The 55,758-nt window shown below is 73.4% G+C and carries 54 protein-coding genes and 2 pseudogenes (2 of these 56 cut by a window edge); 18 read left to right on the forward strand and 38 right to left on the reverse strand.

From position 1 onward, the window contains the following. Positions 1-274, forward strand: the final stretch of a protein-coding gene (locus V6U81_RS02805) for an ABC transporter ATP-binding protein (RefSeq protein WP_334483911.1). It extends 818 nt beyond the left edge of the window; the window shows 274 of its 1,092 coding nt (coding positions 819-1,092); its start codon lies beyond the left edge, outside the window; the stop codon is at positions 272-274. 61 nt (positions 275-335) lie between these two features. Here the strand turns inward: V6U81_RS02805 and rlmB are convergent, their stop codons facing one another. Continuing rightward, positions 336-1,466 carry a 23S rRNA (guanosine(2251)-2'-O)-methyltransferase RlmB gene (gene rlmB / locus V6U81_RS02810; RefSeq protein WP_334483913.1) on the reverse strand — a complete coding sequence of 377 codons (1,131 nt, stop codon included), beginning with the start codon at positions 1,464-1,466 and terminating at the stop codon, positions 336-338. Next, on the reverse strand, positions 1,466-2,881 hold the full coding sequence (cysS, locus tag V6U81_RS02815; RefSeq protein ID WP_334483916.1) for a cysteine--tRNA ligase: 1,416 nt from the start codon (positions 2,879-2,881) through the stop codon (positions 1,466-1,468). The genes rlmB and cysS overlap by 1 nt, the downstream gene beginning before the upstream one ends. A gap of 63 nt (positions 2,882-2,944) precedes the next feature. Between cysS and V6U81_RS02820 the strand changes: the two genes are divergently transcribed. Continuing rightward, positions 2,945-3,613: an IclR family transcriptional regulator gene (locus V6U81_RS02820; RefSeq protein WP_334483918.1), complete on the forward strand. Its 669-nt coding sequence runs from the start codon at positions 2,945-2,947 to the stop codon at positions 3,611-3,613. A gap of 159 nt (positions 3,614-3,772) precedes the next feature. After that, positions 3,773-4,705 (forward strand): AfsR/SARP family transcriptional regulator, encoded by a 933-nt coding sequence (locus V6U81_RS02825; RefSeq protein WP_334483919.1) that lies wholly within the window; start codon positions 3,773-3,775, stop codon positions 4,703-4,705. Here V6U81_RS02825 and V6U81_RS02830 read toward each other — a convergent pair. From V6U81_RS02830 to V6U81_RS02840, 3 genes are all read right to left on the reverse strand, one after another. Then, entirely contained in the window at positions 4,667-6,352 is a 1,686-nt protein-coding gene (locus tag V6U81_RS02830; protein ID WP_334483920.1) for a vanadium-dependent haloperoxidase, read from the reverse strand. The genes V6U81_RS02825 and V6U81_RS02830 overlap by 39 nt on opposite strands. 82 nt (positions 6,353-6,434) lie before the next feature. Beyond that, on the reverse strand, positions 6,435-7,133 hold the full coding sequence (locus tag V6U81_RS02835) for an HAD family hydrolase (RefSeq protein ID WP_334483922.1): 699 nt from the start codon (positions 7,131-7,133) through the stop codon (positions 6,435-6,437). A 13-nt stretch (positions 7,134-7,146) separates the two neighbouring features. Further along, positions 7,147-8,109: an EamA family transporter gene (locus V6U81_RS02840; protein WP_334483924.1), complete on the reverse strand. Its 963-nt coding sequence runs from the start codon at positions 8,107-8,109 to the stop codon at positions 7,147-7,149. Positions 8,110-8,183: 74 nt separating this feature from the next. Between V6U81_RS02840 and V6U81_RS02845 the strand changes: the two genes are divergently transcribed. Beyond that, complete coding sequence (locus tag V6U81_RS02845) at positions 8,184-8,729, forward strand: CGNR zinc finger domain-containing protein (RefSeq protein WP_334483927.1); 546 nt, start codon at positions 8,184-8,186, stop codon at positions 8,727-8,729. On the opposite strand, the gene V6U81_RS02850 is transcribed toward V6U81_RS02845, so the two are convergent. The 3 genes and pseudogenes from V6U81_RS02850 to V6U81_RS02860 form a co-directional block, all read right to left on the reverse strand. Beyond that, positions 8,689-9,261, reverse strand: a complete 573-nt coding sequence (locus tag V6U81_RS02850) for a GNAT family N-acetyltransferase (RefSeq protein WP_334483930.1) — start codon at positions 9,259-9,261, stop codon at positions 8,689-8,691. The two genes, V6U81_RS02845 and V6U81_RS02850, sit on opposite strands and share 41 nt — an antisense overlap. 186 nt (positions 9,262-9,447) lie before the next feature. Then, complete coding sequence (locus V6U81_RS02855; RefSeq protein WP_334483933.1) at positions 9,448-9,630, reverse strand: DUF397 domain-containing protein; 183 nt, start codon at positions 9,628-9,630, stop codon at positions 9,448-9,450. Continuing rightward, positions 9,621-10,432 (reverse strand): annotated as a pseudogene (locus V6U81_RS02860) (helix-turn-helix domain-containing protein). Before V6U81_RS02860 ends, V6U81_RS02855 begins: the two are co-directional and overlap by 10 nt. 289 nt (positions 10,433-10,721) lie before the next feature. Here V6U81_RS02860 and V6U81_RS02865 point away from each other — a divergent pair. Next, positions 10,722-10,985, forward strand: a complete 264-nt coding sequence (locus V6U81_RS02865; RefSeq protein ID WP_334483935.1) for a hypothetical protein — start codon at positions 10,722-10,724, stop codon at positions 10,983-10,985. A gap of 7 nt (positions 10,986-10,992) precedes the next feature. Here V6U81_RS02865 and V6U81_RS02870 read toward each other — a convergent pair whose 3' ends face one another. The 5 genes from V6U81_RS02870 to V6U81_RS02890 form a co-directional block, all read right to left on the reverse strand. Beyond that, on the reverse strand, positions 10,993-12,402 hold the full coding sequence (locus V6U81_RS02870; RefSeq protein WP_334483937.1) for a class II fumarate hydratase: 1,410 nt from the start codon (positions 12,400-12,402) through the stop codon (positions 10,993-10,995). 35 nt (positions 12,403-12,437) lie between these two features. Further along, positions 12,438-15,425: an AfsR/SARP family transcriptional regulator gene (locus V6U81_RS02875; RefSeq protein WP_334483939.1), complete on the reverse strand. Its 2,988-nt coding sequence runs from the start codon at positions 15,423-15,425 to the stop codon at positions 12,438-12,440. Positions 15,426-15,685: 260 nt separating this feature from the next. Beyond that, positions 15,686-17,353, reverse strand: a complete 1,668-nt coding sequence (locus V6U81_RS02880; protein ID WP_334483942.1) for a fumarate hydratase — start codon at positions 17,351-17,353, stop codon at positions 15,686-15,688. A 67-nt stretch (positions 17,354-17,420) separates the two neighbouring features. Then, positions 17,421-18,866 (reverse strand): outer membrane protein assembly factor BamB family protein, encoded by a 1,446-nt coding sequence (locus tag V6U81_RS02885; RefSeq protein WP_334483945.1) that lies wholly within the window; start codon positions 18,864-18,866, stop codon positions 17,421-17,423. A gap of 70 nt (positions 18,867-18,936) precedes the next feature. Then, positions 18,937-19,428, reverse strand: coding sequence for an Lrp/AsnC family transcriptional regulator (locus V6U81_RS02890; RefSeq protein WP_334483947.1), 492 nt, complete (start codon positions 19,426-19,428; stop codon positions 18,937-18,939). 146 nt (positions 19,429-19,574) lie between these two features. On the opposite strand from V6U81_RS02890, the gene hppD reads away from it, so the two are divergent. Genes hppD through hisC form a run of 4 tightly spaced genes read left to right on the forward strand, consistent with a single transcriptional unit; the run spans position 19,575 to position 23,600 of the window. Continuing rightward, positions 19,575-20,780 (forward strand): 4-hydroxyphenylpyruvate dioxygenase, encoded by a 1,206-nt coding sequence (hppD, locus tag V6U81_RS02895; protein WP_334483950.1) that lies wholly within the window; start codon positions 19,575-19,577, stop codon positions 20,778-20,780. A gap of 11 nt (positions 20,781-20,791) precedes the next feature. After that, complete coding sequence (locus tag V6U81_RS02900) at positions 20,792-21,526, forward strand: RDD family protein (protein ID WP_334483952.1); 735 nt, start codon at positions 20,792-20,794, stop codon at positions 21,524-21,526. Then, entirely contained in the window at positions 21,523-22,500 is a 978-nt protein-coding gene (locus tag V6U81_RS02905) for an RDD family protein (protein WP_334483954.1), read from the forward strand. The genes V6U81_RS02900 and V6U81_RS02905 overlap by 4 nt, the downstream gene beginning before the upstream one ends. Then, positions 22,497-23,600: a histidinol-phosphate transaminase gene (hisC, locus tag V6U81_RS02910; RefSeq protein ID WP_334483957.1), complete on the forward strand. Its 1,104-nt coding sequence runs from the start codon at positions 22,497-22,499 to the stop codon at positions 23,598-23,600. The genes V6U81_RS02905 and hisC overlap by 4 nt, the downstream gene beginning before the upstream one ends. Positions 23,601-23,630: 30 nt before the next feature. On the opposite strand, the gene V6U81_RS02915 is transcribed toward hisC, so the two are convergent. The 5 genes from V6U81_RS02915 to V6U81_RS02935 all read right to left on the reverse strand — a co-directional run bounded on the left by V6U81_RS02915 (position 23,631) and on the right by V6U81_RS02935 (position 28,128). After that, positions 23,631-24,884: an outer membrane protein assembly factor BamB family protein gene (locus V6U81_RS02915; RefSeq protein WP_334483960.1), complete on the reverse strand. Its 1,254-nt coding sequence runs from the start codon at positions 24,882-24,884 to the stop codon at positions 23,631-23,633. 77 nt (positions 24,885-24,961) lie between these two features. Continuing rightward, the gene (locus tag V6U81_RS02920) at positions 24,962-25,441 is read right to left on the reverse strand and encodes an SRPBCC family protein (protein WP_334483963.1); all 480 of its coding nucleotides are present in this window, start codon (positions 25,439-25,441) and stop codon (positions 24,962-24,964) included. A 116-nt stretch (positions 25,442-25,557) separates the two neighbouring features. After that, complete coding sequence (locus V6U81_RS02925) at positions 25,558-25,767, reverse strand: DUF397 domain-containing protein (RefSeq protein WP_334483966.1); 210 nt, start codon at positions 25,765-25,767, stop codon at positions 25,558-25,560. Positions 25,768-25,922: 155 nt separating this feature from the next. Further along, positions 25,923-27,122, reverse strand: coding sequence for a fumarylacetoacetase (gene fahA / locus V6U81_RS02930; RefSeq protein WP_334483969.1), 1,200 nt, complete (start codon positions 27,120-27,122; stop codon positions 25,923-25,925). 76 nt (positions 27,123-27,198) lie between these two features. Beyond that, complete coding sequence (locus V6U81_RS02935; protein ID WP_334483972.1) at positions 27,199-28,128, reverse strand: hypothetical protein; 930 nt, start codon at positions 28,126-28,128, stop codon at positions 27,199-27,201. A gap of 94 nt (positions 28,129-28,222) precedes the next feature. Between V6U81_RS02935 and V6U81_RS02940 the strand changes: the two genes are divergently transcribed. Continuing rightward, positions 28,223-29,389 carry a homogentisate 1,2-dioxygenase gene (locus V6U81_RS02940; protein WP_334483974.1) on the forward strand — a complete coding sequence of 389 codons (1,167 nt, stop codon included), beginning with the start codon at positions 28,223-28,225 and terminating at the stop codon, positions 29,387-29,389. A 24-nt stretch (positions 29,390-29,413) separates the two neighbouring features. On the opposite strand, the gene V6U81_RS02945 is transcribed toward V6U81_RS02940, so the two are convergent. The 6 genes from V6U81_RS02945 to V6U81_RS02970 form a co-directional block, all read right to left on the reverse strand. Next, positions 29,414-29,953: a hypothetical protein gene (locus V6U81_RS02945; RefSeq protein WP_334483976.1), complete on the reverse strand. Its 540-nt coding sequence runs from the start codon at positions 29,951-29,953 to the stop codon at positions 29,414-29,416. A gap of 98 nt (positions 29,954-30,051) precedes the next feature. After that, positions 30,052-31,074 carry a tetratricopeptide repeat protein gene (locus V6U81_RS02950; RefSeq protein ID WP_334483979.1) on the reverse strand — a complete coding sequence of 341 codons (1,023 nt, stop codon included), beginning with the start codon at positions 31,072-31,074 and terminating at the stop codon, positions 30,052-30,054. A gap of 4 nt (positions 31,075-31,078) precedes the next feature. Then, on the reverse strand, positions 31,079-31,561 hold the full coding sequence (gene ispF, locus V6U81_RS02955) for a 2-C-methyl-D-erythritol 2,4-cyclodiphosphate synthase (RefSeq protein ID WP_334483982.1): 483 nt from the start codon (positions 31,559-31,561) through the stop codon (positions 31,079-31,081). Next, entirely contained in the window at positions 31,558-32,106 is a 549-nt protein-coding gene (locus V6U81_RS02960; protein WP_334483985.1) for a GNAT family N-acetyltransferase, read from the reverse strand. Before V6U81_RS02960 ends, ispF begins: the two co-directional genes overlap by 4 nt. Positions 32,107-32,143: 37 nt before the next feature. Further along, positions 32,144-32,839, reverse strand: coding sequence for a 2-C-methyl-D-erythritol 4-phosphate cytidylyltransferase (gene ispD, locus V6U81_RS02965; RefSeq protein WP_334483987.1), 696 nt, complete (start codon positions 32,837-32,839; stop codon positions 32,144-32,146). A gap of 54 nt (positions 32,840-32,893) precedes the next feature. Further along, entirely contained in the window at positions 32,894-33,379 is a 486-nt protein-coding gene (locus tag V6U81_RS02970) for a CarD family transcriptional regulator (RefSeq protein WP_334483991.1), read from the reverse strand. Positions 33,380-33,708: 329 nt separating this feature from the next. Here V6U81_RS02970 and V6U81_RS02975 point away from each other — a divergent pair, with 329 nt between their 5' ends. After that, positions 33,709-34,446 carry a hypothetical protein gene (locus tag V6U81_RS02975; RefSeq protein ID WP_334483994.1) on the forward strand — a complete coding sequence of 246 codons (738 nt, stop codon included), beginning with the start codon at positions 33,709-33,711 and terminating at the stop codon, positions 34,444-34,446. Positions 34,447-34,480: 34 nt separating this feature from the next. Here the strand turns inward: V6U81_RS02975 and V6U81_RS02980 are convergent, their stop codons facing one another. The 4 genes and pseudogenes from V6U81_RS02980 to V6U81_RS02995 form a co-directional block, all read right to left on the reverse strand. Continuing rightward, entirely contained in the window at positions 34,481-35,044 is a 564-nt protein-coding gene (locus V6U81_RS02980) for a hypothetical protein (protein ID WP_334483997.1), read from the reverse strand. Between the two features lie 9 nt (positions 35,045-35,053). Next, entirely contained in the window at positions 35,054-36,109 is a 1,056-nt protein-coding gene (locus tag V6U81_RS02985; protein WP_334484000.1) for a type III polyketide synthase, read from the reverse strand. Positions 36,110-36,230: 121 nt separating this feature from the next. Continuing rightward, positions 36,231-36,425: pseudogene (locus V6U81_RS02990) on the reverse strand (acyl-CoA dehydrogenase family protein); the annotation flags it as partial. Positions 36,426-36,468: 43 nt separating this feature from the next. Then, positions 36,469-37,224, reverse strand: coding sequence for a methyltransferase domain-containing protein (locus V6U81_RS02995; protein WP_334484003.1), 756 nt, complete (start codon positions 37,222-37,224; stop codon positions 36,469-36,471). 45 nt (positions 37,225-37,269) lie between these two features. Between V6U81_RS02995 and V6U81_RS03000 the strand changes: the two genes are divergently transcribed. The 4 genes from V6U81_RS03000 to disA all read left to right on the forward strand — a co-directional run bounded on the left by V6U81_RS03000 (position 37,270) and on the right by disA (position 41,850). Further along, positions 37,270-38,109 (forward strand): UbiA family prenyltransferase, encoded by an 840-nt coding sequence (locus V6U81_RS03000; protein WP_334484006.1) that lies wholly within the window; start codon positions 37,270-37,272, stop codon positions 38,107-38,109. 141 nt (positions 38,110-38,250) lie between these two features. Next, positions 38,251-38,976, forward strand: coding sequence for a hypothetical protein (locus tag V6U81_RS03005; RefSeq protein WP_334484009.1), 726 nt, complete (start codon positions 38,251-38,253; stop codon positions 38,974-38,976). A gap of 90 nt (positions 38,977-39,066) precedes the next feature. Next, positions 39,067-40,527 (forward strand): DNA repair protein RadA, encoded by a 1,461-nt coding sequence (gene radA / locus V6U81_RS03010; protein ID WP_334484011.1) that lies wholly within the window; start codon positions 39,067-39,069, stop codon positions 40,525-40,527. A gap of 141 nt (positions 40,528-40,668) precedes the next feature. Next, complete coding sequence (gene disA / locus V6U81_RS03015; RefSeq protein WP_334484013.1) at positions 40,669-41,850, forward strand: DNA integrity scanning diadenylate cyclase DisA; 1,182 nt, start codon at positions 40,669-40,671, stop codon at positions 41,848-41,850. Positions 41,851-41,862: 12 nt separating this feature from the next. Here the strand turns inward: disA and V6U81_RS03020 are convergent, their stop codons facing one another. The 3 genes from V6U81_RS03020 to V6U81_RS03030 all read right to left on the reverse strand — a co-directional run bounded on the left by V6U81_RS03020 (position 41,863) and on the right by V6U81_RS03030 (position 43,775). Beyond that, entirely contained in the window at positions 41,863-42,600 is a 738-nt protein-coding gene (locus V6U81_RS03020) for a hypothetical protein (protein WP_334484016.1), read from the reverse strand. 105 nt (positions 42,601-42,705) lie between these two features. Beyond that, the gene (locus V6U81_RS03025; RefSeq protein WP_334484019.1) at positions 42,706-43,266 is read right to left on the reverse strand and encodes a peptide deformylase; all 561 of its coding nucleotides are present in this window, start codon (positions 43,264-43,266) and stop codon (positions 42,706-42,708) included. Beyond that, positions 43,263-43,775: a glycine cleavage system transcriptional repressor gene (locus V6U81_RS03030; protein WP_334484022.1), complete on the reverse strand. Its 513-nt coding sequence runs from the start codon at positions 43,773-43,775 to the stop codon at positions 43,263-43,265. The genes V6U81_RS03025 and V6U81_RS03030 overlap by 4 nt, the downstream gene beginning before the upstream one ends. A gap of 96 nt (positions 43,776-43,871) precedes the next feature. On the opposite strand from V6U81_RS03030, the gene V6U81_RS03035 reads away from it, so the two are divergent. Beyond that, on the forward strand, positions 43,872-44,777 hold the full coding sequence (locus V6U81_RS03035; protein ID WP_334484024.1) for an HhH-GPD family protein: 906 nt from the start codon (positions 43,872-43,874) through the stop codon (positions 44,775-44,777). A gap of 81 nt (positions 44,778-44,858) precedes the next feature. Here the strand turns inward: V6U81_RS03035 and V6U81_RS03040 are convergent, their stop codons facing one another. The 3 genes from V6U81_RS03040 to lysS form a co-directional block, all read right to left on the reverse strand. Then, positions 44,859-47,390, reverse strand: a complete 2,532-nt coding sequence (locus tag V6U81_RS03040; protein ID WP_334484027.1) for an ATP-dependent Clp protease ATP-binding subunit — start codon at positions 47,388-47,390, stop codon at positions 44,859-44,861. A gap of 437 nt (positions 47,391-47,827) precedes the next feature. Beyond that, the gene (locus tag V6U81_RS03045; RefSeq protein ID WP_334484029.1) at positions 47,828-48,178 is read right to left on the reverse strand and encodes a histone-like nucleoid-structuring protein Lsr2; all 351 of its coding nucleotides are present in this window, start codon (positions 48,176-48,178) and stop codon (positions 47,828-47,830) included. 110 nt (positions 48,179-48,288) lie between these two features. Further along, the gene (lysS, locus tag V6U81_RS03050) at positions 48,289-49,797 is read right to left on the reverse strand and encodes a lysine--tRNA ligase (protein ID WP_334484031.1); all 1,509 of its coding nucleotides are present in this window, start codon (positions 49,795-49,797) and stop codon (positions 48,289-48,291) included. A gap of 92 nt (positions 49,798-49,889) precedes the next feature. Between lysS and V6U81_RS03055 the strand changes: the two genes are divergently transcribed. After that, entirely contained in the window at positions 49,890-50,630 is a 741-nt protein-coding gene (locus V6U81_RS03055) for a class I SAM-dependent methyltransferase (RefSeq protein ID WP_334484032.1), read from the forward strand. 36 nt (positions 50,631-50,666) lie between these two features. On the opposite strand, the gene V6U81_RS03060 is transcribed toward V6U81_RS03055, so the two are convergent. Further along, positions 50,667-51,425 carry a type III pantothenate kinase gene (locus tag V6U81_RS03060; RefSeq protein WP_334484034.1) on the reverse strand — a complete coding sequence of 253 codons (759 nt, stop codon included), beginning with the start codon at positions 51,423-51,425 and terminating at the stop codon, positions 50,667-50,669. A gap of 117 nt (positions 51,426-51,542) precedes the next feature. On the opposite strand from V6U81_RS03060, the gene V6U81_RS03065 reads away from it, so the two are divergent. Next, positions 51,543-52,640, forward strand: a complete 1,098-nt coding sequence (locus tag V6U81_RS03065) for a hypothetical protein (protein WP_334484036.1) — start codon at positions 51,543-51,545, stop codon at positions 52,638-52,640. A gap of 3 nt (positions 52,641-52,643) precedes the next feature. On the opposite strand, the gene nadC is transcribed toward V6U81_RS03065, so the two are convergent. From nadC to V6U81_RS03080, 3 genes are all read right to left on the reverse strand, one after another. Continuing rightward, positions 52,644-53,540, reverse strand: coding sequence for a carboxylating nicotinate-nucleotide diphosphorylase (gene nadC, locus V6U81_RS03070; RefSeq protein ID WP_334484039.1), 897 nt, complete (start codon positions 53,538-53,540; stop codon positions 52,644-52,646). Beyond that, positions 53,537-55,231: an L-aspartate oxidase gene (locus V6U81_RS03075; RefSeq protein ID WP_334484041.1), complete on the reverse strand. Its 1,695-nt coding sequence runs from the start codon at positions 55,229-55,231 to the stop codon at positions 53,537-53,539. Before V6U81_RS03075 ends, nadC begins: the two co-directional genes overlap by 4 nt. A 73-nt stretch (positions 55,232-55,304) precedes the next feature. Beyond that, positions 55,305-55,758, reverse strand: the 3' portion of a protein-coding gene (locus V6U81_RS03080; RefSeq protein WP_334484044.1) for a septum formation family protein. Its footprint extends 443 nt past the window's final position; only the last 454 of its 897 coding nucleotides appear in the window; the start codon falls outside the window, past its right edge — the gene reads right to left on this strand; it ends in the stop codon at positions 55,305-55,307.

The following is a 55,758-nucleotide window of genomic DNA, read 5'->3' on the forward strand; positions in this document are numbered from 1 at the left end:
GGGCGGCGACAACAAGGTGACCGTGGGCTTCCGTCCGGAGGACTGCGACCTGGTCAGCCCGACCGAGGGCGGCATGCCGGTCATCGTCGAGCTGGTCGAGGACCTCGGCTCGGACGCCAACGTCTACGGCCACGCCGCGCTGGAGGGCCACGACGAGCGGTTCGTGGTCCGCACCGACCGGCGCACCATGCCGAACATGGGTGACACCGTGTTCGTCAAGCCGCGCGCCGGCCAGAGCCACATCTTCAACGCCGCCAGCGGCAAGCGGATCTGACGTACGGAAAAAGGGGCGGTCCGCTTCGGCGGATCGCCCCTTTTCGTGTGCCTGTCGTCGATCAGGCCTCGGCGGCGCGGCGCCGGGCCACCTCGGCCAGGGTGACCGCGGCGGCCACGCTCGCGTTGAGCGACTCGATCTCGGAGATCATCGGGATGCTGACGGTCAGGTCGCACGTCTGCCCGACCAGCCGGGACAGCCCGCGCCCCTCGGAGCCGACCACCACGACCAGCGGGCCGACGGCGGCCTCCAGGTCGTACAGGTCGGTGTCGCCGTCGGCGTCCAGTCCGACCACCATGAAGCCGGCATCCTGGCAGGCCTTGAGCGATCGGGTCAGGTTGGTGACCTGGGCGACGGGGACCCGCGCGGCCGCGCCGGCGCTGGTCCGCCAGGCGGTCGCAGTGATTCCGGCGGCCCGCCGCTCGGGTACGAAGACACCCTGCGCGCCGAACGCGGCGGCGGACCGGATCACCGCGCCGAGGTTGCGCGGGTCGGTGACCCCGTCCAGCGCCACCAGCAGCGGGGCGGCCTGCTCCAGCGCGGCGGCCATCAGGTCCTCGAACGGCTCGTACGCGAAGGGCGGCACCTGGAGGCCGACGCCCTGGTGCAGCACGCCGCCGGTCATCCGGTCCAGCTCGGCCCGGCTGATCTCCAGGTTGGCGATGCCCCGGTCGGCGGCGGTCCGGAGGATCTCGTTGACCCGGTCGTCCATGTCGATGCCCTGCGCGACATAGAGCGCGGTCGCCGGCACCGCGGCGCGCAGCGCCTCCAGCACCGGGTTGCGCCCGACCAGCAGCTCCGGGCCGTCCTTGGACGGGTTGGACTTGCGGCCCGGCGCGACCCGGGGGCCGGTACGGCCGGTGGGCTTACCGCCCCGGCTGGACGCGGCACCCCGGCTGGCCGGTACGCCCCGTCCGCCGCCCTTGCCCCAGGTGGTGTCCTTGGCGCCGGGCTGGCCGATCTTGGGGGCGCGCCCCTCCTCGGCCGCCGCGCGGCGCTCCTTGTCCTGCTTCCACGCGGTGCGCTGGGGCAGCTTCTCGGTGCCCGAGTACGCCTTGTGCCAGGGCCGCTCGTCGGCGGGCAGGGTCTTGCCCCGACCGGCGAGGGAGTCCTTGTTCTTGCCGCCGGAGCCCTTCGGGGCGCCCTGCTTCGGGGACAGTCGCCGGCCACGGCGCTGCGAGTTGCCGGCCATCAGTCCTGCTCTCCAATAGTCCAACGGGGGCCCTGGGCGGTGTCCTCGACCACCACGCCGGCCTGCTTGAGCTGGTCGCGTACGGCGTCCGCGGCGGCCCAGTCCTTGCGGCTGCGGGCCTGGGCGCGCTGCTCCAGGGCCAGCGCGATCAGGGAGTCCACCACACCGCGCAGGTCGCCGGCGCGTTCGCCGCCGGTCCAGGCCGGGTCCAGGGGGTCGACGCCGAGGATATCCAGCATCCCCCGGGCGGCGGCCAGAGTCGTGCGGACGGTCACATCGTCGCCGACGGTCAGGGCGGTGTTGCCGTCCCGGACCACCTCGTGCAGCACCGCGAGGGCGGCCGAGGTGTTCAGGTCGTCGTCCATCGCGGCGACGAAGCCGGCCGGCAGCTCGCCGGGCTGGCCGCCGCCGACCCGCTCGGCGGCCCGCTGCACGAAGCCCTCGATCCGCCGGTAGGCCACCGCCGCCTCGCGCAGCGCGTCCTCGGAGTAGTCGATCCGGGAGCGGTAGTGCGCGGCGGCGTAGTAGTAGCGCAGCTCGACCGGGCGCACCCCGAGCGAGGCCACGTAGTCGAGGCCGAGGGCGTTGCCGAGCGATTTGCCCATTTTGGCGCCGCCGATGCTGAGCAGGCCGTGGTGCACCCAGAAGCGGGCGAACGGCAGGTCGGCGGCCTGGGACTGGGCGATCTCGTTCTCGTGGTGCGGGAACGTCAGGTCCAGCCCGCCGCCGTGGATGTCGAACTCGGCGCCCAGGTACCGCCAGCACATCGCCGAGCACTCGATGTGCCAGCCGGGGCGGCCGCGGCCCCAGGGCGACGGCCAGTAGGCGTCGGCCGGCTCGTCGGGCTTGGCGCCCTTCCAGAGCGCGAAGTCACGCGGGTCCCGCTTGCCCCGCTCCGGGGCGTCGCCGGCGGACTGCATCTCGTCCGGCGACTGGCCGGACAGCGACCCGTACGCCGGCCAGGAGGCCACGTCGAAGTAGACGTCGCCGGAGCCGTCGGTGGCCGGGTAGGCGTGACCGGTCTCGATCAGCCGGGCGATCAGCTGGTGCATCTCCGGGATGTGCCCGGTGGCCCGCGGTTCGTACGTCGGCGGCAGCACGTTCAGCGCCCGGTACGACTCGGCGAGGATCTGCTCGTTGGCGTAGGCGATCGACCAGAACGGCCGCCCCTGCTCCATCGCCCTGACCAGGATCTTGTCGTCGATGTCGGTCAGGTTGCGGATGAAGGTGACCTCGTAGCCGGCGGCGAGCAGCCAGCGGCGCAGCACGTCGTAGTTGACGCCCGAGCGAAGGTGGCCGATGTGCGGGGGTGCCTGCAGGGTGAGACCACACAGGTAGACCCCCACCTTGCCGGCTTCCCGCGGGACGAAGTCCCGCACCGATCGGGTGGCGGTGTCATACAGGCGTAGCGTCACCGTACAAGGGTAGCCGTCCAGGCTTTCCGGGGTCGTCCGGAGCCGGGTCGTACGCTGCGTGCTGTGGAGACGACGGCGGGGCCCGGCGGGGCGGCGGCCCGTCCCGGGGAGACGGCGCAGACCCTGGACCGGGGGCTGCGCCTGCTGCACCTGGTCGCCGACGCCCCCGCCGGCCTGACGGTCACCGAGGCGGCGCACCGGCTCGGCATCGGCCGGGCCGCCGTCTACCGGCTGGTCGGCGCGCTGACCGGGCACGGGATGCTGCGCCGCGACGGCGACGGCCGGCTGCGGCTCGGCGCGGGGGTGCTGCACCTGGCCCGGCGCGCCCAGCCGCTGCTGGCCGAGGGAGCACTGCCGGCGCTGCGCCGCCTCGCCGAGCAGGCCGGCGCGACCGCCCACCTGACCGTCGTCGAGGGCGGCGAGGGGGTGGCTCTGGCGGTGGTCGAGCCGAGCTGGACGTCGTTCCACGTGGCCTACCGGACGGGCGCCCGGCATCCGTTGGAGCTCGGGGCGGCCGGGCGGGCCATCCTGGCCGGCCGGGCGGGCGCCGCCGGCCCGGTGAGCACCAGCGGGGAACTGCAGTCCGGGGCGTACGGGGTGGCCGCACCGGTGCTCGGCGTGCCGGGGCTGGAGGCGAGCGTCGGGGTGGTGGCGCTGGCCCCGCTGGACGTGGCGACGGTGGGCGCCCAGGTGAGCGCCGCCGCCGAGGCGATCGCTGCCGCGCTGGGCTGACTCGGTCGGACCGGCCGGGGCCCCGACCGTACGTGTCATTGTCATCGCATCGTGCAACTTCTATGGTTACTGCTGCTTGGCGTTCTCCTCGAACACGGGGGCTGGAGGACTGATGGGCTTCTGTTCGCGTGCCGTCCGCCGTGACCCGGGCCGGCCGTCATGAGATTCCGACTGCTGGGCCCGCTCACCGTCGACGGGTCCGCCCACCCGCTGCGGCTGGACGGGAAGCGCCCGCGCGCCGTCCTGGCGTTCCTGCTCATGGAGACGGGTGCGCTGCTGCGGGTGGAGCAGATCATCGACGCCGTGTGGGGCGAGTCGCCGCCGCGCACGGTGCGCACCCAGGTCCACGCCCAGATATCCGTGGTCCGCCGATGGCTGCGCGGGCTGCCGGACGTACGGATCGTCACCCACGCCACCGGGTACGCGCTCAAGGTCGACCCGTCCGACATCGACGTGGGGGTGTTCCGGCGGCTGGCCCGCCAGGGGCGGACGCTCGCCGGGACGGGGCAGCCGGTGGCGGCGGCCGAGGCCTACCGGGCCGCCCTCCAGCTTCACGTGGGTCCACCGCTGGGCGACATCGACGCGCCGTTCGCCCGGGCCACGGCCGCCCGGCTCGCCGACGAACGGCTGAGCGTGCTGAGCGACCTGATGAGCCTCGACCTTGCCGCAGGGCGGCACCACGAACTGATCCCGGTCCTCTCCACACTGGTGGAACGGCATCCGCTGCACGAGCCGCTCTGGTGTCACCTGCTGGTGGCGCTGCACCGCGCCGGCCGCCGGGGCGAGGCGATCGGCTGCTACCACCGAGCCCGCCTGCTGCTCCGCGAGGAGCTGGGCGTGGAGCCGGGACCAGAGCTGTCCGGGACCTACCGGTCACTGCTGGCCGCCGACCCGGTCGCCGCGGGCGGCGCCGACCTCACCCGTACCCTCAGCCGGCTGGCCGAGGCGGAACGGATGCTGGGCGAGATCCGGCAGCAGCTGTCCCGGCTGGGTATCGACGCGCCGACGGCGCGGTCGGTGTCACCGACCGCGCCGCCCGCGTCGCTGCTGTCGTCAGACGACGGTGCAGGTCACGAAGAGGTTGCGGCTTGATCCGTCCCTCAGCAGGACGGAGAGCGTCTGGCCCTGGAGGCCACACACCTTGCCGGGCAGGACGGTGACCTGGTAGCGGCCGTTGGTGACGCTGACTACGCCGCTGTTCCCTCCCGGTGCGCCGTTCCAGGAGACGCCGACGACCGCGTTCAGGTCGGTGACCGGGGTGCCGTTGGCGGAGAGTGCGAAGTTGAGGGTCATGCTTCCCCCCGCGACGCCGTCCGGGTAGGTGTTCCCGACGTACGCGGACCCCTCGTAGAAGCCGTCGAACGTGTACGCCGGCGCGGTCGGCCGGAGGAAGTTGCCGGCCACGTAGTTGGCGAGCGAGGTGCCGGAGGAAACCCCGGCGTCGGCGTCGAACTGGTAGTGCACGCCGAGGTAGACCCGGCTGCGCGCGTTCTCCGTCGCCGCCGCGTTGAAGCCGGTGAAGATGCGGGTCGCCCCGACCGCGTGCGGGTCCTCGGTGGTGGCGACGAAGCGGAAGCCGTCGGTGCCGAAGAAGCCCTTCATGGCACCCGCCCAGGCGGCCGCGAACGTGGCGTGCCCCGAGGTGTACGCCGGGAAGGGCGGGGAGAAGTTCACGTTGTTGCGGTCGGCGGAGAGCGGCTTCCAGTTGGGGTCGGCGACCGTGTCGGTCCGGGAGTCGGTGCCGGCGAGCCTGATCGCGCTCTCGGGCCGCCACAGGTCGACGGTGGTCTGGTACTTGGTGTCCCACGCCACCACGGCGGCGTCACCCATGGCGATGCCGACCAGCGCGAAGAGCCGGGCGTTGCCCGCCTGGGTCAGCTTGGCCGACGCGGACACGATCCGGGTGTGGGTGAAGAGCTGGCCCGGCGGCTTGTAGGTGCCGTCCAGATCGTTGGCCCAGAACCAGGCCGCCTGCGTCTGGTCGGCGGTACGGGCGGTGCTGTTGTACGCGCCGAGACTCTTCACCTCGTTGACCTGGTCCGCGTACGCCTTGCTCGCGAGCAGTGTGCCGTAGCTGGAGTAGCCGGCCGGCGGACCGGGACGGAACTGGGTGTTGGAGGCCATCGCGAACGGCTTCACCAGTCCCCAGCTCGGAGTGGCGGGCTCGCCGGAGCCGGTCCGCCGCCACTGGCCCGGCACGGTGCCGTCGGCGTAGGTGGAGGTGTCGGGCGTCCCGTCGCCGGCCCGGAAACTGATCATGGCCTGCGCGCTTGCCGAGCCCATCCGCTGGCCGTCGGTGCGCGCCGTCGAACTGGCGATGCCCTCCTGCGCCGCGGTGAGATCGGCGCTGAAGTCGATCGAGGGATAGACGCTGCGCAGCGTGTCGTAGGCGGCGTAGTCGATGGCGGTGGCGAGGTCCGGGGTGACTCCGGCGGTCGGGGTGACCTTGATTCGGTACTGCTGCCCGATGCACCGGTCAGCTCCGGCGGCGCAGAGGGCGGAGTTCGCGGCGTCGTAGATCGCTCCGTGCACCATCGCCCCGGCCCGGGCCAGCGGACCGGGAGCGCCGCCGACCTGACGGAAGGTGCGCAGCAGGACGTCGTTCCAGTAGAGGACGTGGTCGGTGGGCCCGACGGCGAGCGCCGGGGTGGTGGGTGCGACGGCGGCGACGGTGCCGATGGTGAGAGCCGTGAGCGCGACGGCGCTCCAGCGGCGGATGGACGTGTGCGACCTGCCCATGGGACTCCTCGGTGCGAGACCTCGATCGACCGCGGCTGATGCCCGCGACCCCCATAGGCTGAGCCGGTCCGCTACGCATCCACTACGGCGCCGCTACGTGCCCATCGATCAGCGCGGCGAGTGCCACGGGCAGGTGGGCCATGGTGGACACCTCGGCGTCCGGGCGTACCCCCGAGGGGCAGGGCAGGCCGGCCCGGTTGAGCCAGATCCCCCGCAGGCCGCCGCGCTGCGGCCCGACCACGTCGTGGGCGAGCGAGTCACCGACGTACCCGATCTCCTCCGCCGGCACGCCCGCGGCCTCGACGACCGCCGCGTAGAACGCGGGGACGGGTTTCTTGGGCAGCCCGTCCTCGTGGGCGTACAGCTCGAAGGTGAACTGGCCGGCGAGACCGCAGCGCTCGGCCCGGCTGTTGCCGTTGGTGGCGTAGCCGAGCACGAAGTCCCGTCGCAGCAGGTCCAGCGCCGGCAGCACGTCGGGGAAGGGCCGGGTCAGCGCGAACCGCCGGGCGAAGAAGAGCGCCGCCAGCTCGTCGAGCTGGTCCTCCATCCCGGCCCGGGCCAGCGACCGGGCCAGCGCCGCCCGCCGTACCTCCTGCACCGGTGCGGCACTGAGCCCGCCGAAGACCGCGCCCCAGTCGGACTCGAGGTCCGCGAGCGACACCCCGGCCGCCGCCGGGCTCCGGCGCCGCATCTCCTCGAGTACGGCCACCAGCCCGCCGGTGACGGCCGGGCGAAGGTCGAGCAGGGTCTCGTCGGCGTCGAACACGATCACGCGCAGCATGCCGGACACCCTCTCAGGTCAGGGCCGGTTCGTCGGCCCGCAGCGCGGGCCGCTCGGTGCGGGCGTGGCGCAGCTCGTCGAGGCGGACCAGCGCCACCCCGGCGACGATCAGCGCGCCACCGAGCAGCTGCACCACGCTGGGCAGTTCGCCGAGGACCAGCCAGGCGATCAGCACCGCGAACATCACCTCGGTGAGGCCGACGAAGGAGGCCAGCCGGGCACCGAGGACCCGGGTGGCGGCGATCCCCGCCAGGTAGGCGACCACCGCAGCCACCAGGGAGAGCCCCGCGATGGGCACGAGCCAGCTGGTGCGCTGCCCGGCGAAGTCCACCGCGCCGAAGGTGGCCCGCAGCGGCAGCACCCCGACCAGGCCGAGCAGGACCAGCACCGCGGCGCCGACGGCCATGCCGAAGCTGGCCATGGCGACCGAGGGCAGGTCGGCGTCCACCCGGGCGGCGAGGACGAAGTAGCCGGCGAGTCCGACCCCGGCGCCGAGCCCCCAGAGCACGCCCACCGGGTCGAGCCGGCCGGTGCCGGTCAGGTCGAGCACGAAGGCCAGCCCGGCCAGCGCCGCCACCGAGCCGACCACGGTGAGCCGGCGGGGACGCTGCCCGTGCACGAGCCACAGCCAGCCGACGACCAGGATGATGCCGAGGTATTCCAGCAGCAGGGCGACGCCGACCGGCAGGTAGCGGACGGCGTTGAAGAAGCAGGCCTGGGCGGTGGCCACGCCGAGCAGCCCGAAGACGCCGACGGAGCCGAGGGTGCGCCGCAGCACCTCGCCCCTGCCGCGCAGGGAGAGCACGGCCGGCACCGCGAGGAGCAGGGCGGCGATGCCGACCCGGGCGACGACCACGGCCTCGGCCGACCAGTCGGCGGTGATCAGCGAGCGGGCGAACGTGCCGGAGGTGGCGAAGGTGACGGCGGAGAGCAGGGCCAGCCCCAGGCCGACGCCGGCGGTGGGTCGGTGCGGCATGGGTTCCTCCGGAGGTCATGGGCAAAGTACCCTTACGCTCGTGACGCTAGCGGCCGGCTCAGACAGGAGTCAAGTTGCTCTTTGCCCATGACACCGAGTGCGGGCTGCTCGCCGCCGCCGCCCTGGTCAACACCGACAGCCGGGACGGCGAGGGGCTGCCCGACGTCGCCGCCCTCGACGGATTCGTCACCACCCACGGCTGGACCGGCCGGCACGAGCACACCGACGACGAGCTGCGCGCCGTCCGCGCGCTGCGCCCCCGCCTGCGCCGGCTGTGGGACGCCGACCCCGACCAGGTGGTCGCCGTCGTCAACGAGCTGCTCCACGAGTCCCGGGCGCTGCCGCAGCTGATCCGGCACGACGACGAGCCGTACCACCTGCACGCGGTCCCCCGGGACGCGCCGCTGGCCACCCGGATGGCCGTCGAGGCCGCGATGGCGGTCGCCGACCTGGTCCGCAGCGGCGAGCTGAGCCGGCTGCGCAGCTGCGAGCACCCCGACTGCGACAACGTGCTGGTCGACCTCTCGAAGAACCGGTCCCGGCGGTTCTGCGAGGCTGGCTGCGGCAACCGGGCGGCGGTCAGCGCGTACCGGGCGAGGAAGGCGGCCGGTCGCTCCTGAGCAGCTCGTACTCCACCTCACCGTGCTCGGTCCCGGGGATCGGGTCGTCGAAGTGGAGGTGGAACGTCCGGACGTACCGCAGGCCGGCCTTCTCCATCACGCTGCGGGAACGCCGGTTCACCGCCATCGTCTCGGCCCACACCCGACGCAGACCCACCGTGTCGAACGCGTGCCGGAGCAGGGCGTGGGACCCCTCGGTGGCCAGCCCCCGTCCCCAGGCGGCGCGGCGCAGCCGGTAACCCAGCTCGGCCTGTGTCCCGTCCTCGGCCGGGTCGAGCGCGAACCAGCCCAGGAACTCGCCGGTCGTCCGGTCCTCCGCCGCCCACCGGCCGAGGCCCGGGTGGCGGTCGTACCGGGCGAGCAGCCGGGGCAGGTGCTCGTCGCGGACGGTCGCGCGCGGGGTCGGCCGACCACCGGTCAGGAAGCGCATGACCTCCGGGTCGGAGTCCAGCTCCACCAGGTGGTCCACATCGTCCATGGTGAAGCGGCGCAGCCGCAGCCGGGCGGTCTCCAGCAGCACGTCACCGGTCATGCCCGGATCATGCCGCCGGCCCCGGGCAGCGGTCGACGGGTTATCCGGTCAACGTCCGGCCGTTCATCAGCCAGCGCGTCACGTCGACCCGGAACAGCACGTACGCGTCGTCCGCAGGGTGCAGAGCCGGACGGTCCGTTCGCGGTCGAGCCGGGCGAGACGTCCGCGCCGGGATAGCCGGCCACGTCAGCGCGGCGGCGCGGCCACGAAGACCCGCCAGGAGTACGGGGGAAAGGTGAGCACCGGACCGTCCGGGTCCTTGCTGTCCCGCACTCCGACCACCTCGGGGAGGTTGATCGCCACCTCGACGCACTGGGTCGCCTGGTCGCTCCGGCTGCTCTTACGCCAGCGGGCACCGGTCAGTTCCATGACTCGGCTATCTCCCTCAACAGCTCGATCGACTCCTGTGAAGGCAGGGCCGCCGCCAGGCTAACCTCCCAGACCTGTTGCAGTCGCCGCAGTTCGGCCGGCTGATGCAGCTCCTCGCCGCGGCCCTGCCCAGTTACCACCCCGAGGTCGGTGTCGTCCGGCATCGCGGCCAGGATGAACGGCCCGCCGAGCCCGGGGTACTCCCCGGCCGAGCCGGGCACCACATGCAGCCGGACATGGGGATGCTCAGTCGCAAGCCGGGCCAGGTGAAGGGCCTGATCAGCCATCGTCTTGCGACCACCCACGCAGCGGCGCAACGCTCCCTCATCCAGCACCGCGACCACCTTGAACACCCGATCGTCATAAAGACAGCCCTGGGTTCTCATCCGGTCCGCGAGCCGCCGCTCCACCTCGCCCTGGTCGAGGAGGTCGCCGGCTTCGAAGACGGCCCGCGCGTAAGCCTCGGTCTGGAAGAGACCGGGCACATATCGCGGCTCGTACCAACGGATCGCCCGCGCCTCCGACAGGATCGTTTGCCAGCCGCGCAACCAGGTCTGGGTCTTGTCGAGGCTGACCAGGTCGGTGAGCATGCGGCCAAAGATGCCGCCGGTGTCGAGGGCCTTGTCGACCAGTTCCAGGTACTTCGCGGTGGGTGGCTGCTGGCCCAGTTCGACGGCGCTGACCATGGAGGCCGAGTAGTTGACCGCCTTGGCCAACTCGTCCTGGCTCAGCCCCGCCGGGTCCGCGCCCGGCGCAGCTCGGCGACCAGAAAGGCCGCCGCCGTCATCCGTCCGTCCGCCATCTCCCGCCACCCTCCAGCGCATCGCCGATCGACTCCAGCAGCCCGCCAGCCGAGTCGGCGGTCAGCGCAGGACGGCTCCCACAGCGGGCGCAAACCCTTCCGACCGTAGTGGTCTGATCACCAGACTGTGAAGAGCGACACCGCCCGCCCACCCTCCGGGCAGCGGCAGTGTCGCGGTGGGATCGCCCGCTCCCCCGGCCGGGCGGTCCCACCGCCGGGGCGATGACGCTGCCGACATCAGGTTCGTAGGGAGAGAAACCATGCCCCGGTCCCCCCGCCCGGTACGGCGGTGAGCGGCCCGACGCGGCCGCACCTGCCGCTCCGCCCGCTCTGGCTCTGCCGGCGCTGCGCCGCGCCGTGGCCGTGCGCGTCCGCCCGCCTCGCCCTGATCGCCGAATACGCCGACGACCGGGTCGCGCTCAGCGTCTACCTCTGCACCGTCCTGCACGACGCCGCCGCCGACCTGTACCGGCTCCACCCGGACGACGGCCCCGACCCGGCGGCGCTCTTCGCCCGTTTCCTCGGCTGGGCGCCGCGCACCCGGAGCGGCTGAGGCGGCGTCAGGGGTGGGTCATCCGGAGCAGGTCCAGGGCCTCGTCGAGCTGCGTCTCGCTGAGCTTGCCGGAGTCGACGTGCCCCCGGGAGATCACCACCTCGCGGATCGAGGTCTGCTTGGCCAACGCCTCCTTGGCGATCGAGGCGGCCTCGTCGTACCCGAGGTGGCGGTTGAGCGGGGTCACGATCGACGGCGACCCCTCCGCGTACGCCAGGCAGACCTCGGCGTCCGCGACCAGGCCGACCACCAGCCGGTCGGCGAAGAGCCGGCTGGACGCGGAGAGCAGCCGGATCGACTCCAGCAGGTTGCGGCCCATCACCGGGAGCATCACGTTCAGCTCGAAGTCGCCCTGCGAGCCGGCGAAGGCGACCGTCGCGTCGTTGCCGATCGCCTGGGCGCAGACCTGGCGCATCGCCTCGGCGACCACCGGGTTCACCTTGCCCGGCATGATCGACGAGCCGGGCTGGAGGTCCGGGATGCGCAGCTCACGCAGGCCGGCCCGAGGCCCGGAGCCCATCCAGCGGATGTCGTTGGCCATCTTGTACAGCCCGACGGCGATCGTGCGCAGCTGGCCGGAGGTCTCCACCAGCGCGTCCCGGGCGCCCTGCGCCTCGAAGTGGTTGCGCGCCTCGGTCAGCGGCAGGCCGGTCGACCCGCGCAGCTTCTCGATCACCTTGGCGGCGAAGCCCAGCGGGGTGTTGATCCCGGTGCCCACGGCGGTGCCGCCGAGCGGCAGCTCGGCCAGCCGGGGCAGCGCCGCCTCCAGCCGCTCCACGCCGTAGCGGACCTGGGCGGCGTACCCGCCGAACTCCTGGCCCAGGGTGACCGGGGTGGCGTCCATCAGGTGGGTACGCCCGGCCTTCACCACCGTCTCGAACTCGGCCGCCTTCTCCTCCAGCGCCCCCGCGAGGTGCTTCAACGCGGGCAGCAGATCCTCCACCACGGCCTGGGTGGCGGCCAGGTGGATCGAGGACGGGAAGACGTCGTTGCTGGACTGCGAGGCGTTCACGTCGTCGTTCGGGTGCACGCCCCGGCCCAGCTCCCGACCGGCCAGGGTGGCGATCACCTCGTTGGTGTTCATGTTGGACGAGGTCCCCGAGCCGGTCTGGAAGACGTCGACCGGGAACTGGTCGTCGTACCCGCCGTCGGCCACGTGGGCGGCGGCGGTGGCGATCGCGCCGGCCACATCCGCGCCGATCACCCCCAGCTCGCCGTTGACCTGCGCGGCGGCGCCCTTGATCATGGCCAGCGCCTTGATCTGGGCCGGTTCGATGCCACGCCCGGAGATCGGGAAGTTCTGCACCGCGCGCTGGGTCTGTGCCCGCCACAGCGCCTCGGCGGGCACCTCCACCTCGCCCATCGAGTCGCGTTCGATCCGGTAGCCCGCTGCCTCTGGAGTCGTCACGCGTACCATCCTGCCGCGCTCGCCGCCGACTCGCAGATGATCGCTCAGTCCAGCTCGGCGAGCAGCCGCTCCACCTCGTACCGGTCCGGGGACTCGACCTGGCGGAACAGCGCCAGCGCCCGCCTCCAGTGCGAGCGGGCCGCCGCCGGGTCGGTCTCCCGCAGGCAGCGGGCGATGCCGTCCAGCGCCCGGGCCTGCTCGTAGCGGGCGCCCAGCCGGGTGGCGTCGGCGAGCACCCGGCGGTGCAGGTCCAGCGCGCTGGAGCTGTCGCCCTGGTCGAGGATCGCCCGGGCCAGCAGGTTGCGGGACGCGCACTGTCCGATCCGGTCCCCCACCTCGCTGATCGCCACCAGCGCCTCCCGGTGCAGCGCGGCGGCCTGCTCCGGCCGCCCCTCGTTCCGCTCCATCACGCCGATCTCGTTGAGCACCTCACCCTCGCCGTACCGGTTGCCCACCTGCCGCTTGAGGTGCAGCGCCACCCGCAGCAGCCGTCGGGCCGGCCCGAGATCGCCCATGCGGTGGCGAACCAGCCCGAGGTGCCCCACCGCGTTCACCAGCTGCCGCTTGTCGGACGCCGCCCGGGCCAGCAGGAGGTGCAGCCGGCCCGTCCGCAGCGCCTCCTCGTACCGGCCCCAGTTGAGCAGGGCGAAGGTGATGTTGTTGAGCAGGTTGGCCAGCTCGGCGAGCTCGCCGGGGCCACCCCCCATCGTCAGGGCCAGCGCCGCGTCGAAGCACTCCTTTCCGCGCCGGTGCTCACCGTGGGCCGAGTAGGAGATGCCGAGGTTCCACAGCGTGCTGCGTACCTCCCGGCGCAGCCCGAGACGCCGCCGGACTTCGAGCGCCACCTCCATCAGCCGGATCGCCTCCGGGAACCGGGCCAGCCGGTAGTACGCCGAGGAGAGGTAGTTGAGCATGACCGCCCGGGCCGCCTCGTCACCCACGCGCTCCGCCGACCGCAGGCCGACGGTGTGCGTCTCGATCAGCTCGTCCAGGTGGCCACCGTCGAACTGCGACCGCCAGCAGGCCCGGGCCAGCTGCCAGCAGTGCCGCGGGAAGCCCTCGGCGTCGGCCAACCGGACCAGTGCGGTCAATGCCGCGCGGTTCTCGTCGAACCAGGCCACGCCCTGGGCCGCGCTTGCGCCGACCAGGTCGGGCCGGGGCGGCGGCGGGAGGACGAGCATGTTCCGGCTGCCCGCCGACTCGATCGTCCACGAGATCGTCGCGGCCACGTGCAGGTGATGGTCGAGCAGGCGTTCGGTGGCGGAGGTGCGCTCGGCCGCGTGTCCGGGGTCGTCCAGCAACGACCGGGCGTACTCGCGGAGCAGGTCGTGCAGCCGGTACCGGCCGGGTTCCGCCTCCTCGGCCAGGTGCGCGTCGACCAGCTCGTCCAGCACGTCCTGCGTCTCCGGCAGGGGCAGCTCGGCGAGGGCCGCGGCGACGCGGTTGTCGAACCGTACGCCGGGGTGCAGGCCGAGCAGCCGGAACACCCGCTGCGCCGTCGGCGACACCTGCGCGTACGACAGGGAGAACGCCCGCCCCACCGAGCGCTCCCCGGCCGCGAACTCGGCCAGCGGGTCCCGCCCCGACGCCAACCGCTCGGCCAGATCGGCGACCCGCCAGCGGGGCCGGTGGGCCAGCCGGGCGCCGGCCAGCCGGATCGCCAGCGGGAGATAGCCGCAGCGACGCACCACCTCGGCGGCTGCCCCGGGCTCGGCGGCGACCCGTTCCTCGCCGGCCACCCGGCCGAGCAGTTCCACCGCCTCGTCGGCGTCCAGCACCGGCAGCGACGACGGGCGTCCCTCGTCCAGGCCGACCAGCCGGCGGCGGCTGGTGATGAGGACCAGGCAGTCCGGGCCGTTGGGCAGCAGCGGCGCCACCTGGTCGGCGTCGGCGGCGTTGTCCAGCACCACCAGGGCGCGCCGGCCAGCCAGCTCGCTGCGCCACAGGGCGAGCCGGTCGTCCAGGTCCAGCGGGACCCGCTCCGCCGGTACGCCGAGCTGCCGGAGCAGCGTGGCCACCGCCGCGGCGGGAGTCAGCGGACTCCGTTCGCTGTGCCCGTGCAGGTCGATGAAGAGGTGCGCGTCCGGATAGCGGTCGGCCAGGGCGGTGGCGATCTGTACGGCCAGGGTGGTCTTGCCGCTGCCGGCCATTCCGTCGATCAGCTGGATCCGGGCCGCGTCCTCGTGGATCTCCTTCACCAGCCGGGCGATGGTCTGCTGCCGACCGGTGAAGTCGCTGATTGCCCGGGGCAACGAGCGGACCGGCGCGGCCGGGCGGTTCTCCGGGACGGCCAGCGCGAGGTCGCCGGCGAGCACCCGCTGGTGCAGCTCCTGCAACGCCGCGCCGGGCTCGATGCCCAGCTCCTCGGCGTAGATCCGCCGGCCCTCCCGGTAGACGGCGAGGGCATCGGCCTGCCGACCGACCGCGGAGAGGGCGAGCATCAACTGGCCGCGCAGCCGTTCGCGCAACGGATGCCGCTCGACGCTCTCGGTCAGCTCGTCGAGCAGGTCGGCCGCCTGCCGCAACCGCAGCTCGACGTCGACGCACTCCTCCAGGGCGGCGAGCCGCTGCTCGTCGAGAGCCTGGGCCCGCCGCCGTACGCTCCGGCTGGGGATGCCGGCGAGCGCCGGCCCCCGCCACAGGCCGAGCGCCTCGCGGTAGTGGCGGCGCGCCTCGGCGGGCTGCCCAGCGGCGACCGCGGCGCGGGCGGCGTCGACCCGGCGGGCGAAGACCTCGGCGTCGAGGTCGGTGTGGTCGACCCGGATGCCGTAGCCGATCGGGTCGGTGGCGATGGCGTCGGCGGCCAGGCCGAGCGTGGCCAGACGCTGTCGCAATCGCGACACGCAACTGTGCAGCTGGGCCCTTGCGGTGGCCGGTGGCCGTTCCTCCCAGACCGCGTCGACCAGGTCCTCCACCGCGACGACCCGACCGGCGCGCAGCAGCAGCATGGCGAGCACGACCCGGTCCCGACCTGCGGTGACGGTGGCTTCGCCACCGCCGACCCGCAAGGGCCCCAGGATCCCGAACCGCATCTGCGCCCCCGCATGCCGACTCTGCAACTTGCAGCGTAGCCCGGTCGTCACGGGTCGCCCTCTTCAGGCGATAGCGATCCGATAGCGGAACGACAGTGCTGGAGCCGAGACTCTTCGTGGGTTGTCGGTGACGACATCCGACGGGGGCGGTGCGCCCGGCCGGGCGAACACTCCGCTCGGGCGCACCGATGTCGGCGAGCACCAGATGACGAGGGGGCGCCGGGCTTTCGCCCGGCGCCCCTTGTCGTCGTCCGTCCGGCTCAGCGCCGCCCGACGGTCAGCACCGGCTTGGTGACCTCGGCGAAGAAGTCGTTGCCCTTGTCGTCGACCACGATGAAGGCCGGGAAGTCCTCCACCTCGATCTTCCAGACCGCCTCCATGCCCAGCTCCGGGTATTCGAGGACCTCGACGTGCTTGATGCAGTCCTGGGCGAGCCGGGCCGCCGGGCCGCCGATCGAGCCGAGGTAGAAGCCGCCGTGCTGCTGGCAGGAGCGGGTGACCTGGGCGGACCGGTTGCCCTTGGCGAGCATCACCTGGGAGCCGCCGGCGGCCTGGAACTTCTCCACATAGGCGTCCATCCGGCCGGCCGTGGTGGGGCCGAACGAGCCGGAGGCGTAGCCCTCGGGGGTCTTCGCCGGGCCGGCGTAGTAGACCGCGTGGTCGCGCAGGTACTGCGGCATCGGCTCGCCGGCGTCCAGCCGCTCGGCGATCTTGGCGTGGGCGATGTCCCGGGCCACGACCAGCGGGCCGGTCAGCGAGAGCCGGGTCTTCACCGGGTACTTCGACAGCTCGGCGCGGATCTCATCCATCGGCCGGTTGAGGTCGACCTTGACGACCGTCTCGGCGTCCAGCGTCTCGTCGGTGACGTCGGGCAGGAAGCGCGCCGGGTCGGTCTCGAGCCGCTCCAGCCAGACGCCCGACGGGGTGATCTTGGCTACCGCCTGCCGGTCCGCCGAGCAGGAGACGGCGATCGCCACCGGGCACGAGGCGCCGTGCCGGGGCAGCCGGACCACCCGCACGTCGTGGCAGAAGTACCGGCCGCCGAACTGCGCGCCGATGCCGAAGTTGCGGGTCAGCTCCAGCACCTCCGCCTCCAGCTCCAGGTCGCGGAAGCCGTGCGCGGTCATCGAGCCCTGCGTCGGCAGCGCGTCGAGGTACTTCGCGGAGGCGTACTTGGCGGTCTTCAACGCGTACTCGGCGGAGGTGCCGCCGATGACGATGGCCAGGTGGTACGGCGGGCAGGCCGCGGTGCCGATCAGGCGCAGCTTCTCCTCCAGGAACTGCATCATCCGCGTCGGGTTCAGCAACGCCTTGGTCTCCTGATAGAGGTACGACTTGTTGGCCGAACCGCCGCCCTTGGCCATGAAGAGGAACTTGTACGCGTCCGGGTGCCCGTCCGGGTCCTCGGCGTAGAGCTCCACCTGGGCCGGCAGGTTGCTGCCGGTGTTCCGCTCGTCCCACATGGTCAGCGGGGCCAGCTGCGAGTAGCGCAGGTTCAGCTTCGTGTACGCCTGGTAGACGCCACGCGAGATCGCCTCGGCGTCGGTGCCGTCGGTGAGCACGTGCCGGCCGCGCTTGCCCATCACGATCGCGGTGCCGGTGTCCTGGCACATCGGCAGCACACCGGCGGCGGCGATGTTGGCGTTGCGCAGCAGGTCCAGCGCGACGAACCGGTCGTTCGGCGAGGCCAGCGGGTCGTCGATGATCGACCGCAGCTGGGCCAGGTGCGCGGGGCGGAGGAAGTGGGCGATGTCGTGCATCGCCTCGGCGGTCAGCGCGGTCAGCGCGGCCGGCTCCACGGTGAGGAACCGGCGGCCCCCGGGACCGTGGACGACGTCAACGCCCTCGTCGGTGACCAGGCGGTACTCCGTCTGGTCCGGCCCGGTCGGCAGCAAGGGGTCGTACGAGAACGCGGCGGCACTGCTCATGAGCGGAAAGCCTAGGGCAGACCGGTCGATCAGTGGCACCCGCCGGGTGCGTCGTGGGACGCCGCTCTCATCCGTCCTTGGGCTCCTCGGTGTAGCAGAGTTCCCGCTTCGGACCGCAGCTGTCCTCGACGTCGGGGATGTCGCCGGTGTCCCCCGGCCCGGGGCCGCCGCCGCCGTCCGCGGGCGGCACCGGCGCGACGCCGGTGCCGGCGCCGAAGCGGACGTACCCGATCTCCCGCCCCTCGCCGATGATCATGCCGTGCGGCCCGATCGCCAGCGCGTCCGCGCTGGTCCGCAGCACCAGCAGTTCCCGGCCGGTGCGCGGGTCCAGGGCGATCAGCCGGTTCGGCTTCTCCTGGGAGACCAGCGCCGCGTACGGGGTGAGCGCCGCGCCGACCTTCCCGCCGACGGGACGGGTCCAGCGGGCCCGGGCGACGCCCAGCTCCCGGCCCACGACGGTGCCCTTGTCGGCGGTGCGCACCAGCGCGTACCGGTCGTCGACGGCGAGCAGCTTCTCGCCCTCGGCGTCGACCAGGAGCAGCCGGCCGTCGTACCCGTCGAGGACCGCCTCCCGGCCGTCCGGTCCCACGCCGATCAGCACGTTGCGGGCGCCCTGCGGGTCCTCCCGCTGCGGACAGCCGGCGTTGTCCGCGGTGCGCGGGTTGAGGCCGGGCCGCCGCCACACCTCCTGCCCGGTGATCGGGTCCCGGGCGGAGATGACGAACTGGCAGGTGCCGTCCCGGGAGACGGCGCTGATCCGCAGCAGCCGGCCGCCGATCACGGCGAGCCGCTCGTCCCGCCCGGGCTCGACGTTCTGCACCACCTTGCCGGTGGCGGTGTCGACCACGTGCACCCGGCCGTCGACCGGGAAGCCGAGCAGCGGCGGCACCGGCTCGGCGCCGGCCACCCCGGCGTCGATCCGGGGCGCGGTGAGCCGCCGGGTGCCGAGCAGGTGCGGGTTGTCGGCGAAGAGCCCGGTGCTGACGCCGGGCAGCGCGGCGGTCCACAGAGGCGCGGTGCCACGCGGGTCCCAGGCGCTCAGGGTGCAGTCGGTGGGCTCGAAGCAGCGGGCGTCCAGCAGCAGGTTGCGGTACGTCCAGACGGCGACCGCGTCGTCGTCCCGGCGGCGGACCGCCCCGGTGGCCGGGTCGAGCAGCTCGTACCCCTTGACCAGGAGCTTGCCCACGGCGACGACCGGGTCCCGGTCGCCGCCGGCCACCGCCGCCCAGTCCGCCTTGCGTTCCCACAGCTGGGTGCCGGTGGCCAGGCTGAGCGCCTCGACCCGGGTGCGCTGCTCGACGATCACGGTGTCGCCGGCGATGGTGACGCTCTTCGGCGTACCGCCGACCCGCTGCTGCCAGACCACGTCCGGTTCGGAGATCGGCTGGCTGCGGTTGACCCAGTCCCAGAGGCGCGGAAAAGGGTTCCACACCCCGGTGGCGGCGAGCACGACCACGGTGAGGAGCCCGAGCAGCAACCACCCGCGCACTCCGAGGCCCTTCACACCGCACACGCTAGCGACGATCACCGAACTCCCGTGTCCCTCGCCGGCCGTGTCGCCGCGCTTTCTGGCGGCGGGCCGGTCAGCGGGGGAGGGCGGCCGAATGGACCAGCGGCAGGACCCGGTACGGGATCTGCTCGGCCAGCGCGATGATCGTGGAGGCGCGGCGGATGCCCTCGTAGGAGACGATCTGGTCGATCACCCGCTGGAGGTCGGTGTTGGAGCGGGCCACGATCCGGCAGAGCAGGTCGCTGGAGCCGGTGATGGTGTGCGCCTCCAGCACCTCCGGGATGGCGGCCAGGTGGGCGGTGACCGCGTCGTGGCCGTGCCGCTGGCTGATCTCCAGGGTGACGAAGCTGGTCACCCCGAAGCCGATCGCGGCCGGCGAGATCTCCGGCCCGAAGCCGCTGATCACCCGCCGGTCGACCAGCTTGTCGAGCCGGGCCTGGACGGTGCCGCGGGCCACCCCGAGCCGCCGGGAACACTCCAGCACCCCGATCCGCGGCTCGTCGGCGAGGAGCTGGACGAGCCGGGCGTCCAACTCGTCGAGCTGTACAGCCTGTCCAGGGTTCATGTCTGAAGACTCTACCGATTGCGCAAGCTGACCAGGTATATCGCCGACAGTTGCCCAGTGACCCGGGGCCCGGCGATCCTCCCCACAAGAGCAACCGAACCACCGCGGCGGCCCACGAGGCCGGCCGGTACGCAAGGGAGGCCACCATGACCCAGGCGATCGACCGACCCCAGACGACCGACGAGGTCGACGTCGACCAGCTCGTCGGCGCCGTCGACCACGACATCAGCCGGGACCCGTTCCCGGTCAAGGGCCTCGACCACGTGCACTTCCTGGTCGGCAACGCCAAGCAGGCCGCGCACTACTACTCCACCGCGTTCGGCATGACCTGCGTGGCGTACCGGGGGCCGGAACAGGGCTACCGCGACCACGCCGAGTACGTGCTGACCAGCGGTTCGGCCCGGTTCGTGCTGACCGGCGCGGTCCGCCCGGACGCCGCCGGCGCCGACCACGTCGCCAAGCACAGCGACGGCGTCTCCGACATCGCGCTGGAGGTGCCGGACGTGGACGCCGCGTACGCCCACGCCACCGCGCAGGGCGCCACCGGCCTGGTCGAGCCGCACGACGTCTCCGACGAGCACGGCACCGTCCGGATGGCCGCCATCGCCGCGTACGGCGACACCCGGCACACCCTGGTCGACCGGTCCCGCTACACCGGCCCGTTCCTGCCCGGCTTCGTGGCCCGCGGCCCGATCGTGGACCGGCAGCCGATGATCGACGCCGGCATCCAGCCGAAGCGCTTCTTCCAGGCGATCGACCACGTGGTCGGCAACGTCGAGCTCGGCCGGATGGACGAGTGGGTGGAGTTCTACAAGCGGGTCATGGGCTTCAGCAACATGGCCGAGTTCATCGGCGACGACATCGCCACCGACTACTCGGCGCTGATGAGCAAGGTCGTGGCCAGCGGCACCCGCAAGGTGAAGTTCCCGCTCAACGAGCCGGCCGTGGCCCGCAAGAAGTCGCAGATCGACGAGTACCTGGAGTTCTACCAGGGCCCGGGCGCCCAGCACATCGCGGTGGCCACCAACGACATCCTGGCCAGCGTCGACGCGATGCGGGCCGCCGGCGTCGAGTTCCTCAACACCCCGGACTCGTACTACGACGACCCGGAGCTGCGCGCCCGGATCGGCAACGTGCGGGTGCCGATCGAGGAGCTGAAGGCCCGCAAGATCCTGGTCGACCGGGACGAGGACGGCTACCTGCTCCAGATCTTCACCAAGCCGGTCCAGGACCGCCCGACCGTCTTCTTCGAGCTGATCGAGCGGCACGGCTCGCTCGGCTTCGGCAAGGGCAACTTCAAGGCCCTCTTCGAGGCCATCGAGCGGGAGCAGGAAGCGCGCGGCAACCTGTAACACTGTCGAGCGTGACGCAGCCTCCGACGCACCCGACGCCGCCGGCCGGTGGGCCTCCGCCCGCCGCCGGCGGCTTCGCGCCGCCCACCGGTCCCCAGGGGTACCCGATGCGGCCCGCCTACCCGGTGCCGCCCCAGCCCGGCCCCTACTCCGGACTGCCGACCTATCCGGTAGGGCCGCCCGGCGGCCCGCCGTTCCCCGGCTTCGCCCCCGTGCCGCTCTCCCCGGGTGGGCAGCCGCTGGCCAGCTTCGCCGACCGGCTGCTGGCCTGGCTGATCGACGTCGCCGTGGCGAGCGTGCTGTCGGTGGTGCTCTTCGTGCCGGTCTTCCTCTGGATCTGGTACCGCGCCTTCAGCGACATGATGAAGGTCAACCCCGACGGGACCCTGGTCGAGCCCGACCCGGCACGGATGATGAACGACTTCGTCGTCCCGTTGCTGCTCGCCGAGGCCGGGCTGCTCCTGGCCCTCCTCGTCTTCTACTGGTTCTACCACGTGGAGTACGCCCACCGGACCGGCCAGACACTCGGCAAGAAGGCGATGAAGATCCGGGTCGTCCCGCTCGACCCGGCCCGCACCCTCACCCGGGGCATGGCCGGCAAGCGGTACCTGGTCGAGTTCGTCGCCGGCTCGCTCGTTCCCTTCCTCAGCTACCTCGACGGCTTCTGGCAGCTCTGGGACAAGCCCTTCCAACAGTGCCTACACGACAAGTTCGCCGGGACCGTCGTCGTTAAGGTGTCCGGGTGAGCGTTGAACCCGGCTGGTACGTCGACCCCGCAGAGCCCTCCACCAGGCGTTACTGGGATGGCGAGGGCTGGATCGGCGCGCCCGTCCCGGTCGACGTGACCCCGCCGGAGGGTCCCCCGCCGGCGGAGCCGCAGCCGGCCCCCGAGCCGCCCCGCCCGACGTCCCCGGCCGCCGGCACCCCGGCGACCCCGGGCACGACACCCGGGCCCGGAGCGCCGTACGGGCCGCCGCAGGCTCCCGGAGCGCCGTACGGGCCGCCGCACGGGCCGGGGGCGCCCCACGGGCCCGGCATGCCGTACGGCCCCGGCCCGACCCAGGGGCCGCCGCCCGGCTGGCCGTACCCGACCTGGCCGGGCCGCCCGCCCGAGCCGCGCCCGCACGGGCTGCCGCTGGCCGGGTACGGTGCCCGGCTGGCCGCGAAGCTGATCGACTTCGGTCTCGTCTTCCTGCTCAACGCGGCGGTCAACGGCTGGTTCGTCTGGCGCTACGTCCGCGAGCTCCGCCCCGCCCTGGACGAGGCGTGGCGGCGGGTGAGCACCAACGACACCACCACCGCACCGCTGCCGCCCCCCGGCGAGCAGGCCGCCTGGCTGCTGATCGCCATCCTGACCATCGCCACCGCGCTCTGGTTCGCCTACGAGGTCCCCTCGATGGCGGCCAACGGGCAGACCTTCGGCAAGCGGATCATGCGGATCCGCGCGGTGCCGCTCGAAGCCGACCAGCCGCTCGGCTTCGGCCGGGCGACCCGCCGGTGGAGCACCATGGGCCTGCCCACCCTGCTCTGGTACTGCTGCGGCCTCGGCCTGCTGCTCCAGTTGGTCGACGCGGTCTCCGCGCTCTTCGACCACCCGCTGCGCCAGGCGCTGCACGACAAGCGCGCCCGGACCGTGGTGGTCGAGCTGCCGCGATCCGGCGGCCCGGCCACCCCCGCCACCCCGACCGACCGTGCCGACACCCCGGGAGACACCCCATGACCGACACCGGACGTCACCAGCCCCCGCTGCGGCTGACCCGCGCCGACCTGGACGCGCTGCCCAACTACGTGCCCGGCCGCAGCCCCGCCGACCTGGCCCGCGAGCTGGGCCTGGACGAGGCCATCAAGCTCGCCAGCAACGAGGTGCCGTACGGCCCGCTGCCCGGCGTGGTCGAGGCGGTCACCGAGGCCGCCGCCGGCTCGCACCGCTACCCGGACATGGGCGTCGTCGCGCTGCGCCGGGCGCTGGCCGACCGGTACGGCGTGGACGTCGACCGGATCGCCACCGGCTGCGGTTCGGTGGCGCTGGCCGAGCACCTGGTCCGGGCCACCTGCCTCCCCGGCGACGAACTGCTCTACTCGTGGCGCTCGTTCGAGGCGTACCCGATCATCGCGGCGACCAGCGGCGCGACCAGCGTCCGGGTGCCCAACGACGCCGGGCACGGCCACGACCTGGCGTCGATGGCGGCGGCGGTGACCGACCGGACCCGGATGGTGCTGGTCTGCAACCCGAACAACCCCACCGGCACCGCGGTACGCAAGGCGGAGCTGGACCGGTTCCTCGACTCGGTGGGCGACGACGTGCTGGTCGTCATCGACGAGGCGTACCGGGAGTTCGTCACCGACCCGGAGGTGCCGGACGGCCTGACCTACCTGGACCGGCCGAACGTGGTGGTGCTGCGCACCCTGTCCAAGGCGTGGGGCCTGGCCGGGCTGCGGATCGGTTTCCTCGTCGCCGCCCCCGAGGTGGCCGCCGCCGTGCGGAAGGTGGTCACCCCCTTCTCCACCAGCATGGCCGCCCAGGCCGGGGCACTCGCCGCGCTGGCCCAGGCCGACGAGGTCGAGCGGCGCTGCGCGCTGGTCGTCGCCGAGCGGGAGCGGGTCACCGAGGCGCTGCGCAAGCTGGTCCCGGACGTGCCGTCCAGCCAGGCCAACTTCGTCTGGCTGCCGCTGGGCGACCGGGCGGTCGACTTCGGCAAGGCGTGCGAGGCGCGCGGCGTGATCGTCCGGCCGTTCGCCGGTGACGGGGTCCGGGTCACCATCGGCACCCCGGCCGAGAACGACGCCTTCCTGGTCGCCGCCGAGGCGGCGCTGGCCTGACCCGTCGCCCCGAGGGCTCGCCGCGGCCGCTCAGGTCGCGGCGAGCAGCACCGGCTCGGCCGTCAGGAACCACCCCTGGTCGTCGTCGTCCGGCCGGGCATCCTCGCGGAGCCGCTCGACGGCCACGTAGCCGTCGGCCGCGTACGCCATGCCCGGGTCCCAGCCGATGCCCTCCCGGCCCAGGGTCATCGGGAAGCTGGACCGCTGCGCCCCGGTGACCGGGTCGAGGGTGACCAGCTCACGCGCCTCGGTCAGCACGTGCACCCGGCCGGGCTCGGTGGCGATCACCCGCACCGGCCCGAGGTCGCCGCGCCGCCACCGCTGCTTGCCCGTCCGCGCCTCCCGGCCGGCCAGCACCCCACCGTCGACGCCGATCGCCAGCTGACCGGCGAGAACCGTCCCGGCCCCGTCCAGCGCGGGCGCGGCCACCGGCGCACCCGGACTGACCAGCCAGCCCCGCCCGGCCGTGTCCCCCGGCCCCGCGGTACGCACGCCCCGGCACTGCGAGCGGGGGGTCAGGCAGCCCAGCGGCGTCACGGTCAGTTCGGCCGGCGCGTCCGGCGGTCGCCAGCGGGTGGCCACCGCGCCCGTCGCCACGTCCCGGAACTCGACCGTCGCCGGCCCGGCGCAGGAGTCGACGGAGACCACCCGGCCGGCCGCCGTGGTGCCCAGGTCGGTACGACACTCCCCGCCGCCGTCGGCCCGCCACAGCTCACGCCCGTCGGCCAGCGCGTACCCGCGCAGCCGGCCGTCGCCGGAGGCCACCAGGACCGGCCGGCCGTCGGGACCGGAGCCGACGAAGATGCCCTGCGGGTCCCACACCGTGGCGGCCCCGGTGCGCCGGGAGGTGAAGCCCTCGCCCGGTTCGGGGCCGTCGGCCCGCCAGATCACCCGGCCGGTCAGCGCGTCCAGCGCGACGAGTTTCCCGTCCGACCAACGGCTGACCACCGTGGTGCCCGTCGCCAGCACCCCGTTGAGCTGCGCCGGCCAGCGCCGGTACGACCAGAACGGGGTGACCCGGAACCTGCGGTCGGCGGGCTGGTCGGCGTAGAGCTGCCGCTCGGCGGCGTACACCCGCAGCCGGCCGTCGACGATCAGCGGTGCTGCCGGGAGCCGGCCGAGCGTGCCGATCGGCGGGGTGTCGGCCGGTGGCAGGGCAGCGCCGGCGGGCGTGCTGACCTCGGCCGGCGCGAGCACCCGGTAGCCGATGCCGGCCGCCGCCACCAGGGCGGCCAGCGCCGTGACCGCGACCACGACCCGTCGCCGGCCCTTCGGGACACCCATGCCGCACCTCCGCCCGGCACCCTACCGAGGCAGCCGCCGGTCGAGCCGGTCAGGTCTGATCACCGAAATGGTCCGGCTCAGGCCGCCACGGCGCTGTCGCCGTGGCTCGCGGCGGCGAGGTCGGCGAGGTCACGCCGGATGGCGCCCTCCACCGCCCGCGCGGCCAGCCCGCCGAAGAGCAGCGCGACGACCCGCCCGTACGGCGCGGTGGGCACCGCGGTGTGCTCGACGGTGACGGCGGTGCAGCCCCGGCGGCGGCGCTGCACGGTGCGCAGAGTCCAGGTGATCCGGTAGTCCACTCCGATGCCGGGGGAGCTGAGCACCAGTCGGCGCGGCGGCTCGGCGGCCAGGACGAGGAACTCCTCTGCCTGGTCGCCACCGTCGGGTCGGGTGCGGATCTCCCGCCACGCGGTGCCGGGGCCGAACCCGCCCGTGGTCAGCAGCTCGACGCCCCCGACGGTGCGCAGCCAGCCCGCGCGGACCGGCAGGTCGACCAGGCGCGCCCACACGTCGACGGCCGGCGCCTCGATGAACTCGGTGACCGTGACCGTCGACATGACACCTCCCGTGGCGTCCACGGTACGGCGGGTGAGCGCGCCACGGGGGGTCCTACGGCGGAATTTCCGTCACCGGCGCCCCGGATCGGGGCACCGGTGCGGTCCCGCCGGGCGGGTCAGGGGCGGAAGTCGCCCAGGCGGATCGCCCCGACGAACGCCGCCCAGCCCGGCGGGCCGACGACGAGCACCGGCCCGTCCGGGTCCTTGGAATCGCGTATCCCGACCACGCCCCGGTCGCGTACGAGGTTGTCCGCCACCTCCACGCAGAGCCCCTGATCGTTCGATCGACTACTGGTGCGCCAGACCGCGCCCACGAAATCGTCCATGCTCGTACCTCCTGTCCGCTGGGACGTGCCACGCCGGTCACGACCCACGCCGCCCCGGGACGGGACGGCGTGGGGTGGTGACCGAATCCGGTCGATCAAACGCGGCAGGAGGGCCGGCCGGTCGCACAGCGGGTGCGACCGGCGGATACCGAACGTCAGCGGGCCGGCAGGATCCGCCCGGTGACCTCGCCCAGGGCGACGGTGGTGCCGTCCGGACCGGGGGCGGTGGCCCGGACGGTGACGATGTCGCCGTCCTCCAGGAAGGTGCGGGTCTCGCCGCCGCCGACCTTCACCGGCTCGGCGCCGCCCCAGGTCAGCTCCAGGAACGAGCCGACCTGGCCGCGCTCGGGCCCGGAGACGGTGCCCGAGGCGTAGAGGTCGCCGGTGCGCAGCGAGGCGCCGTTCACGGTGAGGTGGGCCAGCTGCTGGGCGGGCGTCCAGTACATGGTGGCGAAGGGCGGCTCGGTGACCCGCTCGCCGTTCCACTCGACCGCCAGGCGCAGGTCGAGGCCCAGGTGGGGGGTGTCGCGCAGGTAGTCCTGCACCGGCGGGTCCTGCTCCGGCGCGGGCACGAACGCGTCGGCGAGCGCGTCCAGCGGGGTCACCCACGCCGAGACCGAGGTGGCGAAGGACTTGCCGAGGAACGGGCCGAGCGGCTGGTACTCCCAGGCCTGGATGTCCCGGGCGGACCAGTCGTTGACCAGCACCACCCCGAAGACGTGGTCGGCGAAGTCGTCGGCGGCGACCCGGTCACCGAGCCGGCTGGGCACGCCGACCACGAAGCCGACCTCCGCCTCGATGTCGAGGCGTACGGAGGGGCCGGTGGTGGGGCCCTGCGGGGTGGCGCGCTGCCCGCTGGGGCGGACCACCGGGGTGCCGGAGACGACCACCGTGCCGGCCCGGCCGTGGTACCCGATCGGCAGGTGCTTCCAGTTGGGCAGCAGCGGCGGCTGCCCGGGGCGGAAGATCTGCCCGACGTTCGAGGCGTGGTGGTCGGAGGAGTAGAAGTCGACGTAGTCGGCGACGTCGAACGGCAGCAGCAGCTCGACCTCGGCCAGCGGGACCAGCAGCGGCTCCACCGCCGGCCGGTGCGCCTCCTCGGTGAGCAGCTCGACGAGACGCTGCCGTACCGCCGTCCACTGGGGACGGCCGAGCGCCATGAAGTCGTTGAGCGTCGGGCGCCCGAGCGCGCCGCCGGCGAGCACCAGGCCGGCCGCCTCCGCGCCGGCCAGGTCGAGCACCAGGTCGGCCACGCGTACGCCGATCCGCGCCTCCCGCCCGTCGTGCCGGAACACCCCGTACGGCAGGTTGCTGATTCCGTACGCCGAGCCGTCCACTCCGGTCACCCAGCTCATGCCGGCACTCCGCTCCGCTGCGTGCCGCCATGAGGCACGACCGCACTGCGCCTACTGATTCGCTCGCTACGCTCGCTCATCGGTCGAATCTCCCGTTCACCAGCCCCAGCCGGATCAGATCGGTCAGTGGTTCCAGGATGCTGCACGAGCCGAACCCGATCCACAGCGGACGCCTCGCCTCGCGCCGGGCGCGGACCTGTTCGACCACCGGTAGCGGATCGGTCGCGGCGAGCAGCACGGCTACCGCGTCCACCTCGGCGCCCTCGGCGGCAGCGAGCGTGGCCGCCAGCACGTTGCCGAACCCGTGGTGGGTGAAGCCGGTCTCCGGGTCGAGGTGGCGGGTGGCCTGGTGCAGGCCGGCGGTCAGCTTGAACGGCACGTCGCGGTCGCGGCAGGCACCGATCACCGCGGCCAGCTCGACCGGGGTGGGGAAGAGTTCGGCGGCCAGCCCGCCGGTGCGGAACTTGGCGGCGATCGGCACCCCGTCGGCGCGGGCGGCGGCCAGGGCGTCGAGCGCGCTGCTCAGCCCGAAGGTGAGCGGGATCTCGGCGTACCAGTCGAGCGCGCTGCCCTCGGCGGGCCCGGCGGCCGATCCCGGCCCGGCGGCCGGGGCATCCTTGGCGGCGCCCCGGGCGAGGTCGATCAGCGTGGCCAGGCCCGGGAGCGGGTCCTCGCCGCGCTTGGCGACGGCCGCCTCGACCTGACGGACCGTCAGGCGCGGGTCCGCGGCGGCGCGGGCCTCGTCGAGCCGGTCCAGCGGGACGTCGCCGATGATCCCGACCGCGATCCGCTCGTCGGCCGCGATCCGCTCGGCGGCGTCGAGGAGCGCGGCCAGTTCGGCCAGCCGCGAGGCGGGCAGCAGCAGCGGGCCGACCAGGTCGGCGTACCAGGAGTCGCGGTGCCCGCGGTGGGCGGCGAGCGCGTCGGGCAGCGACGCGCTGCCGGGCGGGAAGACGGCGGCGTCGTCGACGAGGCCGGCGAAGAGGCGGGGGACCTGCGTTGACACGAGACAAGAATCTACGGGACGCTACAAGGACCGGACAACAGCGTCCGATTATCGGACGCCACCGCCCGGAGAACGGGACATAACGGGAGGCGACATGCCGTACTACCGCAGTGTCGGTGAGCTGCCCCGCAAGCGGCACACCCAGTTCCGCCAGCCCGACGGCAGTCTCTACGCCGAAGAGCTGATGGGCCAGGAGGGCTTCTCCTCCGATTCCTCCCTGCTCTACCACCGGTACGCCCCGACCGCGATCGTCGCCGCCGAGGAGTTCACCCCGCCCGCCCTCACCCGGGTGCCGAACCTCCCGCTCAAGCCGCGCCACCTGCGTACCCACAAGCTCGACGGCTCCGGCGCCGACCCGGTCCTCGGCCGGCGTTACCTGCTCGCCAACGACGACGTCCGGATCGCGTACGTGCTGGCCGACCGGCCGTCCCCGCTCTACCGCAACGCCACCGGCGACGAGTGCCTCTACGTCGAGGCCGGCACGCTGCGGCTGGAGTCCACGTTCGGCGCGCTCGACCTGGTCGCCGGCGACTACGTGGTCATCCCCACCTCGACCATCCACCGGCTGGTGCCCACCGGCGACCAGCCGACCCGGCTGCTCGCGATCGAGGCCACCGGGCACATCGGCCCGCCGAAGCGCTACCTGTCGGTGCGCGGCCAGTTCCTGGAGCACGCGCCGTACTGCGAGCGCGACGTCCGCGGACCGGACGCGCCGCTGCTGGTCGACGGGACCGACGTCGAGGTGCTGGTCCGCCACCGCCGCGGCTGGACCCGGTACGTCTACGCCAACCACCCGTTCGACGTGGTCGGCTGGGACGGGCACATGTACCCGTGGGCGTTCTCCATCCACGACTTCGAGCCGATCACCGGCCGGATCCACCAGCCGCCGCCGGTGCACCAGACCTTCCAGGGCCCGAACTTCGTGATCTGCTCGTTCGTGCCGCGCAAGGTGGACTACCACCCGGACGCCATCCCGGTGCCGTACAACCACCACAACGTCGACTCCGACGAGATGCTCTTCTACACCGGCGGCAACTACGAGGCCCGGCGCGGCTCGGGGATCGAGCAGGGTTCGATCTCGCTGCACCCGTCCGGCTTCACCCACGGCCCGCAGCCCGGCGCGGCGGAACGCTCCATCGGGGTGGACTTCTTCGACGAGCTGGCGGTCATGGTCGACACGTTCCGCCCGCTGGACCTCTGCGACGCCGCCGGCGACTGCGAGGACGACGGCTACGCCTGGACCTGGGCCCGCCGCCCCTGACGCCGACTTCGCCCGCCCGTCCGGTCACCCCTGTTCGGGCGGGCCGGGCGGACGCCGCCGGCCGGCCCGCCGCCGCGCCCGGCGCAGCAGGGCCACCAGCCCGGTCACCGGCTTCGGCAGCAGGCAGACCCCGGCCGCGCTCAGGGCGACGAGCGGACCCGTCCGGACCCCGACCGGATGGACCACGTGCGCGAAGACGAGCAACGCGGCGGCGGCGGTCATGACGAAGTCCACCGCCTCGTCGCGCACCGCGACGGTGACCCGACGCCAGCCACGGCGCACCGGCGGCTCGGGCAGCTCGGCGCCGCTCACCAACGCACAGACGCGGCGGCCGGAGACCGCCGTCGTCCAGGCGAGCACCATGGGCAGCTTCACCACCATGATCAAGGCGGCGTACCGGGCGGGACGCAGCACCACGTCGCCCAGCACCTCGGGATCGACCGCCGCGGTCACCCGGTAGGTGACCAGGAGCAGCACGAAGTCGATCCCCGGCGCGAGCAGGAACACCAGCACGGCGGTCCACCGGGTCAGGTGCCTGAACTCGGCCTCGGTCATGGCAGACATCGGTTCATTGTCGGCGCGGAGGCCGGGCGCCGCCGCCCCGTCCGGTCGGCGCAGGGCGCGTGCGGCTCAGCCGGCTCAGCGCAGGGCGTGGGTCCGGTTCAGCGCAGGGCGCGGGAGAGGAAGGCCAGTTCGGCGGCGGCGACGACGGCGATGGTCGCCACCAGCGGCCACGGGGTGCCGACCAGGGCGTACAGCAGGAGCAGGGCCGGGCCGGCCGCCACCGCGTACACCGCGAGGGCCAGCGACCGGTCCTCCCGGCGCAACGCCGGCAGCACGGTACGGGTCAGCTCGGGCACCCGGCCGGCGAGCCGCCAGAGCAGCAGCGCGCCACCGGCCGCCGCCAGCCCGGCGAACACCCGCGACGCCCCCGCGCCGCCGCCGGCCAGGACGGCGCTCAGCAGGCTGGCCACCAGCGACCAGCCGCCGCCGACCAGTACCAGGCGCCGGATCCCCTCGCCCACTCCGAGCGTGCCGGAGCCTTCCGGACGGATCGGCGCCAACGCCGCCACCTGCGCCAACGCCTCGGCCCAGCGCCGCCGTTCCAGCCGCAGCACACCCGGGTCGTCCTCGGCCCCGGCCAGCTCCGGGTCAAGCCGCAGCGCCTCCCGGTAGGCCCGCTCGGCCAGGTCGAACAGGTCCAGCCGGCCCGCCACCAGCGCCAGCACCAGGTGCGCCTGCGGCTCGTCGGGGGCCAGCTCCACCCCGCGCCAGGCCGCGTTCAGCGCCGGCTGGCCGTTGCGCGCCTCGGCCAGCAGCGCCGCGCCGGCCCGCTGGGCGTACGCGTCGGCCGGCGCGACCGCGAGGATCCGGTCCGCCGTACCGGCCGCCTCGGCGTACTCCCCCAGGTCGGTCAGGGCGAAGCCGCGAGCGACCAGGGGTGGTACCGCGCCGGGCGCGGCGGCCGAGGCGGAGTCGGCGGCGGCGAGCGCCTCCCGCGGACGACCCGCCGCGAGCTGCACCCGGGCCAGCAGGGTCAGCGCCGCGCCGTCGCCCGGCTGCGCGACGATGCCGGCGGCCAGCTCCTCGGCGGCCTCGTCGTACCGGCCCAGCTCGGCGAGGAGCTGGGCCCGGTCACGGTAGCCGTCGGCGGCGGACCGCTCGGGGCCCGGTTCGGCGGTCACCCGGTCAGCCCGCCGGGGCGTCGTAGACCAGGGCCACCGCGATCCCGGTGAGCCCCTCGCCGCGACCGGTGAAGCCGAGGCCGTCGGTGGTGGCGGCCGAGACGGTGACCGGCGCGCCGACCGCCTGGGAGAGCACCTGCTGCGCCTCGTCCCGGCGCGGACCGATCTTGGGGCGATTGCCGACCACCTGGACGGAGACGTTGCCGATCTCGAACCCGGCGGCCCGGACCCGCCGGGCCGACTCGGTCAGCAGCGCCACCCCGGAGGCGCCCGCCCACTCCGGCTGGCCCACCCCGAAGTTCGCCCCGAGGTCACCGAGCCCGGCGGCGGAGAGCAGCGCGTTGCAGGCCGCGTGGGCGGCCACGTCCGCGTCGGAGTGCCCGGCCAGGCCGTCCTGGTCCGGCCAGTGCAGGCCGGCGACCTGGCAGGGCCGGCCCGCCTCGAAGGCGTGCACGTCGACGCCGACGGCGACCCGAGGAACGATCATGACCCGAGGGTACGCGCCGACGCCCGCGCCCCGTCACCACCGGCCTGCTCCGTCCGGACGTCCGTGACGAGCCGGCACTCGTACCGCCGGCCGGGGCGCCCCCCGATCTCGACGTCTCCCACCAGCACGAACCCGGTACGCCCGAGCACGGCCATGGAAGCCGGGTTGTCGAGGGTGGTGACCGCGGTGAGGGTGGTGAGCCGGTACGTCGCCACGGCGAGCCGGCACACCTGCCCGACCGCCGCCGTCGCCACTCCCCGGCCCGCGGCGCGCTCGCCGATCCGGTAGCCGAGTTCGGCGGTTCCGCCCTCGACGTCCACCAGGTTGACCCGGCCGATCAGCTCGCCGCGGTCGTCCAGTACCACGTGGAAGTGGCAGGTCCCGCCATCCTGCTCGGCGAGGAGGGCGCGGTGTCGGGAGGCGAAGTCGGCGAAGTAGGCGTCGCCCCGATCCGGCACGGAACGGGCGAACCATTCCCGATTCTCCCGCTCGAATGCCAGCAGCGCGTCCGCGTGGTCGGCCCGGAGCCGCTCCAGGGTGATCATGCCGGCCAGCATAGGTACCGTCGGCACCGGCGGGGGCTCAGCGGCCGGTGGTCAGCAGGTGCTCGGCCAGGGCCAGGTCGAACGGGCGGGTGACCTTCAGCGCGTACTCCGAACCGGGTACGCAGAACACCGGGACGCCCTGTTTCTCGACCAGGCCGGCGTCGTCGGTGAGCGGGTCGCCGGCCGCCGCGTGCGCGGCGGTGAGCACGTCCCGGCGGAAGCCCTGCGGGGTCTGCACGGCGCGCAGCGCCGACCGGTCGACGGTGCCGAGGACGATCTCGCCGGCCCCGACCTCCTTGATCGTGTCGACCACGGGGAGCACCGGGATCACCGCATGGTGCCCGGCCCGGACCGCCGCGGCCACCGACTCGACGAGGTCCGGCGGGGTCAGCGCCCGGGCGGCGTCGTGCACCAGCACGATGCCCGGCCCGGGCGGGACCGCCGCGAGGGCGGCCGCCACGGACGCCTGCCGCTCGGCCCCACCGGGGACGACCAGCACAGGCGCCACCGGGGCGAGCAGTTCGCGGACCGCCCCGACCTCGGTGGCCGGGGCGGCCACCACGATCGTGTGCACGGACGGCGCCGCCGCGATCCGGCGTACGGCGTGCACCAGCAGCGGCTCGCCGCCGAGCAGGCGCAGCGCCTTGGGAGCGCCGGGACCGAGGCGTACCCCGGCACCGGCCGCAGGCACGAGGACCGCGACGTCACCGCGCGGATTGAGCTGCGCGGTCACGTCGCGGTCCTCGGGTTTCTTTGCTTCGGGCTGGGTACGACGATGCTGTGGAAATCAGGCCTCGGTCAGTACCTTGTCGAGCAGCGACTCCGCCTCGTCCTTGGTGCTCTTCTCGGCCAGCGCGACCTCGCCGACGAGAATGTCGCGGGCCTTGGCGAGCATCCGCTTCTCACCCGCGGAGAGGCCCCGCTCCCGCTCCCGACGCCACAGGTCGCGGACGACCTCGGCCACCTTCAGCGGGTTGCCGGAGGCCAGCTTCTCCAGATTCGCCTTGTAACGCCGCGACCAGTTGGTCGGCTCCTCGGTGTGCGGTGCACGGAGCACGTCGAAGACCTTGCCCAGGCCCTCTTCGCCGACCACCTCGCGCACACCCACGATCTCGGCGTTCTCAGCGGGCACCCGGACCGTCAGGTCACCCTGCGCGACCTTCAGGACGAGGTACTGCTTAGGCTCGCCCTTGATGACCCGAGTCTCGATTGCCTCGATGAGTGCGGCCCCGTGGTGGGGGTAAACAACGGTCTCGCCGACACTGAAAACCATAGGTTCGAAACCCCTTTCGCTGTGTCTAGAGTAACACGCTCAGGCACCGATGTCCCACCGCTGTCCTGACCGTTGGCGCAGCTCAGGGGCCCTGTGAGAGGTATTTCTTCAGCTTGACAGGCGGTCAAACCGATGGTTTGAACACGCTCCGTAAGCAACGGATGACAACCCGGTACGGGTGATCGGAGCGTCGATGTCTCGGGCTATGCGCTTCTCCCATGGTAGCCCGGTGCCGCTCGCCCCGCCCAGGTGTAGCGGGAGCAGGGGGCGGTGCGGGAGGCTGGAGGACGTACCGCAGCCCGCTCGCCGCGACGCTTCCCGGGGGTCCGATGGGCATGCCTGACGCAGAGGGTCACGGCCCGCCAGAAGGGCTGCCCGACCTGCCACCGGAGTGGGGCCGGGTGGTCGTACCGGACGACGCCTCGGCGCTGGCCGCGGAGGCCGCTCAGCTCCGGCGGGAGCTGCGCCGGCGCGGTCCAGCGGGCCGCTGGCGCCGCAGGCTGGGCCTGGCCCCCCGCCCGGACGGCGGGCCACCCCTCGGCCTGCCCGTGCTGATCCTGCTGGTCGCCGTGCTCACCACGCTGGCCGGGCTGGCCGCCGTCACCTGGCCCCGACCGCCGCGCAGCGGGGATCGACCCACCGTCCTGCCGTACCCGTCGGGGCCCCCCGCGCTGAGCGGCCGGCCGCTGCCCGCGCTCGACCTGGTCGGCGTCGACCAGGCGCCCGTGCCGCTGCGCCGGCTGCTCCCCGCCATGATCATCCTGGTGGACGCCTGCGCCTGCGCCGACCAGGTCCTCACGGCCGCCGCGGCCGCGCCCGCCGGCGTCCAGGTGGTCACCGTCACCGGCGGTCCTACGGTCGGCGCCACCCCCACCCGCGCCGGCGGCGACCGGGTCCGGGCCCTCGCCGACCCGGCCGGCGGCCTGCGGGCCGCCCTGCATCTCGACAGCCGCCCCGGCACCGCCCCCGCGCTGCTGGTGGACCGCGCCGGCACGGTCGTCCGGGTGGTGCCCGAGCTGGGCGCCGCCGACGACTACCGCGCCGATCTGGCCCGGCTCGCCGGCTGACCACCCCGGTCGGCACGCCCGCCGACGGGCGGACTCAGGGCAGGGCGACCAGTTGGGCCTCGAGCTCGACCGGGCCGGGTTCGACGGCGGAAAGGTAGAGCCGGGTCCGCACCAGCGGGTCGGGCAACTCCAGCGAGCCCAGGTCCCCGTCGCAGGCCGTCTGGCGGTTCTCGGTGTACTGCTCGTCGTGAATGATCGTGACCAGCAGCTGCCCGTTGCCGGAGCAGCGGTACTGGAACAGGTGCCGGGCGCCGTCCGGCAGCGAATCCCGACTCACCGGCGGCTGACCCGGCACCAGGACCAGGCGCTCCCGCCAGAGGGTGTCGGTGAACGTTGGCAGCCCGACGTCCGGGTCGCCGTGGTCCGGCACCTGTGTCAACCCGATGATCCGTCCGGTCCCCGGGGCGATCTCCACCTGGACCGTGGCGAGCGGGCCGGGCACGGGCAGGTCCGCCAACGCCGAGGGCGGGGTCGGCGCCGCCGTGGGGTCGACCACCGGCGCGGCGTCCCACCACCACCAGCCACCGGCCGCCAGGACGGCCAGCGCCGCCCCGATCAGCACGCCACCGCGCAGCCGGTCACCCGCATCGACGCCCATCCGGGCAGCCTAGCCGCCGGTCCGTTCCAGCAGGGCCGCGTAGAGGGTGAGGCCCGGTCCGAAGGCGAGCATCACGATCCGCTCCGGCCGGTGCGCGTCACGCAGCAGCCGGTCCAGGATCAGCAGCACCGTCGGGGACGAGCAGTTGCCGTGTTCGTCCAGGATGGCCCGGGACGCTGCCAACGCCTCCGGCGGCAGCGCCAGCCCGCGTTCCACCACGTTGAGGATGCGCGGGCCGCCCGGGTGCACCGCCCAGCCGTCCACCTCGGCGATGCTGCTGCCGTGCCGGGCGAGCAGACCCTCGACCAGGCCCCGGACGTGGGTGGAGAGCACCTGCGGCACCTTCGGCGACAGCCCCATCCGGAAGCCGGTATCGGTGACCTCCCAGGTCATGTGGTCGGCGGTCGAGGTGTCGGTGACCGAGGTGACCTCGCGCAGCGCGTACCCGGACGGAGCGCCCGGGACGAGCACGGCGGCCACCGCCGCGTCGGAGAAGAGCGCGTGCGAGACGATCTGCTGGGTGTCCATCCGGGCCGACGCCGGCTGGATGTGCAGGCTGGTCAGCTCGGCGCAGAGCAGCAGCGCCGGCCGCCCCCGGGCGGTGACGAAGTCGCCCGCCGCGCCGAGCCCGGGCAGCGCGGCGTAGCAGCCCATGTGCCCGACGAACATCCGCTGGGTGTCGGGGGCCATGCCCAGGTCCCGGGCGAGCAGGATGTCCAGCCCCGGGGTGGCGTACCCGGTGCAGGAGCAGACGACGAAGAGCCCGACGTCCCCCGCGGCCAGCCCCGCCGAGGTCAGCGCCCGGCCCACCGCCTCCTTGCCCAGCGGCAACGCCTCCACCTGGTAGCGCCGCATCCGGCGCTCGGTCGGCCAGTCCGACACGTCCTCCAGCAGCGGGTTCACCGCGGCCTGCCGACGGGACACCCCGGAGTTCGCGAAGATCCGCTGGGCCAGGGCCCGCGTCGTGCCGGAGAAGTGCCGGGAGAAGAACCCCTCCCAGAGTTCGTCCTGCCCGGCACCCGGCGGTTGCGCCGTACCGAGCCCCGCGATCACTGGCACGGCCATGTCCCCACCTCTCGTTCGCACACCCCACACCCGGCGGCCGTCCCCGTCCGGAAGACGGCCGTCCCCACCGCTCTCACCAACGAGGGGTCGCACCATCACGGTCCGGGTCGCCACCCGACGCCGCGATGCCCAGCCGGTCGGCGCAGACGACGCCCGCACCGCCCAACGCTCGGGGGACCATCGGTCCGAAGAGGCCGGCCTCCCGCAGGTCGGCGAAGTCGTCCAGCGGAAAGGAGCCGTCCCGGTCGTGCGCCGCCGCCCGCGCGGCGAACCGCGGCGCCAACCAACGGGCCGCCTCCAGCGCGTGCACAGCCATGTCGCCCCCTTCTCGGCGTCCCCTTTACCCCCGCCCGGTCGGACTACCCGTGTCGGACACCGCGTCCCTGGTAGAGCACGGCGGTCGACCAGGTCGGCCGGATCCGCGGTTCCCGGCCGGAGGTGGGCGTCGGGCCGCCCCGGACCCGGCGCACCAGCCAGGCCAGGGTGCCGCGCAGCCCCGGCCGGATGCCGCGCGTCCGCAGCGTCACACCGTGCCGGGCGCACTCGGCGATCAGCTCGCGCTCGTCCACGAACAACTGTGGATCGTGGATCCCCCGGGGCACGGTGGGCAGCCGCTCGCCGAGGTGGACGGCGACCAGCCGGCTCAGCGCGGTGTCGTTGAGGGTGTCCAGCACCAGCAAGCCACCCGGCCGCAGCAACCGGCACGCCTCGGCGACCGCCCGCCGCCAGTCGGGTACGTGCTCCAGCAGCTCGCCGGCGGCGACCACGTCGGCGCAGCCGTCGGCGAGCGGCACGGCGGTCGCGTCGCCGTTGACCACGGTCACCCCGTGCGCCGCGGCCTGGGCGAGCGCGGACCGGGTCAGGTCGACACCGACGTGCCGGTAGCCCTTGCCGACCAGGTGCGGGGCGAGCAGGCCGGCGCCGCAGCCCAGGTCGACCAGGAGCGCATCGGGGCGGCCCGCCGGGGGGACCAGCGCGGCCCGGGCCCGGGCCAGCCAGTGCAGCATCGCGAACGCGCCATCGGGCCGCCACCACTCGCCGGCCAGCTCGTCGTACTGTCGGGGGTCGTTGGGGGACAGCACCCGGCCACGGGTGGCGACCGGACCGTTCCGCATGGACCGAGCCTGGCACGACTCCCCGACAACGACCAGACTTCTCTTATGTCGTCGACAGTGTTAGGGCTGGTCAGGGCGAGCCATCCCGAGCCGGCCGCGGCGGTCACCACGGTGGCCGGGCTGCTGGCCTGGGGGGCCGGGCACTCCCCGGCCGGGGTGGCCGCGGTGACCGTCAGCGTGCTGGCCAGCCAGCTCGCCGTCGGCTGGGCCAACGACGCGCTCGACGCGGAGCGGGACGCGGTGGTGGGGCGTACCGACAAGCCGGTCGCCACGGGCGCGATCGGCCGGCGCACGGTCGCCGTCGCCGCGGTGCTGGCCGCCCTGGCCTGCCCGGCCGTGGCGCTGACCACCAACCCGATCGCCGCCGGCTGGGTCGCCGTCGCGCTGGCCTCGGCGCTGCTCTACGACTGGCCGCTGAAGTCCACTGCGGCCTCGGTGCTGCCGTACGCGGTCTCCTTCGGGACGTTGCCGGCCTTCGTGGTGCTGGCCCTGCCCGGCGCCCCGACCCCGCCGGTCTGGCTGGTCGGCGCGGCGGCCTGCCTGGGCGCCGGGGCGCACTTCGCCAACGTGCTGCCGGACCTGGCCGACGACGCCCGGACCGGGGTGCGCGGCCTGCCGCACCGGCTGGGGCCGACCGGCAGCCGGATCGCCGCCGCCGCGCTGCTGCTGGCCGCGACCGTCACCCTGGTCCTCGGGCCGCCCGGGCCGCCGTCGTGGGCGGGGCTGTCGGCGGTCGCGGTCGCCGCCGTGGTGCCGGCCCTCGGCTGGTACGGGGGGCGAGCCACCACCCGGGCCGGCGGCCGCCCGGTGGCGGCCTTCCGGGCGGTGATGGTGGTCGCCCTGATCGACGTGGTCCTGCTGGTGGCGAACGGTCGGGTGGTCTGACCGACACCCCTGTGGGTGGCACCCCCGGGTCGGCGTGCGGCAGTCGATCAGCCCCAACTACCCTGGAGCGCGGTCTGCGCGGGTATGACCACCCCGTGCCCGGGGTATGGCCGGGCGGGGATCGTGACGAGGAGGACCGACGTGACGCGCTCGATCAGGGGTTCCCGGCGGGCGGCCCTGCTGCTCTCCGGCATGGCGGCCGCGACCGCCCTGCTGGCGACCGGATGCGGTGCCGGCCAGGCGGCCGAGACCTCCAACAAGCAGCCGTCGGTCCAGGGCATCAACGTCGGGACCCCGGACAACGCCTACAAGGTGCGCGGCCTCTACGTCGAGTACCCGGGCACCGAGGGCTACCCTGCCGGCGCGAACGCCTCCGTCAACGCGGTGATCTACAACGACACGGAGAGCCCGGTGACGGTGACCGTCACCACCGACAGCGCGCGACAGCTCGTGATCACCGGCACGGCCGGCTCGCCGAGCCCGTCCGCCTCGGTCTCGCCCAGCTCGTCCCCGTCGGAGAGCGCCTCGCCGTCGGGAAGCGCCTCGGCGTCCGCGTCGGCCAGCCCGGCGGAGAGCGCGTCCGCCCCGGCCGGCGAGCCGGCGAAGGTCGAGATCCCGGCGCTGAGCTACGTGCAGCTGAACGTGCAGGGCGGCCGCTACCTCCAGCTCGTCGGGCTGAACGAGGCGCGCAGCGTCGGTGAGCAGGTCAACCTCACCTTCGACTTCGGCAACGGCAAGACCATCACCACCGCGGCGGCGATCGGCGTCCCGCTGACCCCGGCCGCGCCGGTCTCCCCGATCATCAGCCGTGAGGGCGGCGAGGGCGAAGAGGGCGGCGAGGGCGGCAGCGCCGGCCACGGCGGCTGACCCGACGCCACGACGATCTGCCGACACCGTCGGCGTGGTGACCACCACGCCGACGGTGTTTTCGTCACAGGTGGGGGTTAGCGTCCTGGGGTGACCACGTCCCGATCGACCTCCCCGCGCGCCGGCGCGGCGTCCGGCGCCGCCCGCAGCCGGGCCGCCCGCGAACCGCGCCCGGCCTACGCGTGCGACGCCTGCGGCCACCAGCCACCCAAGTGGGTCGGGCGCTGCCCGGAGTGCGGCGAGTGGGGTTCCGTGGTCGAGTGCACGGTCACCGGGCCGCTGGTCTCCGGCCGGGTGGTCAGCTCGCGGATGCCGGCCGAGCCGGCCCGGCCGATCGCCACCATCAGCGCCGCCCCGGCCCGGGCCCGACCCACCGGGGTCAGCGAGCTCGACCGGGTGCTCGGCGGCGGCCTGGTCCCCGGTGCGGTGGTGCTGCTCGCCGGCGAGCCCGGGGTCGGCAAGTCCACCCTGCTGCTCGACGTGGCCCAGCAGTGGGCCACCGGCGCCGGCAGCCCCTCCCTGGTGGTCAGCGGCGAGGAGTCGGTCAGCCAGGTCCGGCTGCGCGCCGAACGGATGGGCACCCTGCACGACCAGCTCTACCTGGCCGCCGAGAGCGACCTCAGCGCCGTCCTCGGCCACCTCGACGCGGTCAAGCCGGGCCTGCTGGTGCTCGACTCGGTGCAGACCATCTCCACCACCGGCACCGAGGGGGTGCCCGGCGGCGTCACCCAGGTCCGGGCGGTCACCGCCGCGCTGGTCTCGGTCGCCAAGGAGCGTGGCATCGCCACCGTCCTGGTCGGTCACGTCACCAAGGACGGCCAGGTCGCCGGCCCCCGGGTGCTGGAGCACCTGGTCGACGTGGTGCTGCACTTCGAGGGCGACAAGCACTCCTCGCTGCGGATGGTCCGGGGGGTGAAGAACCGGTTCGGCGCCGCCGACGAGGTGGGCTGCTTCGAGATGCACGAGGGCGGCATCAGCAGCCTGGCCGACCCGTCCGGGCTCTTCCTGACCCGCTACTCCGAGCCGGTGCCCGGCACCTGCGTCACGGTGGCGATGGAGGGGCGCCGGGCGCTGGTCACCGAGGTGCAGGCGCTCATCGGCGCGACGGTCGCCGGCTCGCCGAGGCGTACGGTCTCGGGGCTCGATGGGGCTCGGCTGGCCATGGTGCTGGCGGTGCTCCAGCGGCGTACCGAGCGGCTGACCCTGCACGACCGGGAGGTCTTCGCCGCCACCGTCGGTGGCATCCGGGTGGTGGAGCCCGCAGCCGACCTCGCGGTGGCCCTGGCGGTCGCCTCCGGCGGGCTCAACCTGGCCATCGCGCCGAATCTGGTGGCGATCGGCGAGGTCGGGCTGACCGGCGAGGTTCGGCGGGTGGGCGCGGTGCCCCGGCGGCTGGCCGAGGCGGCCCGGCTGGGCTTTCGGGTGGCGCTGGTGCCGTCCGGCTGCGGCCCCGCCGGCAGCGGGGTCGCCGCACCGGCGAACATGCAGGTGATGGAGGTCACGGACGTCCGGTCGGCGCTCCAGTGTGTCGCTCGCGCGTCCGCCGAGTGACCGAGGGTGCCCGTGGGGCGGGACGCCCGACGCATACCGGACACCGACCACCGCCTCCGACCGGGCGGAGGAATCCGACGCCGTGACACATCACAGTAACCACGACAGCACCCACCGCACGGCAGTCCGTAGACTGTGCCCGTGCCGATCGACCGCGATACCACCAAGCCTGCCGGCGCGACGCCCCACGCCCGCACCGGTGCCGTGGGTTCGCCCGCCCGTCAGATCAGCGTGAGCGTCACCGGGGGCGCCGGCAGTGCCGGCGACCCGCTGCGGGCCAATCTCGCCCTGATGGCGCCTGGCACCGCGCTCCGCGACGGGCTGGAGCGGATCCTGCGCGGCCGCACCGGCGCGCTGATCGTTCTCGGCTACGACAAGGTGGTCGACCAGATCTGCACCGGCGGCTTCCCGATGGACGTCGAGTTCTCCGCCACCCGGGTCCGTGAGCTGTGCAAGATGGACGGCGCCGTGGTGCTCTCCAGCGACGGCACCCGCATCGTCCAGGCCGGCGTCCACCTGATGCCCGACCCCTCCATCCCCACCGAGGAGTCCGGCACCCGGCACCGCACCGCCGAGCGGGTCGCCCGGCAGACCGGCTACCCGGTCATCTCGGTCAGCCAGTCGATGCGGATCATCAGCCTCTACGTCAACGGCCAGCGGCACGTGCTGGACGACTCGGCCGCCATCCTGTCCCGGGCCAACCAGGCGCTGGCCACCCTGGAGCGCTACAAGCTCCGGCTGGACGAGGTCTCCGGCACGCTCTCCGCGCTGGAGATCGAGGATCTGGTCACCGTCCGGGACGCGGTCGCGGTCGTGCAGCGGCTGGAGATGGTTCGCCGGATCGCCGACGAGATCTCCGGCTACGTGGTCGAGCTGGGCACCGACGGTCGCCTGCTCGCCCTTCAGCTCGACGAGCTGATGGCCGGCGTCGACGCGGACCGCACCCTGGTCATCCGGGACTACCTCCCCGCCGGCCGCAGGCCCCGCACTCTCGACGAGGCGCTGGTCGAGCTGGACCTGCTCGGCGCCACCGAGCTGATCGACCTGGTCGCGGTCGCCAAGGCGATCGGCTACCCGGCCGCCTCCGACGCGCTCGACGCCGCGGTCAGCCCGCGCGGGTTCCGGCTGCTGGCCAAGGTGCCCCGGCTGCCGGTGGCGATCGTCGACCGGCTGGTCGTGCACTTCGGCAGCCTCCAGCGGCTGCTCGGCGCCACCGTGGAGGACCTCCAGGCCGTCGAGGGGGTCGGCGACGCCCGGGCCCGGGGCGTACGGGAGGGGCTGTCCCGGCTCGCCGAGGCGTCCATCCTGGAACGCTACGTCTGACCGGCCGCGCGCTCAGCCGGTGATGATCAGCGCCACCGGCTCGCTCAGCTTGGTGCCCACCCGGGCGAAGACCTGGTACGTCCCCGCCGGCGGGTTCGGCCCGGCGGCCACCCCGTTGGCGCAGCGGGTGACGTCCATGCCGTTCCAGGTGAGTTGGTAGGAGCGCTCGAAGCCCGGGGTGAACGACTGCACGTCGGAGCCGCGGCCGGTGCCGCAGGTGTCCGACGACCAGACCTTCTCCGCGCCGGACTTGATGAACAGCTCCTGCACGTCCGCGCCGACGTCCCGGCTGCACGTCCGCTGCGACCTGTTCTTGATCTTGAGGCTCAGATCGACGGGCGCGCCGCGCTGCGCCTGGGAGGGCAGCGCCACCGAGGTCACCACGATCTCCGCGTCCGTGCAGGTGCCGTCGTCGGCAGCGGCCGGACCGGCGGGCGGGGCGGCGGGCGGGGCGGTGGTCGGGGCGGTGGTCGTACCCGGGTCGGCCACCGGACCGACTGACCCGCCGGGCGCCGCGGACGCGGCCGGCGGGGACGCGGAGTCCGGACCCGACGCAGGGGGCGAACCGGTCCGCGACGGGGACGTCACCGGCGACGACGGGGTCGACCGCGCCCCCGGTGTGGTCGCCGTGTCACCCGACTGGTTGCAGGAATAGAGCAGGACAATCAGGAAGAGGAGCCCTGCTCCGAGTACGACCGCACGACGCCGCCAGTACACGGCGGAGGGCAGAGGACCGACCGTCAGACGCATGATGCCCCCACCGTAGTCGCGCCCCGCACGGGGACCCGGCGCGACGCGCCGTACTCCGTGCGGGTCAGGACCGCCGCTCCACTCACGACAGACGGCAGCCCGGGTTCACAGGTAGACCTTGCGCTGGTAGACGGCGTGCGCGCCGGCGACCTGGTCGAGGAAGAGCAACCCGGCGCAGTGATCGATCTCGTGTTGCAGCGCGCGGGCCTCGAAGCCGTCGGTGACCAACCGGACGGACTTCCCGGTGCCGGGCAGCACGCCCTCGACGACCAGCCGACTGGCCCGCTTCACGTCACCGGTGAGGTCGGGCACCGACATGCAGCCCTCCCGGCCGGCCTTCCACCGGCTCGCCTCCACCACCCGGGCGTTGCAGAGCACGAAGACGCCGTGCACGGTGACCGCCTTGGGGTGGCCGGTCACGTCCACCGCGAAGACCTGCGCGCCCACCCCCACCTGCGGGGCGGCGAGACCCACGCAGCCGGGCGCGACCTTCATCGTCGCGACCAGGTCGGCGGCGAGCCGGACCACCTCCTCGGCGGTCGGGTCGACCTCCGGGCCGGGCCGGCTGAGCACCGGGTCGGGGGCGCAGACCACCGGGCGCACCTCCCCCGCCAGGCCCAGGCTCTCCGGGGTCCAGTCGCCGAGGCCGGCGTACTCCTCGCTCACAGCATGTCCGGCTCGGTCGGCCGCAGCGACACCCCGACCCCCAGCTCGGCGGCGGCCCGGGCGAGCCGCCCGGCCACCTCGTCGGCGCTGCCCGGGCGGAGGTCCACCTCGGCGACCACCACGTAGAGCGAGCCGGTCAGCCGGGTGCTCAGGTCCGTCACGTTGCCGCCCGCGTCGGCGAGCGCCCGGGTCATCGCCGCCACGATCCCCATCCGGTCCGCGCCGTGCACCGCCATCACGTACGGCTCACCCCCGGGCGCCGCCTCCCCGTCCGGGGTGACCGCGCGTACGGTGGCCAGCAGCTGGCCGTCGGCGGCGAGTGGGGCCAGCGCGGCCTCGACCTCGGCGGCGGCCGGGCCGACGCAGATCAGGGTCATCGCGAAGTGACCCCGCAGCCGGGTCATGGTGGAGTCGGTGAGGTTCGCGCCGAGCCGGGCGAGCACCTCGGCGACGTCGGCCACGATGCCGGGCCGGTCCCGGCCGATGACGGTGATCGCGAGCTCGTTCATCCGGGCATTCTCCCCTTTCCGGGTCGAGCCGCCGCGCCGCCCCGCCCGGACCGCCCATCCTGCGGGAAGGCGGCGCGTGACATCATCGGCGACGCGATGACTGAACCCACCTTCGCCACCCGGGTCAGCCGGTGGTACGAGCAGAACGCCCGTGACCTGCCGTGGCGCGAGCCCGGCGTCGGGGCGTGGGCCATCCTGGTCAGCGAGGTCATGCTCCAGCAGACCCCGGTGGTCCGGGTGCTGCCCGCCTGGCAGGCCTGGCTGGCCCGCTGGCCCGACCCGGCCGCGCTGGCCGCCGACCCGCCGGCCGAGGCGATCCGGATGTGGGGCCGGCTCGGCTACCCCCGCCGGGCGGTCCGGCTGCGCGACTGCGCGGTGGCGATCGTGGAGCGGCACGGCGGGGCGGTGCCGGACCAGCTCGACCAGCTGCTGGCGCTGCCCGGCGTCGGGACGTACACCGCGCGGGCGGTCGCCGCGTTCGCGTTCGGGCAGCGGCATCCGGTGGTCGACACCAACGTCCGGCGGGTGGTCTCCCGGGCGATCGCCGGTGAACCGGACGCCGGACCGGCGACCCGCCCCTCCGACCTGGTCGCCTGCGAGGAACTGCTCCCCGTCGAGCCGGCCGCCGCCGCGCTGGCCAGCGCCGCCTTCATGGAGCTCGGCGCGGTGATCTGCACGGCCCGTTCGCCGCGCTGCGCGGTCTGCCCGGTGGAGTCGGTCTGCGCCTGGCGGGCCTCCGGCCAGGACGCCCCGGCCGGCCCCACCCGCCGTCCCCAGCGGTACGCCGGCACCGACCGGCAGGTCCGGGGACTGCTGCTCGGGGTGCTCCGGGAGGCCACCGGGCCGGTCCCGCACCAGCGGCTGGACCAGGTCTGGCACGACGACGTGCAGCGGGCCCGGGCGCTCGCCGGGCTGGTGAAGGACGGCCTGGTCGAGCCGGTGGGCGAGGAGTCGTTCCGCCTTCTCGGCGACGGCCCGCCCACCCCTCTCCCGCTCCGCTGACCCGCCACCGCCAGAGTTACGAAAGGCGACGGCCCCGGCTGGCTTTCGCCGACCGGGGCCGTCGCCCTCGTGCTGTCGTCCTTACTCGTCCGCGCCCGCGGTGGCCGCGCCACCGAGGTCGGCCGGAACGGCGTCCGGCACCTCGGCCGGGCGGTCCGAACCGCGGAAGACCAGCTTGGACTTGTCGATGTCCTCCGGGTCACCCTCGCAGTCCACCACCACGATCTGACCCGGGGTCAGCTCGTTGAAGAGGATCCGCTCGGAGAGGTTGTCCTCGATGTCGCGCTGGATCGTGCGACGCAGCGGACGCGCGCCCAGCACCGGGTCGAAGCCCTTCTTGGACAGGTACTTCTTGGCGTTGTCGGTCAGCTCCAGACCCATGTCCTTGTTGCGGAGCTGGGTCTCGATCCGCTGGATCATGATGTCCACGATCGAGAGGATCTCGGACTGACGCAGCTGGTGGAAGACGATGGTGTCGTCGATCCGGTTGAGGAACTCAGGCCGGAAGTGCTGCTTGAGCTCGTCGTTGACCTTCTGCTTCATCCGGTCGTAGTTCGACTCGGAGTCCTCCGAGGCCTGGAAGCCCAGCGACACCGCCTTGGCCACGTCCCGGGTACCGAGGTTGGTGGTCAGGATGATGACCGTGTTCTTGAAGTCCACGATCCGGCCCTGACCGTCGGTGAGCCGACCGTCCTCCAGGATCTGGAGCAGCGTGTTGAACACGTCCGGGTGGGCCTTCTCGATCTCGTCGAAGAGGACCACCGAGAACGGCCGACGCCGCACCTTCTCGGTCAGCTGCCCGCCCTCGTCGTAGCCGACGTAGCCGGGAGGGGCACCCACCAGCCGGGAGACCGTGTAGCGGTCGTGGAACTCGGACATGTCCAGCTGGATGAGGGCGTCCTCGCTGCCGAAGAGGAACTCGGCCAGCGCCTTGGAGAGCTCGGTCTTACCGACACCGGACGGGCCGGCGAAGATGAACGAGCCCGACGGGCGCTTGGGGTCCTTCAGGCCGGCCCGGGTACGCCGGATCGCCTTCGAGACCGCCTTGACCGCGTCCTCCTGGCCGATGACGCGCTTGTGCAGCTCGTCCTCCATGCGCAGCAGGCGCGAGGTCTCCTCCTCGGTCAGCTTGTAGACCGGGATGCCGGTCCAGTTGCCGAGCACCTCGGCGATCTGCTCGTCGTCCACCTCGCTGACGACGTCCAGGTCACCGGCCTTCCACTCCTTCTCCCGCTGCGCCTTCTGGCCGAGGAGCTGCTTCTCCTTGTCGCGCAGCTGGGCGGCGCGCTCGAAGTCCTGCGCGTCGATCGCGGACTCCTTGTCGCGACGCACCTGGGCGATGCGCTCGTCGAAGTCGCGCAGGTCTGGCGGCGCGGTCATCCGGCGGATCCGCATCCGCGCGCCGGCCTCGTCGATCAGGTCGATCGCCTTGTCCGGCAGGAAGCGGTCGGAGATGTAACGGTCGGCCAGAGTGGCGGCGGCCACGAGAGCGGCGTCGGTGATGCTCACCCGGTGGTGCGCCTCGTAGCGGTCCCGCAGGCCCTTGAGGATCTCGATGGTGTGGGCCAGGGACGGCTCACCCACCTGGATCGGCTGGAAACGACGCTCGAGAGCGGCGTCCTTCTCCAGGTGCTTGCGGTACTCATCCAGCGTGGTGGCGCCGATGGTCTGCAGCTCGCCACGGGCCAGCATCGGCTTGAGGATGCTCGCCGCGTCGATCGCGCCCTCGGCGGCACCCGCACCCACCAGGGTGTGGATCTCGTCGATGAAGAGGATGATGTCGCCGCGGGTGCGGATCTCCTTGAGCACCTTCTTGAGGCGCTCCTCGAAGTCACCGCGGTAGCGGGAACCGGCGACCAGGGCACCGAGGTCGAGGGTGTAGAGCTGCTTGTCCTTCAGCGTCTCGGGCACCTCGCCCTTGATGATCTTCTGGGACAGCCCCTCCACCACGGCGGTCTTGCCGACGCCGGGCTCACCGATCAGGACCGGGTTGTTCTTGGTACGGCGGGAGAGCACCTGCATGACCCGCTCGATTTCCTTCTCGCGCCCGATCACCGGGTCGAGCTTGCCCTCGCGGGCGGCCTGGGTCAGGTTGCGGCCGAACTGGTCCAGCACCAGGCTGGTCGACGGCGCGGCCTCACCCGGGGTGGCACCGGCCGCGGCCGGCTCCTTGCCCTGGTAGCCGGAGAGCAGCTGGATCACCTGCTGGCGGACCCGGTTGAGGTCGGCGCCGAGCTTGACCAGCACCTGGGCGGCGACGCCCTCGCCCTCGCGAATCAGGCCGAGCAGGATGTGCTCGGTGCCGATGTAGTTGTGGCCGAGCTGCAGCGCCTCGCGCAGCGACAGCTCCAGCACCTTCTTGGCCCGCGGCGTGAACGGGATGTGCCCGCTCGGCGCCTGCTGACCCTGGCCGATGATCTCCTCGACCTGCTGACGGACGCCCTCGAGGGAGATGCCGAGGCTCTCCAGGGCCTTAGCCGCGACGCCTTCACCCTCGTGGATGAGGCCCAGCAGGATGTGCTCCGTACCGATGTAGTTGTGGTTGAGCATCCGGGCCTCTTCTTGGGCCAGGACGACAACCCGTCGCGCTCGGTCGGTGAACCGCTCGAACATGCCCTCGTGCTCCTCACGTGCCGTGCGCCTTGATAGCCAAGATCTTGGCGGGGCCGGTGCGCGGACGTCCGGGACGGGCGTCCGTGCCTCCTTACTCTATCGCCGCTGACCGACTCCGCTGAGGTCGTGTCTCCCCGCGCTGAGCCGTTCTGACGTCGTTTTGAACAACCATCCGCGCTCAGGAGGTGTTCCGGGACCCTCAGCTGTACGCGCAGAGCGAAATTCGCCAGGGGGGTCCGCAGCGCCTTCCGGTGCCGCGGTGGCCTCATCCACAGGCTGTGGACAACTTCTCCACTGGTTGTGGACAACGTCGGTCGGGCTGAGAACCTTCCCGGCCCCGACGGCGGCGCCGACACCCGCGCCGGACCGCCCCCGGACACGGCGACGCCGGCCCGGAGCCACGCTCCGGTCCGGCGTCGTGTCGCCTCGGCCCTCGGTCAGTGACCGGCCTTCGAGTGGTACTCCTCGACGATCTCCTGGGGGATGCGACCCCGGTCGGAGATGTCCCGGCCGGCCTTCTTAGCCCAGGCCCGAATGGCCTTGTTCTGCTCGCGATCGGCAGTGGCGCCGCCCCGGCCCCGAGCGGCCCGGCCACCGACGACCACGCCGCCCCGGCCGACCCGGGTGCCCGCCGCCACGTACTGGGCGAATACGTCGCGCAATTTCTCGGCGTTCTTGGCCGACAGGTCGATCTCGTACTGAACGCCGTCCAGGGCGAACTTGACGGTCTCGTCCGCGTCCCCGCCGTCCAGGTCATCGACCAGCTTGTGAATGATCTGCTTGGCCACGTCCCACATTCCTTTCGAGCAGGGTGCTCCTGCAATAGGAGCACGATAACCCGCCCGATGCTTGTCGCGTCAACGGGATGCGGTAACGAGCCGGAGAAGAAGTCGTCCGGTCACTCGGGGCGAACCAAGGGGAACAGGATCGTTTCCCGAATTCCCAGGCCGGTGAGCGCCATCAGAAGACGGTCGATTCCCATTCCCATACCCCCGGCCGGCGGCATTCCGTACTCCATCGCCCGGAGGAAGTCCTCGTCCAGCCGCATCGCCTCGTCGTCGCCGCGGGCGGCCAGCTGCGCCTGGGCGACCAGCCGCTCCCGCTGCACCACCGGGTCCACCAGCTCCGAGTACGCGGTGCCCAGCTCGAAGCCGAGCACGTAGAGGTCCCACTTCTCGGCCAGCCCCGGCTCGCTGCGGTGGGCCCGGGTCAGCGGGCTGGTCTCCTCCGGGTAGTCCCGCACGAAGGTGGGCGCCTGCAGGCCCGGGACGACCAACTCCTCGAAGAGCTCCTCGGCCAGCTTGCCCGCGCCCCACTTCGGGTCGACGGAGAGCCCGACCTTGTCGGCGTACTCGACCAGGCGGGACCGCTCGGTGCGGACCGTGACCTCCTCGCCGAGGGCCTCCGAAAGCACCCCGAACAGGGTCACCGAGCGCCACTCGCCGCCCAGGTCGAACTCCCGCCCGTCGGCGTGCGTCACAGTCGTCGAACCGCTCACCGCGACCGCCGCCCGCTGCACCAGATTGCGGGTCAACTCGGCCATGGTGTCGTAGTCGCCGTACGCCTGGTAGGTCTCGAGCATCGCGAACTCCGGCGAGTGCGACGAGTCGATGCCCTCATTGCGGAAGTTGCGGTTGATCTCGAAGACCCGCTCGACGCCGCCGACCACGGCGCGCTTCAGAAACAGTTCCGGCGCGATTCGCAGATACAGATCAGTGCTGAGCGCATTGCTGTGGGTCACGAATGGGCGGGCCGCCGCGCCGCCGTGCAGCAACTGGAGCATCGGCGTCTCGACCTCGATGAATCCCCCATCGTGCAACGAGTCACGCAGACTGCGCACCGCGGCCGCCCGGGTACGGACCATCTGCCGCGCCTGCGGGCGGACGATGAGGTCCACGTACCGCTGGCGGACCCGGGCCTCCTCGCTGAGCGGCTTGTGCGCCACCGGCAGCGGGCGAAGCGCCTTGGCGGTGACCGCCCACTCGTCGGCCAGCACCGACAGCTCGCCCCGGCGGCTGGTGATCACCTCACCGGTCACCCCGACGTGGTCGCCGAGGTCGACCAGGCGCTTCCAGTCCTCCAGCCGCTCCGCGCCGACCCGGTCCAGGGAGAGCATCGCCTGCAACTCGGTGCCGTCGCCGTCGCGCAGGGTCGCGAAGCAGAGCTTGCCGGTGTTCCGTACGAAGATCACCCGGCCGGTGACCGAGACCTTGTCCCCGGTGGCGGTGTCGGTGGGCAGCTCGGCGTACTTCTCGCGGACCTCCGCCAGGGCGCTGGTGCGGGGAAAACCGACCGGGTACGGCGCGACGCCCTCGGCGAGCATCCGGTCCCGCTTCTCCCGGCGGACCTTCATCTGCTCCGGAAGGTCGTCGGCGGGGTCGACTGGCACGGCGTTCTGCTCGCTCACGGCACGCTTCCTCAGACAGGAGATTATCGGCGGGGTCAGGCCCCGAGCGTACTCAAGCCCCCAGGTGGCCGTAACGGGATAACCTGCCCGCCATGACGGACCCCACTCACGCCCTCTCGTTCGGGGCGGCGGCAAGGGAGTACGACCGGTTCCGCCCCCGCTATCCCCGCGAGGCGGTCGCCTGGGCCCTGGCGGACGTCGGCGCCCCGGCCCGGGTGGTCGACCTCGGCGCCGGCACGGGCATCCTCACCCGGCAGATCCTCGACCTCGGCCACCAGGTGCTGCCGGTGGAGCCCGACCCGGGGATGCGGGCCCGGCTGGAGGCGGTCACCCCCGGCGTCACGGCGCTCGCGGGCACGGCCGAGGCGGTGCCGCTGCCCGACGGGGCGGTGGACGCGGTGCTGGTGGGGCAGGCGTACCACTGGTTCGACAAGGAGCGGGCGCACGCCGAGATCGCCCGGGTGATCCGGACGGGCGGGACGTTCGCCCCCATCTGGAACAGCCGGGACGACAGCGTCGAATGGGTGCTGGAGCTGGGCCGGATCGCCGGCATGCGGAACGACTCCGGCGACCTGGTCGAGAAGGTCACCGACTTCGGCCCGGCCTTCGGACCGGTGGAGCTGGCCCGGTACACGCACCGGGCCACGGGCACCCCCGACGAGGTGATCGGCATGCTGCACACCCGCTCGTCCTGGCTGACCGCGCCCGCGCAGGAACGGCAGCGGGTCGACCGGGAGCTGCGCGAACTCTTCGCCACCCACCCGGACCTGGCCGGGCGGGAGACCGTCGAGCTGCCGTACCAGACGCTGGTCTTCCGGGCCCGGCGGCGCTGAGCCCGGCGCGACGGCCGACCTCGGCGGTGGCCGGGGTCAGGTGTTGCGCTCGTAGACCATCCGCAGGCCGATCAGGGTGATCATCGGCTCGTGGTGGGTGATGGTCCGGCACTCCCCGATCACCACCGAGGCGAGGCCGCCGGTGGCGATCACCGCCTTCACCTCACCCAGCTCCTCGATCATCCGCTCGACGATCCGGTCCACCTGGCCGGCGAAGCCGAAGTAGAGGCCGGACTGGAGGCACTCCACGGTGTTCTTGCCGATCACCGAGCGGGGCTTGGTCGCCTCCACCTTCCGCAGCTGCGCGGCCCGGGCGGCGAGCGCGTCGAAGGAGATCTCGATGCCCGGGGCGAACGCCCCGCCGAGGAACTCGCCCCGACCGCTGATCACGTCGAAGTTGGTGGTGGTGCCGAAGTCCACCACGATCGACGGACCGCCGTAGAGGGTGTACGCCGCCAGGGTGTTCACCACCCGGTCGGAGCCGACCTCCTTCGGGTTGTCGATGGCCAGCTGCACGCCGGTGCGTACCCCCGGCTCGACGATCACGTGGGGCAGGTCCGCGTAGTACCGGGCCAGCATGGCGCGCAGCGAGCGCAGCGCGGCCGGCACGGTCGAGCAGGCGGCCACCCCGGTGATCTCCACGGCGTCACCGGCCAGCAGCCCGCGGAACATCAGGCCCAGCTCGTCCGCGGTGGACCGGGCGTCGGTCTTGATCCGCCAGGAGTGCACCAGCTTGTCGCCGTCGAAGGTCGCCAGCACGGTGTTGGTGTTTCCGATGTCGATGCAGAGCAGCACGCACGCAGCCTAGACAACCCGCGGACGGGCGGGCGCGCAGCGGCGGGCTAACCGTACTCTGGAGGCATCGCGACATGAACATGGTTCTATCCGTGGGCGGCCGGACGGGGAGCGGACATGTCGAGGATGTGGTGGGCCCGGGGGTGTAACGCACTGCGTCGGCGCCAACGGCACCTGCTCGTGCTCATGGCGCTGGCCGGCGGCGCGCTCTGGATGGTCGTCGGGGCCTGGCGGTCCGACCAGCGGGACGGGCAGACCTTCCGCGGCGACCTCTACCTGAACATCGGCACGGCACTGATCATGACCCTGCTGACCTACCTCGTGCTCAACCCGCTCTTCCGGGAGCTTCAGACCGCGACCATCATCGAGCACCCCCGGCTGGACCGGGACGCGCTGATCCAGCGGATCGCGCAGTCCCGGGAGACCGTCGCGATCCTGGAGACCTTCACCAGCATGCTGGAGGGGCCCTACACGTCGCGCTTCCTGTCCGCGTTGCGGTTCGCGCTCAACAACGGCGCGATGGTCAAGGTGCTGCTGCTCGACCCGGACTCACCCGCCGTCCGGCTCCGCGCCGAGGAGCTGCGCCGCGCGGACGCCGCCATCGCGATCATGAACAACCTGTACCACTTCGGGCAGCTTCAGCAACAGCTCGCCCCGGCCGCCCGGTCCCGGCTCCAGGTACGGACGTACGCGACCGCGCCCTCGGTCCAGATGTACCGCTGGGATCACAAGGCGTTCATCTCCTTCTTCCCGGTGCACGGCAAGACCTTCGACGCCCAGCAGCTGGAGGCGTTCGTCTCCACCCCGCTCGGTGAGTTCGTCGACGACCGGTTCACCGAGCTGTGGGAGACCGCACCGGTCCGCGACCTCGACGCCTGCCTGCATCTGAGCGTCTGCCTCCGGCGCGGCGGCACCGAGCTGGAATCGTGCGAGGCACGCTACGTCCGGGTCGACGGCACCTGGTACATCGCCGGCGCGGACCTCGTACGCAACGTGGCCCGGCACGGGCTGGCCGGGCTGAGCGTGGTGCTGGACCGGCCGGAGGCCGCCGGCCAGGCGTTCGCCCTCGGCGAGGCGGACGAGCTGGAGCCCGAGGTCTACCAACGCGCGCTCCAGCTCTTCCGCGCGAAGTACGGCCTGGACGGCCGGGACGACACCGAGAACCAGGTCATCTTCAACCTCGTCGTCGCCACGCTCACCCGGCAGCTGACCTGACCGTCACACCTCCCGGAGGTCCAGCGCGATGTCCAGGATGGGCGAGGAGTGGGTCAGCGCGCCCACCGAGATGAAGTCCACGCCGGTCGCGCCGTACTCGGCGGCCACCGGCAGGGTCAGCCCCCCGGTCGCCTCCAGCTCGGCCCGGTCGCCCACCGCCGCGACCACCTCGCGCAGCAGCGCCGGCGTCATGTTGTCCAGCAGCAGGAAGTCCGCCCCCGCCTCGACGGCCTCCACCGCCTCGGCGAGCGTGTCCACCTCCACCTGCACCGGGACGTCCGGGAAGGCCTCCCGCACCCGCCGGTAGGCCGGCGCGATCCCGCCGGCGGCCAGCTTGTGGTTGTCCTTGATCATGGCGACGTCGTGCAGGCCCATCCGCTTGTTGGTGCCGCCGCCGGCCCGCACCGCGTACTTCTCCAGCGCCCGCAGGCCCGGCGTGGTCTTCCGGGTGTCCAGCACCATCGTCTTCGTGCCGGCCAACGCGTCCGCCCAGGCCCGGGTGTGGGTGGCCACCCCGGACATCCGGCAGAGCAGGTTCAGCGCGGTGCGCTCGGCGGTGAGCAGCAGCCGGGTCGGGCCGGTCACCGTCGCCAGCACGTCGCCGCGCGCCACCCGCGCGCCGTCGTGGGCCACCACCGACACCTCGACGGTACGGTCCGACCCGGTCACCTCGCCCACCAGCTCGAAGACGGCCGCGGCCACGGCCAGCCCGGCGACCACGCCGTCGGCCCGGGCCACCAGGTCGGCGGTGTCGGTCTGCGCGTCGGGGATGGTGGCGACGCTGGTGACGTCGAGGAAGTCCGGCCCCAGGTCCTCGGTGAGCGCGTCCACGATCACCCGCCGGACCCGTTCCGGGTCCAGGCCGGCCTCCCGCAACGCCCGCTCGGTCCTCGCGCTCACGCCGACTCCTCCCACCGCTGCGTCACCCTGCCCTGCGCCCCGACCGCCTCGACCAGGTGGCCGCACCACCGCTCGTCGGCCGTCGGGAAGTCTTCCCGCCAGTGGCACCCCCGGGTCTCCTGGCGTACGTACGCGGCGGCGACCAGGGTCGACGCCACGGTGATCAGGTTCGTCGCCTCCCAGTCGGCGGTCCGCGGGGTGCCGCGCCCCTGGCCGACCTCGGTCAGGGTGCCCGCCGTCGCGGTGAGCGTCTCCGCCGAACGGAGCACGCCCGCGCCCCGGGTCATCGCCCGTTGCAGCGTCGCCGTGCCCTGCGCCGGCACCACCCAGCCCTCGCCGCCCACCCAGGCCCCGGTCTCCGCCGGCTTCACCTGCTCCGGCAGCCCGGCGGCGACGTCCTCAGCGATCCGGCGGGAGAAGACCAGCCCCTCCAGCAGCGAGTTGCTGGCCAGCCGGTTCGCGCCGTGCACGCCGGTGCAGGCGACCTCGCCGCAGGCGTACAGGCCGGGGATGGAGGTGCGGCCGCGCAGGTCGGTGCGGACGCCGCCGGAGGCGTAGTGGGCGGCCGGGGCCACCGGGATCAGGTCGGTCGCCGGGTCCACCCCGATGGCCAGGCAGGACGCCACGATGGTCGGGAAGCGCCCGGCGAGGAAGTCCCCGCCGAGGTGCCGGGCGTCGAGGAAGACGTGGTCCGCGCCGGTCGCCAGCAGCACCCGGTGGATGCCCTTGGCGACCACGTCCCGGGGGGCCAGCTCGGCCAGCTCGTGCTGCCCCACCATGAACCGTTTGCCGTCGCCGTCGACCAGGTGGGCGCCCTCGCCGCGCAGCGCCTCCGAGACCAGCGGCTGCTGGGCCAGTCCGGCGCCCGGCACCCGGGCGTGTTCGGGCACGATCAGCGCGGTCGGGTGGAACTGGACGAACTCGACGTCGGTGACGGCCGCGCCGGCCCGCAGCGCCAGCGCCACCCCGTCGCCGGTGGAGACCGCCGGGTTGGTGGTGGCCGCGAAGATCTGGCCCATCCCGCCGGTGGCCAGCACCACCGCCCGGGCCAGCAGCGCGCCGACGCCGTCCTCGCTGCCCTCGCCGAGCACGTGCAGGGTGATGCCGCAGGCGGGGCCGAGCCCGTCCGGGCCGTCGCCGGGGGCGCGCAGCAGGTCCAGCACCAGGGCGTGCTCGACCAGCCGGATCCACGGGTCGCGGCGGACCGCGGCGTGCAGCGCCCGCTGCACCTCGGCGCCGGTCGCGTCCCCGCCGGCGTGCACGATCCGGTCGGCCCGGTGGCCGCCCTCGCGGGTGAGCATCAGCGAGCCGTCCGGATGGCGGTCGAACTCGGCGCCGATCCGCATCAGCTCCCGCAGCCGGGGCGGCCCCTCCTCGACCAGCACCCGTACCGCCGCCGGGTCGCAGAGGCCGACCCCGGCGACCTCGGTGTCGTACGCGTGCGCGGCCGGGGTGTCCGCCGGGTCGAGCACCGCGGCGATCCCGCCCTGCGCCCAGCGGGTGGAGCCGTCGTCGATGTTGACCTTCGTGACGACGGTGACGTGCAGGCCCGCCTCGCGCAGGTGCAGCGCGGCGGTGAGCCCGGCCACCCCGGAACCGACCACGATCACGTCGGTGGTCTCCACCCAGCCGGGCGCGGGGGCGGCCAACAGCCTGGGCAGGGCCGGCAGGTCGACGGTCCGAAGTTCCATGGACACAGTCAACCCGAACGGCCCTCACCCCGGGCGGCGGGGGCGGGACGAGTGGTTTGGACTACGGCGTCCGCTACCTCGTCCGTACCGGCAGGCCGGCCGGGCCGGCGCCCTTCAGCGAGGCGGTCACCGTGCGGTTGCTGAGCCACAGGTAGCAGCGGACGCCCCGGTCGCCGACCCGCCAGCGCCCGGCCCCGGGCGGGCGGACCACCACGTCGCCACGGAAGCGCAGCTCTGCGTCGTCCGGCACACCGACGTACCGGCTGATCGCACCGCGGCAGCCGGCGTAGACCGGCAGCCAGTCGACGTCCCGGATGGGAAAGGGACGATCCGGTGCCTTCCACACCCCGACGAACTCGGCGTCGTGGGCGGTGCCGCAGCCGACCGGGGTCAGCCTGCGCACCCCCAGGGTGCTTCCGGCCCGGGACTGCTGGCAGCCCAGCCGCAGCGCCGAGGCGCCCCGCAGCGCGTCGCGGAGGCTGCCCGTCCGGGTCACCACCGTGGCCGCCGCCTCGACCGTGGTGAGC

This window comes from Micromonospora lacuserhaii (assembly GCF_036902735.1).
Taxonomy (GTDB): Bacteria; Actinomycetota; Actinomycetes; order Mycobacteriales; family Micromonosporaceae; genus Micromonospora.

What these genes read in the sequence shown, in the direction of transcription:
- V6U81_RS02975 (WP_334483994.1), top strand. Translation starts at nt 33,709, where the DNA reads ATGGGCATGCCTGACGCAGAGGGTCACGGCCCGCCAGAAGGGCTGCCC.
- V6U81_RS02945 (WP_334483976.1), bottom strand. Translation starts at nt 29,953, where the DNA reads ATGTCTGCCATGACCGAGGCCGAGTTCAGGCACCTGACCCGGTGGACC.
- V6U81_RS02880 (WP_334483942.1), bottom strand. Translation starts at nt 17,353, where the DNA reads ATGAGCAGTGCCGCCGCGTTCTCGTACGACCCCTTGCTGCCGACCGGG.
- V6U81_RS02890 (WP_334483947.1), bottom strand. Translation starts at nt 19,428, where the DNA reads ATGAACCCTGGACAGGCTGTACAGCTCGACGAGTTGGACGCCCGGCTC.
- V6U81_RS02830 (WP_334483920.1), bottom strand. Translation starts at nt 6,352, where the DNA reads ATGGGCAGGTCGCACACGTCCATCCGCCGCTGGAGCGCCGTCGCGCTC.
- V6U81_RS03055 (WP_334484032.1), top strand. Translation starts at nt 49,890, where the DNA reads ATGACGGACCCCACTCACGCCCTCTCGTTCGGGGCGGCGGCAAGGGAG.
- V6U81_RS02940 (WP_334483974.1), top strand. Translation starts at nt 28,223, where the DNA reads ATGCCGTACTACCGCAGTGTCGGTGAGCTGCCCCGCAAGCGGCACACC.
- V6U81_RS03020 (WP_334484016.1), bottom strand. Translation starts at nt 42,600, where the DNA reads ATGCGTCTGACGGTCGGTCCTCTGCCCTCCGCCGTGTACTGGCGGCGT.
- V6U81_RS02970 (WP_334483991.1), bottom strand. Translation starts at nt 33,379, where the DNA reads ATGGTTTTCAGTGTCGGCGAGACCGTTGTTTACCCCCACCACGGGGCC.
- rlmB (WP_334483913.1), bottom strand. Translation starts at nt 1,466, where the DNA reads ATGGCCGGCAACTCGCAGCGCCGTGGCCGGCGACTGTCCCCGAAGCAG.
- V6U81_RS02825 (WP_334483919.1), top strand. Translation starts at nt 3,773, where the DNA reads ATGAGATTCCGACTGCTGGGCCCGCTCACCGTCGACGGGTCCGCCCAC.
- V6U81_RS02960 (WP_334483985.1), bottom strand. Translation starts at nt 32,106, where the DNA reads ATGATCACCCTGGAGCGGCTCCGGGCCGACCACGCGGACGCGCTGCTG.
- V6U81_RS02915 (WP_334483960.1), bottom strand. Translation starts at nt 24,884, where the DNA reads ATGGGTGTCCCGAAGGGCCGGCGACGGGTCGTGGTCGCGGTCACGGCG.
- V6U81_RS02835 (WP_334483922.1), bottom strand. Translation starts at nt 7,133, where the DNA reads ATGCTGCGCGTGATCGTGTTCGACGCCGACGAGACCCTGCTCGACCTT.
- V6U81_RS03075 (WP_334484041.1), bottom strand. Translation starts at nt 55,231, where the DNA reads ATGGAACTTCGGACCGTCGACCTGCCGGCCCTGCCCAGGCTGTTGGCC.
- V6U81_RS02995 (WP_334484003.1), bottom strand. Translation starts at nt 37,224, where the DNA reads ATGCGGAACGGTCCGGTCGCCACCCGTGGCCGGGTGCTGTCCCCCAAC.
- V6U81_RS03040 (WP_334484027.1), bottom strand. Translation starts at nt 47,390, where the DNA reads ATGTTCGAGCGGTTCACCGACCGAGCGCGACGGGTTGTCGTCCTGGCC.
- fahA (WP_334483969.1), bottom strand. Translation starts at nt 27,122, where the DNA reads ATGAGCTGGGTGACCGGAGTGGACGGCTCGGCGTACGGAATCAGCAAC.
- V6U81_RS02985 (WP_334484000.1), bottom strand. Translation starts at nt 36,109, where the DNA reads ATGGCCGTGCCAGTGATCGCGGGGCTCGGTACGGCGCAACCGCCGGGT.
- V6U81_RS02855 (WP_334483933.1), bottom strand. Translation starts at nt 9,630, where the DNA reads ATGGAACTGACCGGTGCCCGCTGGCGTAAGAGCAGCCGGAGCGACCAG.
- V6U81_RS02840 (WP_334483924.1), bottom strand. Translation starts at nt 8,109, where the DNA reads ATGCCGCACCGACCCACCGCCGGCGTCGGCCTGGGGCTGGCCCTGCTC.
- V6U81_RS03065 (WP_334484036.1), top strand. Translation starts at nt 51,543, where the DNA reads ATGTCGAGGATGTGGTGGGCCCGGGGGTGTAACGCACTGCGTCGGCGC.
- V6U81_RS03000 (WP_334484006.1), top strand. Translation starts at nt 37,270, where the DNA reads ATGTCGTCGACAGTGTTAGGGCTGGTCAGGGCGAGCCATCCCGAGCCG.
- V6U81_RS03035 (WP_334484024.1), top strand. Translation starts at nt 43,872, where the DNA reads ATGACTGAACCCACCTTCGCCACCCGGGTCAGCCGGTGGTACGAGCAG.
- V6U81_RS02850 (WP_334483930.1), bottom strand. Translation starts at nt 9,261, where the DNA reads ATGACCGGTGACGTGCTGCTGGAGACCGCCCGGCTGCGGCTGCGCCGC.
- V6U81_RS02920 (WP_334483963.1), bottom strand. Translation starts at nt 25,441, where the DNA reads ATGTCGACGGTCACGGTCACCGAGTTCATCGAGGCGCCGGCCGTCGAC.
- V6U81_RS02870 (WP_334483937.1), bottom strand. Translation starts at nt 12,402, where the DNA reads ATGGTACGCGTGACGACTCCAGAGGCAGCGGGCTACCGGATCGAACGC.
- ispF (WP_334483982.1), bottom strand. Translation starts at nt 31,561, where the DNA reads ATGATCGTTCCTCGGGTCGCCGTCGGCGTCGACGTGCACGCCTTCGAG.
- hisC (WP_334483957.1), top strand. Translation starts at nt 22,497, where the DNA reads ATGACCGACACCGGACGTCACCAGCCCCCGCTGCGGCTGACCCGCGCC.
- V6U81_RS02980 (WP_334483997.1), bottom strand. Translation starts at nt 35,044, where the DNA reads ATGGGCGTCGATGCGGGTGACCGGCTGCGCGGTGGCGTGCTGATCGGG.
- V6U81_RS03030 (WP_334484022.1), bottom strand. Translation starts at nt 43,775, where the DNA reads ATGAACGAGCTCGCGATCACCGTCATCGGCCGGGACCGGCCCGGCATC.
- V6U81_RS02875 (WP_334483939.1), bottom strand. Translation starts at nt 15,425, where the DNA reads ATGCGGTTCGGGATCCTGGGGCCCTTGCGGGTCGGCGGTGGCGAAGCC.
- hppD (WP_334483950.1), top strand. Translation starts at nt 19,575, where the DNA reads ATGACCCAGGCGATCGACCGACCCCAGACGACCGACGAGGTCGACGTC.
- V6U81_RS02925 (WP_334483966.1), bottom strand. Translation starts at nt 25,767, where the DNA reads ATGGACGATTTCGTGGGCGCGGTCTGGCGCACCAGTAGTCGATCGAAC.